This window comes from Synechococcus sp. PCC 7335, assembly GCF_000155595.1.
Lineage (GTDB): Bacteria > Cyanobacteriota > Cyanobacteriia > Phormidesmidales > Phormidesmidaceae > Phormidesmis.
Genome location: NZ_DS989904.1, coordinates 1 through 57,671, shown reverse-complemented (window position 1 = coordinate 57,671; position 57,671 = coordinate 1). Strand labels below are relative to the sequence as shown.

Sequence of the window (57,671 nt, the reverse complement as noted above, 5' to 3'; positions counted from 1 at the left end):
CAGCTATCAGAACTTCTACAAAAAGTTGCTCAAGTAGATACCATCAAACAGCAGACGGTGGCTGTCAATGCAGAAATCCAAGCACTAGCTAGCGTGTTTGAACGCATCCGTCCCTGGTCGGCAATCGTGCGCGATATGCAGGGGCGAATTCCTGCTCGTACTCAGATTCAAACCCTGATACAAACAGCCCCTACCGAAGAGGGCTCGGCGGTAGGGGGTATTGAGATAGCAGGCAATGCCTGTTCTTTCAATGACGTAAACGATTTTCTACTCACGCTGAAAAGCTCCCCTTTTCTGGTCAGTGACTCTATTGAGATTACGACAGCCAATCTGGGATCGCAGGTGCCTGGACGCTGTCCGGGTGAGGCTGCTACAGCCGAGTCGACTGAACTAGTTAGCTATACCATCATTGGCGATATCAAGAGTATCCCAGCAACGGCACTACTCATCGAGTTGAATCGACAGCAAGAATCAACCGGCATAGCTGCTCGTATTCGTGCCCTTCAAGCAACAGGAGCAATAGAGTAATGACTGCTTTTGGAGATTTCTCGCCTGATGATGTTGAATTTATTGACGAACCGATCAATCCGGTTGTCTTTGGTCTGGAAATCACGCCGACTATCCTCGGGGTTTTGATTGCCTTAGTGGGAGTAGGCGGTGCTGGCTATCTGTTCAAAGAAAAAGTGATGCCTGTGGCCGCCGGTAACGCAACGCTGCGGGTAGACATTGCGACCAAAGAACAACAGCTTATCTCTCAAGCTGAAGAGCTAGAAAATATTGCCAGGATTGAGGCAGCGTTAGCCGCAGCGATGCAAAGACGGCGAAATGTATATGCTCTTTTTGCCAATGAAGAGACGATGGATACGCTGCTATTGGATATCAACCAACGGATTGAAAGCAGTAATGCCAAGCTCAATGGCATTCGCAATCAGGTCAGAGCTAGAGGCATCCCTCCTATTCTCTTAGAAGCGCAGCTTCAGTCCTTCGTCCCCGGAGAGAAAGTTGTTGTGACGGATAGCTCACTGGGCGAGGGAGTGAATGGAAAACTCATTCGCGAGACCTATGCAGTCAGTTTTTCTGCTGACTATGCCCAGACTCAATCGATTTTAAGAAATCTAGAACGGTTGGAGCCTCTATTGATGATCCGAGACTTCAGCATCACTAGCACTCAAGCGGTAGAGGAAACCGTGATTGGTAGCGACGGTCAAGTGATCAGTAGCCCAAAGTCTCAGTTAGATACGTCATTTCAAATTGATGCATTAATTCCGGCTGCCGATGCGGATATACCCCCAGAGGTAGCGCCGCCAGAGACTGAAGAGGGTGCTGAATCTGAGAGTGCTGAATCTGAAGCTGCCGATCCCTAAAGTCAGTTTTCAGCACTCGCGCCTGAGTTACAGCCTTTCGGTCTATATATTTACGACAAGATTTTCTGCTCTCCGCTTTGCCTATGTACCGCCAGATTCAATTGAAGGAGTACCTTTTTGTGAAACGCCGTCTTAATTTTAGAAGCTTGATGTTAGGTGGCGCTTTAGCTGTACTGACCGGCCCTCTGATCGTTGCTCAATCTGCTATTGGTGCGACGATTGTAGAAGGTATTGCTTTGAAAAGAACCGCTGCCGGATTGGAACTGAAGCTGGAGACTAGAGGAGATTCTCCTCAAGTTGTTACAGCTAGCCTAGGTGAAATACTGCAAGCGGATATTGCTCATGCACAGCTGAAGTTGCCAGAAGGGGAAAGTTTTACTCGAAAGAATCCTGCGCCTGGAATTGCGTCTGTCAAGCTAGAAGCGATCGCACCAGAACGTGTCAGAGTAACGGTACTGAGCAAAACAAAAGCGCCGGTTAGTCAGATTCAAAAGTCAACAGACGATGACTTTGTGCTGGCTTTAGATACGCGATCGCATGCCAAAGCTGCGCCTTCTAACCTACCAAAGTCCTTAATTACCGTTCCTGGCAAAGCGAATTCCGCCGAAGCTAGCCTCTCCGAAGCCAGTCTCAATGAAGCCACTCTTACCGAAGCCATTCCTATCGAAGCGGAAGGATCTAGCGCTAGCACCTTCGAGCTTGCTCAAGCGATAGAAGATGAAGCAGCACCCGAAATTCTCGTGCCGAATCCAGAGGTGATGATCGACGGTACGCCGATTACGACACCGACTTTGAACGGTGCGCCTCCTCTGTTACCCCGGGCGATCGCGCCCCCAGTCGGTGACTTATCTGTATCCGATATCGACTCTACGCTAGACGAAATTGATCTAGGCACAACAGAACGGGTACCTAGATTGGTCTTACGAGATGCCTCCGCTCGCGAAGTGCTTGCCTTATTAGCAAGAGCTACTGGTCTGAACTTAGCTTTTAGCAATGAAGGAGAGGGCGAAGAAGCATTTGACGCCTTAGTTTCTTTAGATATCGAAAACGAGTCGGTACAAAACGTTTTTAACTATGTACTACAGCTCTCTGGTCTAGACGCGAATAAAGTTGGCCAGACCATTTTTGTTGGCCCCCGTCTACCGAATAGCGCCCGCAATGTTCTAGTACGTAGTATCCGCCTAAACCAGATTGATGTGAGTAACGCTGTCAACTTCCTAGTCTCAATGGGCGCTGAAAGTGCCGTTAATAGTGAAAGCTCTGTAACTAGCGTGAGTGCGGTAGAAGTCGGTGAGGGTACAGACGTTACCGAATCGACAGTTACTCAGTCATCTCTAACCAATCAGCGAATTGACTTTGCCGATGCTGACCCGCTATTACGTGGGTTACAGGTCATTGGTGATGAGCGCACAAACTCTTTAACGCTAATTGGTACACCACGTCAAATTGAAATTGCAACTGCTCAGATGGTACAGCTAGACATTCGTCGTCGTCAGGTCGCTGTTAATCTACGAGTGATTGATGTCAACCTGAATGATTCTGACTCCTTTGGTTCCCAGTTCTCCTTTGGCCTAGGCGATACAGCAATCACCCAGAGCGGTGGAATTGGTCTAATAAACTTTGGCGTGGCAGGCGGCGCTTTGGGCATTGCTAGACAGTTCCTAGCTCAGTTAGAAGCTTCTGTACAAAGCAGCAACGCTAAGATAGTGACCGATCCAACGTTGGTGATTCAAGAAGGTCAAACAGCCGCAGTGCAGCTCACTCAAGAAGTCGTCACCAATATCACAACCGACATAGAAACTACAGAGGTCGGCGTTCTTAGAACAGTGACGTTTGAAAAAGAGGATGCTGGCTTAAACCTACAGGTTCAGATAGATCGGATTGACGATAATGGTTTTGTGACTTTGGCCGTAGCACCTTCTATCTCGGCCCCAACCGATACGTTCAATATAGGGACTGAAGAGGCTGTACTGCTAGCCAACCGTCAGCTAACCTCTGGGCAGATTAGGGTAAGAGATGGGCAAACGCTTGTGCTCTCTGGCATTATCCAAGAGTCTGATCGAAATACTGTTACTAAGGTGCCAATTCTAGGTGATATTCCTTTATTAGGTGCGCTCTTTAGAAATTCTGATAGGGAGAATATTCGTCGGGAGCTGATTGTTTTGCTCACCCCACAGGTCATGAATGATTCTGACCAGAGTGTTTATGGCTATGGCTATGTACCTAGCGAAGATGTGCAGCAGCTACTAGAAAGATAGTTGTAAGAGACCAGCTAGTGTAGCGCTTGAATACGCTACCGCTTTGGCTATCAATTTTCTGACTATAGGATGCAGCCAAAGAATGCAGCTAGCTGTCTTTGGAAACTACCCCTTTAGATATCACCCATCCTAGATACAACCGATCTTTGAATAAAGCCGACGTTTCTTTTTCAAAGGAAGCATCGGCTTTTTGTCAAGCCATAACGTCGCTTTGCCGCTCATAACAGTAATTTTTGTTAAAAATCCTCCAAATGCATACAAATTCAGGGGTTTCTCTGTTCAGATTGCGCAAGTACCCCTTAGAATGAGTCAGTAAATTTCCATGAGGTTTCAAGGGTTTCAGCGATTGCTGTCAATTGCTTGTAATCTTTTTATTTTGATAAGCCTCATACAAACTTCAAGCTTTGTCTATGGGCAGACACCTGTGGGCAAACATTAGTCGGCTCAGATCAAATCAACTTAGATCAAATCAACTCGTTCAAACTAACTCAATCATCCTCCGAGGAGATAAGCATGAATAAAGGTGAACTCGTCGATACAGTTGCAGAGAAGTCTTCGGTTACGAAGAAGCAGGCTGATGCTGTGATTTCAGCGGCTGTAGAGTCCATTATGGAAGCTGTGTCAAAAGGTGACAAGGTTACGCTAGTGGGCTTCGGCTCGTTTGAGCCACGTGATCGCAAGGAGCGGGAAGGCCGCAATCCTAAGACTGGTGACACCATGGTGATTCCAGCAACTACAGTGCCTGCGTTTTCGGCCGGTAAGCAATTTAAGGAAATGGTGGCAGGCAAAAAGAAGTAGTCACTGCTTTTTTGCTTGGCTCGTTCGAGAAATCTATGTCTAGACCGGTTCATGGTGGAAATCTGACTTGGGCCGCTGAGCTTGCACAGTGTCTTCCTAATGAACTGCTAGACTTTTCAGCTAGCATCAGCCCGCTTGGACCGCCTCCTTCTGTTCTAGAAGCGATCCAAGCGGCTTTCTCGTCTATAGCGGCATATCCCGATCCAGCCTATGGACTGCTGCGAGAGGCGATCGCCCGCTATCACCACTTACCTATTGACTATATTCTTCCTGGCAATGGCGCAGCAGAACTCCTGACCTATGCGGCCCGCGATCTAGCTTCATTACAACGGCCAACGCTAAAGCTTAGTCCTGGATTTAGCGACTATGATCGCGCTTTGAGATCGTTCGATGTCCAGCCGTTGAATATTCCTCTGTTAGAGATAGACGACTTGAATACGGACCGCTGGCGGTTTGAGCAGTGGGATGCTAGCTTGGCTGTTCCTAAAGGCATTCCACTCGATGAGTGCGGCTTTCTATTGAATAATCCGCATAATCCGACTGGAGCAGTCTTTGCAAGAAAGAAAGTGCGATCGCTCCTGTCAAAATTCGCGCTCGTTGTCGTTGACGAAGCATTCATGGATTTTTTGCCACCTCAGCAAGACCAGAGCGCGATTGAAGCCGTCTACGATTTTCCAAATCTAATTGTCATCCGCTCGCTGACGAAGTTCTACAGTATGCCGGGCGTGCGGCTAGGATATGCGATCGCCTATCCCCCAACCCTTAGCCGGTGGAGGCAATGGCGGGATCCGTGGTCGGTAAATACCTTCGCAGCCGCAGCCGGCATCGCTGCACTTCAGGACAATTCCTTTCAGCGCCAAACTTGGAAGTGGTTAGAATCAGCTAGGGCGCAGCTTTACCGTGGGCTAGCGTCGCTCAGGGGGTTGACCCCGCTTTCTAGCTACGTCAATTTCCTTCTGGTTGCCTGTGATGTTTCGACCACAGCGCTACAAGAGCAGCTCCTCAAACGCTATCAGATCTATATCCGTGACTGCATGAGCTTTGCAGAATTAGGCGATCGCTATTTTCGAGTGGCAATCAAAACTGAAAAGGAAAATCAGAAATTACTAGTAGCCCTAGCTGAGGTCCTACCTGAGTTGAGACCAGGGTAAAGTCAATGGCAGTTGAGTATGACTTAGTGATTCTTGGTGGAACGTTAGCGGGGCGAAATGCTGCGCTTCAGGCTGCTAGCTATGGCGCTAGAGTGGCCTTAGTAGAGCCACCAGGTTTGTTTTTGCTCAACCAGCGATGTCGCTTTCTGCTGCAAGCACTTCAGCAAATTGCGAATGGACAGCAAACGCAGGCAGTGAGTCAGTGGTTCGGTTACGAAACTCAGGACAGACCAAACTGGGCTTGGAGCGCTTTTTTGGAATGGAGTGCGATCGCTACTGAAACTCAAGATAGCGATCTCTCGGTGGCAGCGATGAGCGCCAAAGGCGTTGATGTCGTCTTAGAGATGCCTGTGCAGCTGTCTAAAAAAAGCTGGGTGACTACGTACAGTAGGCAGATAAAAGCGCGAGCGGTCTTAGCCGCTTTTGGCTTATCGCCCGATGTGTTTAAGCCGCTACTAAGTGCGACACAACTTCCTCAAAGAGTCATGGTTTGGGGCGGAGAGCTGCGATCACTACTGTGGGCTAAGGTGCTAGGCCAGCTCGGTGTCAAAGTGACGCTGCAGACAGTAGAGGTATTACCCGATTGGAATAAACAAGTGCAGCAACTGGCGCGATCGCAACTCACGCAAGCCGGTGTCACCTTTCTAGATCCAGCCGATACTCAGGTGATTGACAGCCAGTCAGACTGTACGCTGCGCTTTGGTACTGAACAACCCGCGCTGATCTTACCTAAGTTTGCCTATCGTTCCTCAGAGTATTCACCTTATCTAAGCGTCAATCGAAAATTACAAGCTGGAACGCCTCGCCTATTTGCTTGTGGTGCAGCAGTTCAAGGAAAGGCAGATACCGTCATCACTCATCAAGACCTTTCAGTTGCCATCAGAAATGCCCTATTTTTACCTACACGCCGACTTAAGCTTGGCCAAACAATCATAGCGGGTGGCCAGTTTGCGATGGCTGGGCTTACCCAGACTCAGGCAATCCACCGTTACGGTACTAAGGTGCAAGTAGAGGAAGTCACTCAAGCGAACAGCACCGACTTATCTAGAGCTACGCCCTCACCTAGCTATTGCCAGTTAGTGAGTGTCGATCGTCGGCTAGTAGGGATTCATTTAGTAGGCGATCGCGCCGCTGATTACATTTTGCCTTTAGCTGCTTTCCTCGGTCAGTCTGTAGCCCATCTTTGCCACAAGATTCCTAATGTCCCATCAACATCACCCGGTCATCTGTTGGCATTAGCGCAGGCAACAGCTAGACAATATCAACGGTCTCAGTGGGAGGTTGGACACTGGAAACGAGACTGGTCAGAAAACTGGTTTAACTGGCGGCGTAGTCATTAGGTCTGGAATCGGGCGCCTTTATATATCCTTCAATGAAATATTTAGATTGGCTCGACTTCCTTCTGGCTACTACCCTCGTAGCGGTACATCATGATTGTAGTCAGCGGCGTTGTCGGGCGGCGTTGGCAGCAGGTCGAAGAGTAGCTGAGGATATTGCTGGAACAAATGAAAAAAGATAGAGTCTCGGCGCATAGCAGTTGAGAAGAAGGTTCTTACGCTTTGGCCAGCGCCGCTTTTACCGCCGCGCTCTGGTCGCGGCGAGTGATCCAGCGGTGATAGGTGCGGTTGTGGACGGCCACTGAATGGCCCATCATCCGGGCAGAGACCGTGTCGGGCAGACCAACGCCAATGGTGCGAACGGCCCAGGCATGGCGCAGATCGTAGGGCGAAAACGGGATTTCATAGCGCCTAAACTGTTTGGAAACTAGCTGTCCAACGAGCTGAAGTGTGGTGGTGCTTAGATCGGTATTGACCTTAGGCAATCTAACTTCTCGTAGATTGAAAGCATCTACCCATTCGAGGGGGAAGGGCCAAACGTCGTGCTGGCCGGTTTTAGTGGCTTCTAGGACTTCGATAGCGGCTTCATCGTCGCCACTAGTGAGCATACTATAGTCGCTGTAGAAGACCTCGTGATTACGCAGGCCGTAGGTAGCCATGATGCCATAGACGAACTGCCAAGCCGGATTTTTGATTTTTTCGTAGGTCTGAAGGATTTCATCGTCGGTGGGGAGCCGACGAAGCTGAGTTTTGCTGTTACCGTAGCTACCCCAATAAGCCTTTAGCTCGATTGGCAAAGAAATATTGAGAAAGCTCGCTAGTGCCTCTAGCGCCGTGCAGCAGATCTGACGACTGCGAGAGTTTGCCTTAGTGCTCTGGACAGTGGCGTAGATGGCTTCGGGCAAAGAGTAACTAGGGTGCTGAGCTGCGATCGCCTGTAGCTTGTTGAAGTAAGGAACGTACGCCTTTTCCCATGTGGTGCGAGTTGATGACGGTTTGGCTATGCCAGCGCGCGATTCAAAAAAGTGGTTCTTAAAGACTGCAATCTGTGCCCCGATGTCTGCCCCAGTCCGTTTTAATCCAGCCGTTGGACCCAGGTAGTCTTGCCAGCTGAACGTGTTTTCGATTAGCCGAGCAGCGACAACTTTGGCTGTCTTTTCAATTTGCTTTAGCCCGGCTTTGTTGGCAGGAAGGCTAAGCGGAATACGCTGCTGGTAGGCTTTGAGTTTAGGACTGTCAGGACGAGGTGGCAGGGTGCCGCGTAAGTTGAGTTTATCGCCACGACGCTCGATTTTGAGTCCGAGCTTGGCAGCCTTGAACCGCTGATTGACTTTGGCAAGCGGCGCATCTATTGGGTGTTTTGCTGTTTCTGTGGCAATTTCCGCTGAAGGGAATGTCTCAGGCATAACGTTAGTTGTTACGATAGACAAAGATTATTAAAACACTAAGCGTCAGGGTACGCGATTCACTATGAGCCGTGTGGGAGTTTTGTTACTGAATCTGGGTGGACCAGAGAAGCCGGAGGACGTGCAGCCCTTTTTGTTTAATCTGTTTTCGGATCCTGAGATCATCCGAATTCCTTTCCCTGCTTTGCAAAAGCCCCTAGCCTGGTTTATCTCAAGTCGGCGGGCAAAAACGTCTCAAGAAAACTATCAGCAGATCGGTGGCGGCTCACCACTAAGACGAATTACAGAGGAGCAAGGGTCGGCGCTAAAAGAAGCGCTTAAAGAAAAAGGAAAGGACGCTGAGGTGTATGTGGGGATGCGCTATTGGCACCCATTTACCGAAGAGGCGATCGCCCGGATTAAAAAAGACGGTATCGAACAGCTGGTCGTCTTACCACTCTATCCTCAGTATTCGATCAGCACTAGCGGTTCTAGCTTTCGCCTGCTAGAGCAAATTTGGCAGGAAGACCCCGCTTTGACCCCAATCGACTACACCCTGATTGAGTCCTGGTATGCGCGTCCTGGCTACGTAAATTCCATGGCTGATTTGATCCGCATAGAACTAGATAAGCTACCAAACCCTAATGAGGCTCATATCTTCTTTAGTGCCCATGGTGTGCCAGTCAGCTATGTAGAAGAGTTTGGCGATCCTTATCAGAAAGAAATCGAGCACTGCACTGATTTAATTATGCAGGCGTTGGGTCGGCCTAACGACTACACGCTGGCATATCAGAGCCGAGTCGGTCCGATTGAATGGTTGCAGCCTTATACAGAAGACGCGATTGAAGCGCTAGCGAATAAAGGTATCAAAGATCTCGTTGTCGTGCCCATTAGCTTTGTTTCAGAGCATATTGAGACGCTGCAAGAGATTGACATCGAGTATCGCGAGATTGCGGAAGAGCGAGGAATTGAGGGTTTCCACCGAGTGCCGGCGTTAGATACCTATCCGCGCTTTGTGGTGGATATGGCGGATATGGTTGAGGAGGCCCTAAGCGGCAAACCTGTGCATTTTTCCGACCTGGTAAAGCCGGAGAAGAAGGTGCGAATCTATCCGCAAGATAAGTCTGCTTGGGGAATGACGCCAGTCGCTGAAGTATGGAATGGACGGCTAGCGATGCTAGGATTTTTGGCGCTGCTGGCAGAGATTGTCACTGGACAGGGTCCTTTGCACCTGATCGGGCTGCTGTAGCTGTACTGCTCTGCCGTTGTTAGCATGTCGATGAGCATTCTAGTTTTCTGATGACTACCCTAGCTTTCTCTGTCAGTACCTATGGCTAAGGAATTCCGGCTACAGATCAAGATTTTGTTTGGCATTGTCGTTTTGTTATGGGCGATAGAGATTGTCGACCAGGTGGTGTTTCGAGGTGCGCTAAATAATTTTGGGATTCGTCCGCGATCGCTCCCTGGTCTTTTCGGTATCTTCTTTGCTCCATTCTTGCATGGTAATTTTGCGCACTTGATTGCAAATACAGTGCCACTGGTGAGCTTGGGATGGCTGATCATGCTGCGAGAGACTGAAGACTTTATCTGGGTAAGTATTATTTCAGCGATAGTCGGCGGTTTTGGAACTTGGCTGATTGGTTCACCCGCTAGTCATATTGGGGCAAGCGGCGTTATTTTTGGCTACTTTGGCTTTCTGCTACTGCGTGGGTATTTCGAGCGGAGCGCGGTGGCGATCGCCTTCTCGCTCTTGGTTGCATTTTTATACGGCGGTATCATCTGGGGTGTACTACCCACTCAACCAGGGGTCTCGTGGGAAGGTCACTTATTTGGCTTTCTAGGCGGTGTGCTAGCGGCCAGACTATTATCAAGACCCAAACAGCCCTCTAACGACTTTTAGAACGGCCGACTTTTAGAACGGCAACTTTTAGATATAGACTTCCTGATTGCCTGATACCGCGTCGGTTAGATAGTTGGCGGCCGCTTCTACCGCTGCAACTGCATTTTCATATAGCATCCTTGTAGGTCCTAACACGCCTAGGCTGCCTGTGGGCCCCGGCGCATGTCCATACCGAGAGGCGACTAGCGCACAGGCACGCATCGGCTCGAGTGGATTCTCTGCGCCAATCCAAATCCTAATCCTTTGCTGATTGGTCAGCGCACTTCCTGATTTTATTTCCGAAGGTAGAGGAGCAGCGATCAAAGGCCAAAGCTGATCGCGACCATCTTCTAAAAGTTGAACGATGCTGCGAATTTGCTCACGTTCGGCAAACTCCGGCTGATCTAGCGCGCCAGCTAGACCACTGATCAAAATCTGAGTATTTGGCAGAACACGTGATTTTCTAGACAAGTCGGTAATTGCGCTTTGAAGCGCCTCTGCATACCTTTGAAAAGTCTGATCTAAGTTTGACCAGTCTAGCTCTGCATCGTGTAAAGAGCGGCCTTTCAGCTGGTCAGTTAAAAAATTAGAAAGCACCTGTAGCTCGGCGTCGATATCTTTAGGCTCATCTTCGAGTTCGCTATCTATCGGCAGTAAGATCGAATGGTTGTGATAGATATCTAGAACAATCAATAGAATTTGGCGATCGCTAACCCGCACCAGCTTCAAATGCTTGATAGTCGAGGCTTCTACGTGGGGTAAGGTTACTAGCGCAATATAGCCACTCAATCTTGAAAGTACCTGAGCCGACTCTTTAAGCAGCGCTTCCATAGCGATACCGTCCCAATCGAGCTTATTACTCAGTGTCGTTTCCATCTGGCGCGTCAGGGGCTTTGACGGCATCATCAGCTCATCTACATACCTACGGTAGCCAGAGTCAGAAGGAATACGACCTGCAGAGGTATGCGGCTGATAGAGCAAACCAGAGCCTTCTAAAGCGCTCATTACATTCCGAATGGTTGCTGAGCTTACCTGGAGATCGTATCCATCTGCTAAAGACTTAGAACCGACGGGTTCTGCTGTGTCGACATAGTGACGCACCGTAGCGCGAAGAATATCTTGCTGCCTGGAGTTAAGCTTCATAAACCTACGGTGTGATCACTCTTAATAGAAATGCCCACGCATGTCTATTACGTACACATCATCTACAGCAACGTCCTATAGAACATCTATGGGAACGCTTTAGTACCAGTCCCTCTAAAGCATAAAGGATCATTTCAGCCTCTTACCGTTCGCTGTGCGCATTTTAGGCGAGGTTTACCGATTGCGATCCCCAATTTGAGTAAGGATACCTTCAGCTATACAGCAGAACTGCGGTAAACACCCCAATACCTGGTAAATTCAGAGAGTTACCGTAATGTTTTAAATTTTAGCTATCGCTGCGTTTTCACCTTCACTGGACTCCTGAGTTGTCAGGTTACGCCATCATGTCTGATCTTCCCTTTACTCTTGACCAGCTTCGTATCCTAAAGGCGATCGCCGCCGAGGGTAGCTTTAAGCGGGCAGCTGACAGTCTCTATGTCTCTCAGCCCGCTGTTAGCCTACAGGTACAAAACCTAGAGCGGCAGCTAGATGTCCCCCTGTTTGACAGAGGCGGAAGAAGAGCGCAACTGACGGAAGCAGGACATCTGCTATTGGAATATGGTGATCGCATTCTTAGCCTGTGTCAAGAAACCTGCCGCGCGATTGAAGATCTACAAAACCTGCAAGGCGGAACGCTAATCATCGGTGCTAGTCAAACTACCGGCACCTACCTACTGCCTCGCATGATCGGTCAATTTCGTCAGCGCTACCCTGAAGTCGCTGTTCAACTCCATGTGCACTCCACCCGCCGCACCTCGTGGAGCGTTGCTAACGGCCAAATAGATCTCGCTATCATTGGTGGAGAAGTCCCCCCAGAACTGCAAGATTCCCTCGAGATCGCTTCTTACGCAGAAGATGAGCTAGCGCTAATTATGCCAGTTTTTCATCCGCTAGCGACTAATGAGACAATTGCCCGTAGCGACTTGTACAAACTGAAGTTCATCACGCTAGATTCTCAGTCCACTATTCGTAAAGTGATCGATCAGGTATTAGCCCGCGGTGGTATTGAAACTCGCAGACTGCGCGTAGAGATGGAGCTAAACTCGATTGAAGCTATCAAGAATGCTGTTCAATCTGGCTTAGGTGTAGCGTTTGCCTCTACCTCCTCTATTGAAAAAGAATTGCAAATGGGTGTGATTCATCGAGCCCGGATTGAATCTGTCGAAGTCAAACGGACCCTCTCTGTGATTTTTAATCCCAATCGCTATCGCTCAAAAGCAGCTGAGGCCTTTACCAAAGAAATCTTGCCGCAGTTTACAAACCGGGCGCTAGAGTTCAAGAAGGCTAGTGTTAAATCTAATGGGAAAGTCAACGGCAAATCCAACGCTGAAGACAAATTTTCTGAAGACGAGTTTCCTGAGGAAAAATCCACACAGGCTACTCAGGAAACATCTGCTACAGTGCCTGATAAGGCCAAAGCCGCAGTCGATGCTGAGGCCAGTCGCTAGCGGTCGAGTTTTTGTGACCTTCCTTTATGCAACTGCACTGCACTCGTCCTAAGTGTTCATCGCCGATCAATCATTTTTCGGACCTCGATAATCCCAACTTACCGCATCCCCTAGCTCAAAAGTACTGCAGCGCCTGTCGTATGGAGCTCATTTTGCGCGGTCGCTATTTGCCAGTAAGTCTGTTGGGTAAGGGGGGATTTGGTACTGCTTTTCTAGCAAAGGATTTTGATTCGCCAACGCAACGGCGCTGTGTAGTGAAGCTATTTCAGCCGCCGGTTACGCTAACGCCACCGCAGCTAGCGACCGCCCAACGGTTGTTCAACCAAGAAGCGATTGTGCTAGAGCGATTGGGATTGCAACATCCGAGAATTCCGAACCTGTATGCTTATTTCCCTCTGCTGGTCACCAACCCGTTGAACAACCAGTCTGAAGAGCTGTTTTATCTAGTTCAAGAGTACGTTGAGGGAGACGATCTAGAAAAGCTACTTGATCGCCAAGGTAGATTTTCTGAACCTGATATTGAGAAAGTACTGGCAGCGATGCTAGATGTACTAGGCTTTGTACATGACAATGGCGCGATCCACCGAGATGTCAAACCTTCAAATATCATTCAGGGTAAAGACGGTAAGCTATCGCTGCTAGATTTTGGCGCAGTAAAGGAGGTCACCACGCCGACAGCAGGTCGGCGTGGCCCAACCACAATCTGTTCACCCGACTATGCACCGCCAGAACAGATCATGAGTGGCCAGGTCGACCAAACATCCGATCTGTATGCGTTGGCGGCTACGTGTGTAGTGCTACTGACCGATAGAGACTCGAATCAGCTACGTGATCCGGTGTCGAACCGATGGAACTGGCAGTCGTCTACTCAGATTTCTACAGGGTTGGCACAGGTGCTAGAAAAGATGCTGCAACCTAAGCCGAGAGATCGTTTCCCTAATGCCGCGGCGGTCGTAGAAGCACTCACGAAAAATGCACAATCGACAGTAAGCCCCCAGGCGAGAGCCACTGGCAGAGCCATCATGGGTTCATCTGCTCAATCTGCTCAATCTGTCTCTGTCACTCCTTCCCAGCCCAAGCCTACCCCTCCACTCGCCAATCCAAAAGTTGGCTCACCAGCAAATCCGAAGCAGTCTTCACCGCCTGTAGTACCTGCTAGCGCTCCCGTGCAGCTGCTATCTGTGCCTCGGTTCTTAGGTAACGCCGCGTTTGCAGGTGTAGAAGGAGGACTGCTAGCGGTCGCCTGTCTTAGCACGTTAGGAACCACACTAGTCGGTGGTGGCGCTTGGCTGGCAATGCTAGCTGTACTGGTCGCTCTTCAGTTGCGGCGAGCGATCGAGGGCATGGACCTTGTCATCATTGCTGGAGTAACCCTTGCGGTTATCGCCTTCTTTAGCCCCCTACATTCTATTTTAGGTGGGGGCGGCTGGGTGCCGATTGCGGTCATCGCGATGATGGCCGGAGGGGTTATGGTGATCGTTGCGATTGTCTTTCGGCTAATATTTAGCTTGCTTTCCCGTATCATGTGAGAAATCAGACATCTTTGTTTAGATAGAGTCGATCCAAACAGTCTTATGGCCCAAAAGAATGAGCTGCCTACTCTAATTGCTGCGCTGCTGTTTACGGCTGCGCTACTGGGTGGGGGCGGCTGGTTTCTGGTGAATCAGTTCACTGATAGGGCCGGTCCTGTTGTGTCTTCAGAGCGCGGCGATGGGACAGGTACTACTGATTCTTCAGGTGATCAGGCAGGCGCTACTAATTCCTCCAATGCTTCACTGGTAACTGGTGCTGATGGCTCATCTGGGCGATCACTGCTGCCCGGGGCAGTGTCTGCGGCTAAGCAAAGAGGGCTAGACGCGCTTGCTGAGCAGGATTTTCAGACCGCTCAGGCAGAGTTTTCGGCAGCATTGCAAGCAGAGCCAAACGATCCAGAATCTTTGATCTATCTCAACAACGCCCAGATTGGCAACGCCGCTGCTCATACTATTGCAGTGGTAGTCCCGGTGGGCAGTGCCTTGAATGCTTCGCTAGAGATGATGCGCGGAGTGGCCCAAGCTCAAACGGAAATCAATCAAGCAGGCGGCACAACGCCTTTGAAGGTGCTATTGCTTGACGATAGGGGCGATCCAGAAACTGCAGTCGAAGTGGCCGAAAGTTTGGCCGCAGACGATTCTGTCTTAGGTGTGGTAGGTCATTACACGAGCGATGCGACTTTGGCAGCGGCAGCGGTGTATGAGGCGGGCGAACTGACGATGGTTTCACCCACGAGTACAGCGGTGAGTATTTCGAATGCGGGTGACTATATCTTTCGCACGGTTCCTAGCGATCGCCTAGCCGCTGCCACGCTAGCCCGGTACATGCTCAACGAAATCGATCAGCAGCAGGCCGTTGTTTTCTTCGATAGCAACAGTGCCTATAGCCGCTCTGTGAAGTCAGAATTTACTACAGAGCTGCTGAGTAACGGCGGTAGTGTGGTGGCTGATTTTGATATTAGCCAGCCAGGATTTAGTGCGGGGCAAGCCCTTCAAGAGGCGAAGAGGCTAGGCGCTCAAGTCGTGATGCTGGCGCTGACGGCGGATACCAATGACATTGCTCTACAGATCATTTCGGTCAACCAAAAGGAGCTACCGATGATTGGTGGTGATGACATGTACAACTTCAAGATCCTAGATGTGGGCCGGGCCAATGCAGAGGGGTTAGTCGTGGCTGTGCCGTGGCATATTCTCAGCTATGAGCAAAGTCGGTTTGTCAGTGAATCTCGTCGACTATGGGGAGGTGATGTCAACTGGCGGACGGTGATGGCCTATGACGCAGTCAGTACGCTGGTTGCGGCTATTGACCAGGATGCGACTAGAGAAGGCGTTGCCACTATCTTGGCGGAACCTGATTTTAGTGCGTCTGGGGCAACTGAGACAGTAAGATTTTTACCGACGGGCGATCGCAATCAGCCATCACAGCTAGTAGAGGTAGTGCCTGGCAGTCGTTCGGGGACTGGATTTGACTATGTTCCCGTAGAGTAGATGCCCCTGGAGGAAATCAAGGATATTCACCATCAGCTTTTGATGGTTGCCTCTACGCTGAGCCCTGAACTCAGCTTCGCTATCCAACAGAATGGCCTGTTAGAGCTGGTTGCAAAGCAAGATCGGCCGTTTGTAGAGCAACTGTGTCGGACGGTCGTGGGACAGCAGCTTTCACTCAAAGCAGCTGCTTCGATTTGGGCACGGCTAGTCGCCAGCGTGCCAGCAGACGTGAATTTTGTCGACTACCTAGTAAGAGTTGATCCAGCTGTGTTGAGAGGCTGCGGGTTGTCAGGCGCTAAGGTGAGGACGGTGGTGGCGATCGCCCAAGCGGCCCGAGCCAATCAGTTAGATGCAAAAGAACTCGGCGCGCTGAACCACACCGAACGGACCAAACGTCTCACTGTGCTTTGGGGAGTTGGTCAGTGGACGGCTGATATGATGGGAATCTTCTACTTTGCCGATGCGAATATCTGGCCTGACGGCGACGTCACCGCCAAGAAGACGTTAGAAAGGCTTACTAGCAAACGTAGGAAAACGATTCGCACAGCGGTCCGATTCGCACCTTATCGGTCATATCTAGCCCTGCATATGTGGCGCTATGTCGATGCTGTCCCAGACTAGCAATCCTTTGATCATTTAACTAGAAGCACTAGGCCAGTACCCAATAGAACACAGCCTGACATCATATTCAAGGTCCTTTGAACTCGAACATCTTCCAAGACTTTCTTTGCCCTATCTGCTAGATACGCCTCTGTTGTTTTCACACCGCCTATGATCAGCGCTGCCATCCCCATGATCAGCAATGTCTGGTGAATGGATATTGTTTGTAGATTGACGAAAGCTGGAAACAGTCCCATATAGAAAAGAATTGCGCCCGGGTCTCCTAGTGTGATCAACAATCCACTGAAAAAGCTGGCATACCCAGAAGATCGTTTTGAAGCTGATAGGTTTGTTGCTCTGACGCAGCTGCCTTTAAATGCACTTTGATTAAATGCACCTTTAAGTGTGTTAGCGCCTAGCCAAACCAAATATGCGGCGCAAATGTATCTAACCGAGGAGAACAAACCACTCATCGATTCGGCAACTTCGCTGAGGCTGTAGATAGCGAAAGCAATAAATAAGAAATCACCTGCGACAATGCCTAGTGTCATCATCATGCCTTGCCGAAAACCAGCCGTTAGTGACCGAGCAACCACCGCAAAATCACTAGGTCCTGGCGTGGCGGACAGCACAAACATAACGCTAAATAAAGCAGCAGCCTGACTAAAACTCATACAAGAGAGTTTACCAGTTCTTCTAAACTGTTAGGCTGCTATGGTTACCTTCTGAGCATAGAGATAAAGCGCAAATTCCATGAGCGAGAAAATAAGTCAACCTGCAGTCCTTTCTGCTGGAGACGAATTTCCCACGTACTCTCAATCTGCTACCAAGGTTCGGCATGTGGGCCGGTGGCTATTAGGACTATTCGCGATCGCCTTAATGATCCGCCTGACCTATCTAGTCGCCAAACCTGCCTGGATGGACGAAATCTCGACTATACTCTTCAGCCTTGGCAATTCTTCTAGACTCATTCCAACCGATCAAATCATCACATTAGAACAGATTGTTCGCCCCTTGCGTCTCACGCCTAGCGCAACGGCAGCAGACACCGTAACTTACCTGCTTGCAGAAAACAATCATCCACCTGCTTACTTTGTCTTGGCTCACTGGTGGATGGTGTTTTTTCACTGGCTGATAGGCGAAGCGGATGGGTATGCTTCTGTCTGGGCAGCTAGGGCTTTGCCTGCTTTTTTCGGTGCGATCGCTGTCCCTGTTAGCTACTGGGTTGGTTGGATTAGCTTTCGCGATCGGCTAACGGCCCTGCTATGTGCTGCTCTGATGGTGGTTTCTCCCTTTTCTATCTTTCTCTCTCAAGAGGCCCGGCACTATACGCTAGCGATTCTAGCGGTGATGGGGTCTTTGGGTTGTTTCGTACTAGCTGTTCGAGCGGTAGAAGGCCGGCGAGCGATAGGTTGGCCGGTAGTCTTAGGTTGGATAGTCATTAATTCATTCGGCGTGGCGGTGCACTACTTTTGTGCCATTACTCATTTTGTCGAAGGGTTGGTGTTATTGTGCTTGCTTGTTCGAGACTTTAGTCAAGATAGGTGGGCTGGGTTGCGATCGCGATGGATCCAGATCTATATTGTGGCGCTAGGAACCTCTGCTGGAATTTTGCTGTGGCTACCGATTCTGTTAAATTTCTATGGCAGTCCCCAGACGACTTATATCACCGGTTCTAGAGATCTTAGCTTTTGGTTAAGCCCAGTTGCCCAATCAGTCGCAGGCTGGCTGTACGCGATTCTAGCACCCGTGTCTAGTGGCTATGGACCGGTGGCTGTGACGACGATTGTTGTTTCTTGTGTCGTGTTGTTGTTTGGCTATGTGCCGTGGCTTGTGCCATGGCTTGTGCGATCTTTCAAGCTTCAATGGCAGCAACCCGAACGGCACATAGGATTACTAGCCATCGGTGGATTCTTCATCATGAGTAATATAGTCTTTTTGGCAATTTGTTATGGTGCTGGATTCGATATTACTCGTGGTCATCGATACAGCTTTGTTTTTTATCCTAGTATTGTGATTTTAGTCGGTGCGTTGCTGGCTCCTTTTTGGACTAGAGATGGCGAGCATATGTTTGCTCAGATTAAATTACCGCTGGTTAGGCAATACATCAGTGGTCGGGCTTTTGTAATGACTGTTTTGGGTGTGAGCTTTTTGGGATCTCTAGTAATTGTTCTAGATCGTACGCATCTAAAATTCTATCAAGCCGATCGGTTTGTCGATTTTATCCAAGCAGAATCGATATATCCAGTCATCTTAGGGGCTCAGACGGTCGTAGGTAATCAGCCGAGCGTATATGGTATTGAAATCGTGTCAGTAGCGTGGGAAATTCAACAGCAGCTAGAAAAAGATTTGGAAGCGCGATCGCAGTGGAAAAGCGAACCACGCTTTATTTTATTAAAGAGAGATTTGATTACAAACAACGATCTTGAAGGAACCCTTAGAGGGTTGGTTCGTTCTGAGTCACAGCTGTTTGATTTATGGATGTTAGGAATTTCACCCTCATTAGAGCCTGCAGGCTGTGGCGAGCCTCTTCGAGGAAACAAAGGATCGTTTTCTTATAGCCATTACATCTGCGGTAATGCTTAGTTCATCACCTTCAAACCTATTGAATAAACTAGCCTACAGGTACTCGCACGCACGCGTTGTCTTTGGCTGTCGCAAGGGGTTAGATACTCGCAGGCCAGTAAAATAGGCCAATGACATAAGCCAACAAGAAGATTGAGGTTAGTCTTCAAGTTAAAGATTGCCTTTGGAAGATAGAAAGTCCGGCAGCCAACCTTTAAGGGTTTCCCAAACTTCGCTCGGGCCAATGCCAAAGGCTAGCCATAGCCCAAGTAGGAAGAAGCCAACAATCAGAGTGGCTTTAAGCGTGTCTTTGAGGAAGTCGACCAGCCAGAAAAAAACGACGGCTGCGATCGCTAGCGCACCTATGGTCAATGCAATTTCCACGCGGATCTCCTCAACTATCTTGCCGGTTTTTACAAGTGTAAATTCAGTGTGCGCCGTTCCATTTACGGATCTGAACACTCTATCTAACTATTATCAAGCACTCACGGCTGTCAGCTCAGTAACAGCAGCACGAGCCCATTGGTCGACAGCTAAGATGTCTTCTAGATTAGGGGAGCTGTTGAGATCGCTTTGGTGGCGATCACACACCTGTTCAATCACTTTAGCAATCTCTAAATAATGAATCTTCTCTTCTAAAAATAGGGCCACTGCCTGCTCGTTTGCGGCGTTGAGTACTGCGCTCATGGTTCCTCCAGCACGACCTGCGGCATAAGCAAGGTCCATACAGGGATACTTTTGATGATCTGGTTTGCGGAAACTAAGCATGCTAAGTTCTGCTAGACTTAACGGCTTCCAGTCAGTGGGAATGCGTTCGGGCCAAGAGATAGCATAGAGCAGTGGCAGACGCATATCTGGCCAGCCCAGCTGAGCCAATACAGATGTATCTTGAAGATGAATCATCGAGTGAATAATGCTCTGGGGATGAATGACGATATCAATATCGTCGTAGTCCAAGTCAAAGAGATAGTGTGCCTCAATCACCTCTAGCCCTTTGTTCATTAGCGTTGCTGAATCAACGGTGATTTTCTTACCCATCGACCAGTTAGGATGCTTGATAGCGTCGGCCATTGTGACGTTAGGTAACTCTTCTACAGGCCAATCGCGAAAAGCGCCACCAGATGCCGTCAGTTCAATAGTGCGTAAGCCACCTTCAGGAACGCCTTGAAGGCACTGAAAGATAGCGGAGTGCTCGGAGTCAGCAGGTAGAAGTTTGACGCCATGCTGCTTGGCCAAGGGCAGCACAACCGGACCTCCGGCGATCAGGGTTTCTTTGTTCGCTAGGGCGATGTCTTTACCCGCTTTGATAGCTGCGATTGTAGGTAGTAGTCCAGCGCAACCAACAATACCTGTGACGACAGCCTCAGCGTCGCCATATCTAGCAACTTCGACAATGCCAGCTTCCCCTGAAACGATGATTGGCTGTGGCTCTAACGATGCAATTGCCTCTCTAAGCTCAGTCAGTTTACTTTCATCACAGATAGCCACGATTTCTGGTTGAAACTGCATCACCTGCTTAGCTAATAAGGCGACATTGCTACCGGCAGCGATGCCTACTAATCGAAACTTATCGGGATATTGCGCCAAGATATCGAGCGTTTGTGTGCCGATAGAACCAGTTGAACCGAGCAGGGTTATGGCTTTCACTGTAGGAATCCCATCTGTAATGTTTTCTTTATTTCACCATACTGCTGGTCACTTTGCTTGATTCTGCTCTATCTGGCCTACCCAAGTCCAGGCCGGATAGACGCAGCATACTGTAGGCGTTACCGTAATGGGTAGCATAACTTACGGAGCTCTAAACTCATGGATGCGTTTGCCCCGATTCCGCCTAGCTGGACAAAAGATGCCGTACACGCTCGGCCGTTCGGGTGCCCGAGCTGTGGAGCTAGCAGCACAGAAGCCCAGGCCGTTTGGATAAATCGACGAGCACCTGTGTTTGTCGATGGGCGAAAGCGGAAGTATCAAGAGTTTTATCAGTGCGAGTGCGGCTCAGTTTGGTGGGGATGGAGCTCGGATCGGCCGCCGATAGATTTAGGGAAAAGAGAAACGACGGATAGCGAGTGAATGGAAATTCTGGTACTAGGCAGTCTAAACATGGACCTTGTAGCGCGGGTAGAAAGATTACCGCAGCCAGGAGAGACGCTGACGGGTTCTAGCTTTGTCACGGTACCTGGTGGGAAAGGCGCAAACCAAGCAGTGGCAGCGGCGCGCTCAGGTGCAAATGTGGCTATGGTGGGCCGGGTGGGAGATGATGGATTTGGTGAAAGTTTGCGATCGCAGCTCCAAGCCGAAAACATTGATACGCGATCGCTCAACATCAGCTCTAGCCAGCCTTCAGGAACAGCGCTAATTACGGTTGCACCTAACAATAATCAGATTGTTGTTGTTTCTGGCGCAAACGGTGAGGTGGGCGATGTGGAATTAGATCAGCTAGTCACTCACTTGGACCGGGCAAAAGTATTGTTGCTTCAGTTTGAGATTCCGTTGGAAACTGTGCAAAAGGCAGCAGCGCTAGCCCATGAAGCTGGACTACTCGTCATTGTTGATCCAGCTCCAGCTCAAGGGAAGCTGACTAAAGACTTTTGTGAGCATATCTCTGTACTAACACCCAACCAAACTGAAGCTGAACTGCTGACAGGGATAGAAGTTTTAGATATGAAAAGCGCCACTTTAGCAGCGACAAACCTACACCAGCAAGGGGTTGAGACCGTGATCATAAAGCTAGGGAAATTGGGCTGCGTCTGTGTTTGCACAGCGGGCACTTTTGAATTTCCAGCTTTTGTAGTTGATGCAGTAGATACAGTAGCTGCTGGAGATGCGTTTAATGGTGGATTGGCAGCAGCAATCTGTTCCTCAAAAAAGACTAATTTAGGCGTCGGTGTTCCCTTTTTCCAAGATTGCGATTCCCTCAAGTCAGCGATTCGCTATGCGAATGCTGTTGCAGCGCTAGCAGTTACTCGCTCAGGTGCTCAAGGTGCAATGCCAACAACCGCTGAGGTTAATGCTTTCTTGAGCGTTAATTAATCTCTACATTGCTTTGGGTCTTATCTATTTTCTTAGGTATTGGTTGTTGGTATTTAGGCCCTAGGCATCAGGATTGCTAGATTGGTTCTCACGGAAAATTTTATCTCTGGCTAGACGATAGCTAAGGATAGTTAGAGTAACGTTTGCTCAAGGATTAGCTTGAATCCTTTACAACTATTGCCTTTGGAATAGAAGATCACACATAGGTTCTATATAAGTTTCATAGGAAAGTATTGTTCCTAGAAGGGGCTATTGAAGAGATAGAGCCGCTAAGAGGTTTTGCCAAATATCCAACGTATCTATTGTCTATGCGTGAGGTTAATTACTTTCTATGACACAGACTCAATCGTTTAAGGGAAGGCACCTGCTTTCTATAGAAGAAATTCCGCCAGCATCTTCAGATTTCCCTGCTTATTTTGTAGGTAGCACCGCCCCCAACAATGTAGAAGATGGGGTTGCGAAAGTCGATGATCCTCAAGAGCATATCAACCGGATGGCAGCCTTTTTGAGCGCTCAGGAAGCACCTGAGATCTTGGTAATTGTACATGGCTACAATACTGGGCTAGGGACCTTTGCGACTGCTAGCTCGTCAGGTACAGCGACTAAGGGGTGGTACCAGGATATTAGAGATCACATTACTAGAAACTGTGATCGCCGCTCAGATGGGTTGGTGTTGATTGGCTATCGATGGCCTTCTGAACAGATCAATGGCAGTGGATCGGACACGCTAGCTAACAAACTTGGATATGCTCTTCGCTCACTGCCCATCGTTCTAAAGGTGGTTTCGGTGATTGGTATTGTACTTTTAAGCTTGGCCATCATCAGTACGCTACGTCATCAGATCGCGCAACCTATCGCCTTAGCTGTCGAAGTTGCGATGATTGGTCTTGTTGTTCTATCAACCCTTTTAGTTGTGATAGTTCTAACGCTTTTCATACTAAGGCTAGTCGGATACTTTCGAGATTCGTATCGAGCGAGTAACTTTGGTGTGCCAGATCTAGTAGAGCTAATTCGACAGATTGACAAGGCTGTACGAGCCGAAGACCCAGCGCGAGACTGGTCTACAGGCGATCGCATTAAGCTGTCGTTTATTGGTCATAGTATGGGTGGGTTTGTGGTCACTCACTCCGTTCGTATTCTCTCTGATGTCTTTGATTACAAATCGATTGGCAGCTTAGGATCTACGAACAAATCTAAGGCGCCTTCTTCGAAGATTGGTAACGTTTTCTCGCTGGGGCGACTGATGCTAGTCTCACCTGATATACCTGCCGAAACAATTATTTCGGGCCGAGCGAACTTTTTGAGCTCATCACTACGGCGGTTTGAGGAAACCTATTTATTTAGTAATGAAGGTGATATGGCGCTTAAGCTTGCCTCTACTGCCGCTAACTACGCAAGCTTTCCGGCGAGAACTAGGGAAGGGGGCTATCGGCTAGGTAATGTTGTGGTGCGATCGCCTTATTCCAAAGCCATCAGCACACCTAGATACGGCATCATCAACTTCGACGCTCAAGCCTCCGAGGGTGAACAGCTTAGCGATGTGCAAGCGCGGGGCGATGGTGGATTTGAACCGAAGCAGGTACTTTATCAAACCGCAAAGGGAACGGTCGCCGTATCGTCTTTTTTGGAGTATCTATATACGCTCAGTCATAAACCTTTGAGCCACCGACAACGGGAAATTCTAGAACCTGAACAAAAGCCAATTGCAGAGCTATTTACTGTGTTTGACTGTACGGACTATTACGAGTTTTCAGATGAATTAAAGGGGGGGAAACCTGAGAAAGTAGGAATGCTAAGCTGTGGCTTGAAGAAGCGATCGCTTAGCTTTATCGACTATTTGTTTTTGACAGCAGCGATGGCTAGAGGCAAAATCGATACCCATGGTGGATATTTTCGTGCAGGTGATTCGAATGAAGCGCGCAGGCCTGAAGCTTTTGTTAGCAAGCAGCTAATCTATGGTTTAGCTTGTCTAGGCTTTCAGCGACTACTGCTGTCTCTGTCGGCTGAGGTTGAAGAGGGTCATTCACATCAATCTGCTGCAACAAAAGAGTTGAAAACGCTTTCACAGCTTTGCGAATCACGCAATATTCAGGTGCTGCTAGCCGCTGAGCGGTATAACCGAGATGTTTTAGGAATTGTGACAGCGGGCGATCGCATTGGCTATTAAGTGAAATTTGAGACCCCTAGGGCAGGGAAGCAAGGCGCTAGTCGAGAACTGGCAAGTTGCAAGCTATTCAGATACTGGTTTAGATACGGATCGCCAGCAATAGAGCGAATGGCAAAAGCACCATCACTCTGTCGCTGGCTCGGACTACGTTTTGCCTTTAATCAGGTCGCTGAGTTGGAACATCGAAGCGATCAAGCATCATTACCTTGTTCCAAGCTTTGGCAAAGTCTTTGACCATGCGCCCATGGCCGTCGTCTGCGCCGTAGACTTCGGCAACCTGACGAAGCTCCGCATTAGAACCGAAGATAAGGTCGCAGCGGGTAGCAGTGAACTTGGTTTCACCTGTTTTGCGATCGCAAATATCAAAAATCATCTCGCGATTGTCAACTGGCTTCCACTCATAGTCCATGCTTGTCAAGACGCGGAAGAAGTCGTTAGTCAAGACACCGGGCCGATCTGTGAAGATCCCGTGCTTTGAATGGTCCCAATTCTGGTCAAGCGCGCGCAGTCCTCCCACAAGTACCGTCCACTCAGGGGCGCTCAACGTCAGCAGCTGAGCGCGATCAAGAAAGATCCGTTCCGCTTTCACCTTATAACCGACAGCCTCGTCATGGTAGTTACGGAAACCATCCGAGACTGGCTTTAGCCACTCAAAGCTTTCGATATCTGATGTCAGCTCTTGAGTCGTATCCATCCGACCTGGCGTAAAGGGAACATCGATCTCGATGCCAGCCTCTCTAGCCGCCTGCTCAACCGCAGCACAACCGCCAAGGACAATCAAATCTGCTATTGAGACTTTCTTATTGCCTGACTGAGCACTGTTAAATTCTGATTGAATTTTCTCAAGAGTCGACAGCACTTGACTCAGCTCTTCTGGACGATTCATCTTCCAGTCCTTCTGCGGATCTAAGCGAACGCGAGCACCGTTTGCACCACCACGCTTGTCAGAATCGCGGTAGTTCGATGCCGACGACCAAGCAGCTGATACAAGCGCTGAGACCGAAAGACCACTTGTCAGAATTTTGTCTTTCAGCCCACTGATGTCAGCTTTATCCACAACTTCGTGGTCCAGTGCAGGAATCGGATCTTGCCAAGGAAGATCTTCCTCTGCAACTTCCGGGCCAAGATAGCGCGTCTTCGGTCCCAAATCTCGATGCGTCAGCTTGTACCAAGCGCGTGAGAACGCATCGCTGAAGTGATCGAAGTCATTGAGATAGCGCTGACAAATCTCGTTGTAGGCTGGATCGACTCTGAGTGCAATATCAGAGGTCATCATCATCAGATTGTGCTCAACGCCCGGCTTGTGAGCATCTGGCGTCTTCGGCGCATCAGAATTGCTTGGCTTCCACTGCACCGCACCCGATGGGCTCTCTGTCTTCTCCCACTCATACTTGAAGAGATTCGTTAGGTAGCTGTTGTCCCACTGGGTCGGATTGGGCGTCCACGATCCCTCGATGCCGTTTGTCATTGTATATTCAGCAAAGCCAGTACCCTCAGGGTTTTGCCATCCTAGACCCATTGCCTGAATTGGCGCGCCTTCTGGAGCGGGGCCAATTTTGTCTGACGAGACCATACCGTGACTCTTGCCAAAAGCGTGTCCGCCTGCGATTAGAGCGACAGTCTCTTCGTCGTTCATGGCCATGCGTGCAAAGGTCTCACGGATATCGCGAGCAGATGCAGCAGGATCGCCTTCGCCGTTCGGCCCCTCGGGGTTAACGTAAATTAGCGCCTGATGAGAAGCTGCTAGTGGATTCTCGAGGTCATAGTATTCGTTGTCGGGCTCACCGACCCACCGGATATCACGGGTGACCATTTCATCTGGATGACCTGCATGTTTCTTGCCGTTTTCTCCAAACGATTGACCGTTCCAGAACTCTGGGCCCCAGTAGGTAGCTCGGTCCGCTTCCCAAGCGTCGATACGCCCGCCGCCAAAGCCAAAAGTCTTGAAGCCCATGATTTCTAGCGCACAGTTGCCAACTAGCACCATCAGATCGGCCCAGCTTAGCGAAGCGCCGTACTTCTGCTTGATTGGCCAGAGTAGCCGTCGCGATTTATCGGTATTGCCGTTGTCCCACCATGAGTTGATCGGCGCGAAGCGCTGCATGCCCTGAGCCGCGCCGCCACGACCGTCGGCGATGCGGTAGGTACCAGCAGAGTGCCACGTCATCCGAATCATCTGAGGCCCATAGTTGCCGTAGTCGGCTGGCCACCAGTCCTGCGAGTCTGTTAGCAGCGCTTTAATATCACTTTTTAGCTGCTCGAAGTCGATCTTCTCGAACGCTTCTCTGTAGTCGACATCCCGTAGTGGGTTCGCTTTTGGCGATTCTTGATGTAGCAGCTCGACCTGAAGCCGGTTTGGCCACCAGTCATCGGTTTGTGGCTTGGAGCCAAGCGCACCGCCGACGCGGGTTCCACGGAAGGGGCATTGGGCAGCGGAAGTGGCGGGAGTGTTGTTCATTTATTCCGGTTCTTGCTAGTGGAGTAGTTGATTGATTGCGCTGGTAAATTATACTGAGCACTGCCGTTCACAGTGGTTTGAACGGCAAATATCTTCATCGCTAGAGACTTTGCAAACGCTAAAGTTCAAAAAGGTTAAAAGAGGAAGCAACCTAATCTCCCACAGCACATTATAGTTGTTGATCTCGAAAGTTCCTTTTGCAGCAACTACCAGTCGCTTCTTTAGAATCCAAGCGTAGTAAGCGATTTAGCGCTTTGCTCGAATGTGTTATGAAGTCTTTCTGATCGTACAAATTGTTGAAGAAATCAAAATAACTCTTTGTATTAGCAGAAAAAACTAATAAACAGCGTCCTGAAGCCGCAAGGGGGCATTGCTTGCGCTGCTCCTACGGTAACTGGCGCTGTCGTATGGATTTAGCATGCTCAACCTAGCGCACTCTGATGTTCGAATATTCTATTTACTTGATTGCCATAGCCTCTTTCTCGATCTTTTCTTCTTCTTCTTTTGGAATTACCCGGCCCTCATCTTCAAATCCTCTAATTTCATTGAAGTTAAGGTAGCGATACACTTCATCTTCAAACGGATCAATCTTGCTAGCAACCACTTCTAGATACTCTTTCATATCTGGAATACGACCTAACAAAGCGCAGGCGGCAGCGAGTTCGGCAGAGCCTAAGTAAACCTGAGCGCCTTTGCCCATTCTGTTGTTGAAGTTGCGAGTAGAGGTAGAAAAGACAGTAACGCCATCTTCTACGCGCGCTTGGTTGCCCATGCACAGAGAACATCCAGGCATCTCCGTACGAGCACCAGAAGCTGCAAAGGTGCCATAGTAGCCTTCTTTGCGAAGCTGTTGTTCATCCATACGAGTGGGCGGACAAATCCAGAGGCGACCTTTGACGGTGCCTTCGTTTTCTAGCACTTTAGCGGCAGCGCGGTAGTGACCAATATTGGTCATACAAGAGCCAATGAAGACTTCGTCGATTTTATCTCCCACAACATCGGAGAGCGTCTTGACGTTATCAGGATCGTTAGGCGCTGCAACAATAGGTTCTTTCAGCTCGTTGAGATCAATTTCAATGACTTCAGCATAGTCTGCGTCCGCGTCTGCGCTCATTAGGGTTGGATTTTCTAGCCATTTCTCCATTTCAGCAATGCGACGAGCAAGCGTTCTTTCGTCGTGATAGCCGCGGGCGATCATGTTTTTCATCAAAGAGATGTTCGAGCGTAGATATTCAGCGGTAGTTTCTTCGCTGAGCTTGATCGTACAGCCTGCACAAGAGCGTTCGGCTGAGGCGTCAGTCAGCTCGAAGGCTTGTTCCAGCTTAAGATCAGGCAGTCCTTCCATTTCTAGAATGCGGCCTGAAAATACATTCTTTTTGTTCTCTTTTTCTACGGTTAGAAGCCCCTTTTGGATGGCAACTAGAGGAATTGCGTTGACAACATCGCGCAAGGTGATACCAGGCTGTAGTTCTCCTTTGAATCGCACTAAAACAGATTCAGGCATGTCCAGGGGCATTGCCCCAATTGCAGCGGCAAAGGCGACTAGCCCTGAACCTGCAGGGAAGGAGATGCCAAGCGGAAAGCGAGTGTGTGAGTCTCCGCCTGTGCCGACAGTGTCAGGCAACAGCATTCTGTTGAGCCAGGAGTGGATGATGCCATCACCAGGTTCTAGCGCCACGCCGCCGCGAGAGGCGAAGAAGTCAGGTAGGGTCGCATGGGTTTGAACATCTATAGGTTTGGGATAGGCGGCGGTATGGCAAAAGGTTTGGAGTACGAGACCGGCACTGAAGCCTAAACAGGCTAACTCTTTCATCTCATCGCGAGTCATTGGGCCAGTGGTGTCTTGTGAGCCGACGGTAGTCATTAAGGGCTCACAGGAGGTGCCAGGGCGAACGCCAGGAAGACCACAGGCTTTGCCGACCATCTTTTGAGCGAGGGTGAAACCTCTGCCAGTGTCTACTGGGGCAGAAGGGCGTACGAACACATCTGAGGGCTCTAATCCTAGCGCGATTCGAGTTTTGTCAGTAAGAGAACGACCAATGATGAGTGGGATGCGACCGCCTGCGCGGACTTCGTCGAGGATGGTTTCGGGCGTAAGGGTGAAGGTAGAGATCACCTCGCCTGCGTTGGTTGCTTCCCCGGCAGTGATCTCGCCCTTATAGGGATGGATAGTGATCACGTCGCCCGTGTTCATTTTGGACACGTCGCATTCGATTGGCATGGCGCCTGAGTCTTCAGCCGTGTTGAAGAAGATAGGCGCGATCTTGCTACCGAGAATAAAACCGCCCGTTCGCTTATTGGGAACAAAGGGAATATCTGCGCCGATATGCCAGATAACGGAGTTCATAGCGGATTTACGTGAAGAGCCGGTACCGACGACATCGCCAACGTAGGCGATCGCATGTCCTTTTTCTTTCAACTTAGCCAACGTACCTAGCGGATCATCCATCTTGGATTCCAGCATTACCTGAGCATGCAAAGGAATATCAGGTCTAGTCGTCGCGTGTGGCGCTGGGGAAAGATCGTCGGTATTGGTTTCGCCAGGGACTTTGAACACAGTCAAGGTGATTGACTGGGCGACTTCGGGTTTGCTGGTAAACCACTCGGCATTGGCCCAAGACTCTACAACCTGTTTAGCGTAGTCGTTCGTTGCAGAGAGTTCGAGGATATCGTTGAAAGCATCATATATCAGCAGTGTTTTCTTCAGCGCGTCTGCTGCAAGCTGAGCAATCTCTTCGCGGTCGTCCTTGAGTAGCTCAATCAAAGAAGCGACATTATAGCCGCCGAGCATAGTCCCTAGAAGCTCGACAGCCTTTTTGGGAGAGAGCAGTGGGCTATTGGTTTCGCCTTTGGCAATAGCAGTCAAGAAAGAGGCTTTGACATAGGAGGAAGGATCGACGCCAGGAGAGATGCGATCGCACAGCAGCGTCATCAGAAAATTTTCTTCACCCGCAGGCGGCGCTTTGAGTAAGTCGCAAAGCGCCGAGGTCTGATCGGCATCCAGCGGCAGCGGTGGCACGTTTAGCTCAGCGCGTTTTTCAACATGGTTGCGATAAGACTCAAGCATTAGGGCACTCTCTTTCTTTCTATTCTAGTGGAGGGATATCCAAAGCTATTATTATGGCTCGATTTGCCTATTGTCGAGTCATCGATTGGTGAAATACTGCCGGAGACTTGAGAAATAAGGGTTGCATCTGTGCGTACCATTTAGCTCAGTCGCTAAATTCAATAGCTAAATGGTCCTTAGCCTTCCCTATCACGCAGATAGGCTTTGATGCTACGTAGCTATTCCTCGTTAGCGCATCTTCTAACTGCGCTGCGTCAATTCTATTGATGATTGGGTGTAGTCAGCTCTACCATCACGGCATCTTGATAGTTTTTAAACTGCGGTAGTTCTCTTGTTTTTTGCTGGCGTGATCGCCCTAGTTCTACTTCGATCTCTTTTTTCACCGTGCCAGGCCTAGCCGTCATCACATAGATTCGCTGCGACAAAAAGACTGCTTCTCTGACATCATGGGTAATCATTAAGATGCTAGTCCCAGTTTTCTCCCATAGATCCAGTAGGAACTGTTGCATATTCTCTTTGGTTTGCACATCAAGCGCACCAAATGGCTCATCCATTAGCAAAATTTTGGGTTGGCTAGTCAGAGCCCTGGCGATCGCAACTCTTTGTTTCATTCCCCCGGATAGCTGCTTTGGCAGCGCTGCGGCAAACTGAGTGAGTCTTACCATCTCAAGATAATACGAAGCCTGCTCCCGTCGAGTCTTCTTATCAATACCCTGCAGCTTTAGCCCAAATTCTACATTCTTTTGTACGCTCATCCACGGATAGAGCGTGTAGTCTTGAAACACCATACCTCTATCCGCACCCGGCCCCACTACAGAATCGGCATCTACCTCAATGGTGCCTGAAGTAGGCCGCTCCAACCCGGCAATCAGTCTTAGCAGCGTAGATTTTCCAGAACCAGAAGCACCGACGACACAGACAAACTCGCCTTGCTCTACATGCAAGTTGAGATTCTCTAGCACCTGAATCGTTCCTTTACTTGTCTCAAACTGCTTATGTAGCTTGGAAACTTCGAGATGCATTAGTCGACCGCCCATTTGCAAGTTGCCTTTAGCAACAGCTTTAGAGAAAGGTCAATTAAGAAACCAATTACGCCTAACACAATGAGATAGGCGAAGATCTCGTCGGTACGAAAGAATTTTTGGGCGATCGCAATCCGCTTTCCTAGTCCCTCATTCGCGGCGATTAGCTCTGCGACTACCACCAAGTTCCAAGCCGCTGCCATATTGATTCGAAACGCATCTAGAATGTTTGGCACCACGTAGGGTGTGATCACCTGTAAAAGCGTTTGGGCGCGCGAGCCGCCGAGCGTATAGGTTGCCTCTAGCAGGTGCTTTGGAACAAACTTCACCGCGTCCATAATCATCAGCGTATTAAAGAAGATCACCCCAATAAAAATCAGAGCAATCTTCGGCGCTTCATCTAAACCCAGATAGATAATGAGCAGTGGGATAAAAGCAGGCGCAGGCATGTAGCGAACGATGCCAATCAGTGGCTCAAGCAGCGATCGCACTGCCGCAAACGCTCCCATGCCAATTCCTAAAGGTACCGAGATGATGGCGGATAGCAAGAATCCAATACCAACTCGCCTGACACTTGCCGTCACATCATCAATGAATAGCCCTTTTTCCCATAGTCTGCCAAACGCAGCAATCACCTCAACTGGAGAAGGCAAAAATTTGGGATTAACTAGACCGCTATTGGCTAGTAGCCACCAAAGAAAAATCGGAACCACAACAGAAGCCGTCCGCAGCCCCCAATTTAGACCAGACGGAATCGGCTCACCTAGTCGCCAAAACAGCTTAGGCTGCATGCTTTTACGCTTAGCTAGCAGCGTGATGGGCGAATAAGCAGAGCCAGATTCTACACTCATCTATTGAGCTTCCGCATAGGCGGTAACAAACTGATCGTCTAAAATCGCTTCTAGATCAGGTGCTTCTGGAATAAACCCAACCCCTACCATGAACTCCGCCATTTCCTCAGCAGCAGCAGACAAATGCTTGATATCATCACCGTCGCTAAAGGCTTCCAAGTTGTCTTCTATCGTAAACATCCGAGTGCCTTCTTTGAATAGCTGTAGCTCTTCTACCGTGACATCGGCTCTAGCCGCCATAATCTCGTCAGCGCGCTCGGGGTTCTCTTCCATAAACGCCAGCGTATCAAACCAGGTATTGACGATCGCCTGTACATCTTCAGGCCGTTCATCAATGATGGTTTGGCTCATCACGAGTAGGTCGGGAATGGCCCCTGGGAAATCATTAGATGACAATAGCTCTTTACTGCCTTCGCGCTCTAAAGCGGTTAGCCAAAAAGGCGGAAAAGCGCCCACAGCATCTACTTGCCCAGCGGCAAATGCCGCCGCTGCTGCCCCGGTTTCTAGCGGCACAATCTCAACATCCTCTCGAGAAAATCCTTCTTCTTCTAAAGCAAGCGTTAGCAGAAAGTCATCCACGACGCCTTCTTCTACCGCAACCTGCTTGCCGACCAAATCAGCAACCGAGTTGATCTCCTCAGTCACAATGATTTTGTCATTGCCTGCAGAGTTGTCATTGACTAGAACCGCCACCTCTCCATTGACGGCCTCGGCTGCGAATGAAATCGTGTCATTGAGCGTTTGACAGTTGCCATCTAGCTGACCGGCCGCAAACGCCTCCATTGATTCAACATAGCCATCAAACCAGCGCATCTCAACGTTGACGTTATTGGCCGCAAATAAACCTTCTTCTTGCGCGATCGCCCAGGGCCACCAGCCAGCCCAGTTGCTGTATCCAATCACGATCGCCTCACCAGCAGGTTCGCTAGCCGCTTCACTTCCTGGCTCACTCTCGCCGCTATCCGCGGATGGGCCTCCGCAGCCAATTGTGAAAAATAGAGTGCAGAAGAAGGCTAAGCACAGCGAGATAAGCTGACGTCTTTTCATATAAAAACGTAAGGCAAGAAATTGAAAGTACAGCGATGTATGGTGCCGAAAAACGCAACCACGCATGGTAGCGAATGCTACCAGTTACTTACTGACTATCAAACTGCTAAGTACCAAGGTATGTTCCGTAGCGCTTGGGTAGAAGGCGTTAGCCTATCGTGCGGCTACGCTTTTAGAAGTATGATTCTGATTGACAATGCACTGTTTGATCCAGTCACACCATACATCCAACCCTTCTCCTGTCTTAGCTGAAACCGGGATAATGACTACCTTAGAATTTAGCTGACGTACATTTTTGACGATTTTTTGGATGTCAACATCTAGATAGGGGGCTAGATCTGTCTTCGCAATCAATAGACAGTCCGCCTCTCGGAACATAATGGGATACTTAAGCGGCTTGTCTTCACCCTCTGTGATGCTTAGCAGCGCAACTTTGGCATGCTCTCCTACTTCAAACTCGGCAGGGCACACCAGGTTACCTACGTTCTCAACAAACATTAGGTCAAATTTTTCAGGCTGCTGTTCATGAGAAAACTGATGCAGCCCACCGGCAACCATCTTGGAGTCTAGGTGGCAAGCCCGGCCTGTATTGATGGCGATCACCGGCACGTTGTGCTGGCGCAGCCGATCGGCATCTAGCTGAGTGGTCATATCTCCTTCTATCACCGCCATTCGCAGTTCAGCCTGTAGCAGCTTCAATGTCTGTTCTAGTAGCTGAGTTTTGCCTGATCCTGGAGAACTCATCAAGTTGAGGCAGGTGATGCCCCATGCGTTTAGGCGATCGCGATTTTGGTCGGCCCCGTGCTGATTGGCATGAAGCAAATTTAGCTCTAAAGCGGCGTCAAATGTCTGATGCATACGGTTACTTTTCTCTAAACGGCTCTAAACGGAAAACTCTACCCGACCAATCTTTAGTTCTCGCCCAGAACGAATATCATCCATCGGCGATTGGCAAGATGGACAAGCATATTGCAATCCTATCTGCGGCCTGTACTCGTGCTGACACCGATGACAAAATGCGATCAAGGGAGTTTCGTCAATCACCAGTTCCACACCGTCCAAAAACGTCCCTTGCGTTTGCGCCTCAAACGCAAACTTCAGACTAACCGGCTCTACACAAGTGAACTCACCTACTGTTAGATGCACTCGTTCAACAGCTGGATGCCCAGGTTGCTCAGCTAGCCAACCTTTAACAGTAAAGATGAGCGCTTTGGTCATATCGGTTTCATGCATGATCTACTCAAACCGCCATGAGTTTGCTGCTTTCTTGACTGCTCATTCCCAGCTACTGCCAAGGCTCATATCAGCCTCTTCATGAATGTAGTCTGGTTTGCCAGCTCTAGGTAGTTGGCCCGAAAGCACCAAGTGCGCCATCGTATCACAGATGACTCTAGTTGCCATCAGCGACGTGATATCGCTGATATCATAAGGGGGCGATACTTCAACAACTTCTAAGCCGCAAACGGGCGCTTTCGAGACAATTTTGCCTAGCATATAAAGCGCTTCGCGAGGCAGTAAACCACCCGGCTCAGGCCAGCCTGTTCCAGGTACAAAACCCGCATCAATACAGTCAATATCAAAGCTGATATAGACGCAATCGGTGCCATCCATTGCCCGTTCTAGCGCGAAGTCTACGGCTGCGTCTAGCCCCATTTCTGTGATGTCAGTGACGGTCAAGATGTTAGTTGCTCGCTCCCTACATACTTTGACCCCTGGGCGCGGAACTTGCCAACCGCCGATGCCTAGCTGTACCAGATTTTTAGCAGGCGCATTCGCCATATTGGTGGCATGGAACCAAGGGCAGGTATGCATTCGCTCATCTAGATCGGTCTCTTGAGTATCGACATGGCGATCAAAGTGGATAATGCCTACTTTCTTATCGCCTAGGTGACGGCAGACACCGCGAACAGTGGGAAAGCCGATGGAATGATCTCCGCCTAGAATAATTGGAAACGCACCAGAGCTGAAGATGTGGGCAATTCCCTTAGAGATCTGGTCGAAGGACTTTTCGTTGTTCGCTGGAATAGTGAAAATGTCGCCTACATCGCACAGTGTGATCTGTTCTCGTAAATCGACACCTAGCTCAAAGTTGTAGGGGGTATACAGCGCCGAGATACGACGGATGCCCTGCGGCCCAAAGCGCGTACCGGGACGGTAGGTGGTACCAGAATCGTGGGGTACGCCGACGATAGCGACATCATAGTTTCCAACCTGACGGACATCTTCTACGTAGGGTGCTTTGAGAAAAGTAGTGATACCAGCATAGTGAGGCAGCTCACCCCTAGAAAAGGTGGGAATGGAGCGATCGCGAATACTTTCAGCTGCTTCTAAACCAAACGTCAGACCCTGATCGACTTCTTGCTGCCAGCCAGTCAAAGGTAGCCTGGCCTCTTTTTCTAGGGCATAGTCAGCCTCGCTACGTGAAGATCCATCGGGATTTTGAGACGTAGGGGAATCGGTCATAGGAGGGTCACCTGGAGGGATTGTGTCTAAACGCTAGAGTCTAAATGCTAGAGATATAGGCAATTATGAAGCAGCTAATCCTAAAAAAGAGATAAAAGAACACTCTATGCACACTACTATAATTTTCGCTACTTAGCTCTACACATTTTCTAGGGCTGAAACCCTTGATGCATGAAGAGCTAAGTGGTCTAGCAATGACCGTAGGCTTTGCCTTCTCGCAGAGTATGCATCCGACCATTGCTATAAAAAAGGACTAGGACCACAATCGCTGCAATAAGTCTCAACGTATCGCTTTGGTAGCCACTCTATTCGCTGCGGACCCACTCACAATTCTCTACACTAAAAGAGAATTCACCTACGCCTTTATTGATGCTGTTAGAAACCACACAAAGAAACAAACTCGATCCCTCGGATGATTCCCTGTTTTACGCACAGCCTAGATTTGTCACCCACGTCGATGAAGGATTTATTGCTCAGTTGACAAAGCTGTATCGCGATCGCATCCCTGCAAATAGCCGTGTTTTCGATATGATGAGCAGCTGGGTTTCCCATCTCCCAGGCGATATCGACTACGACTATGTTGAAGGACATGGGCTGAATGCCGAAGAACTTGCTCGCAACAAACAGCTCGATCACTATTTTGTGCAAAACCTGAACGAGAACCAAACTCTCCCTTTAGAAGATTGTTCTTTTGACGCGGTGATCAACACCGTTTCTGTTCAATATATTCAGTATCCTGAACAGGTGTTTGCAGAAGTCTATCGCGTCCTAAAGCCTGGTGGAATCGCAATTTTTAGTTTCTCTAATCGAATGTTTTATCAGAAGGCGATCGCACTTTGGCGAGACGGTAGCGAAGCGAGCCGGGTTGAACTGGTGAAGCGCTACTTTGAGTCTGTTCCTGGTTTTGGCAATATCGAAACTGTGATCAACAAATCAGAAGCGCCCGCTATTCTACAAATGATGGGTCTTGGCGGTGGCGATCCTTTTTACGCGGTAATTGCTGAGAAGATGATGCCTTTAGCTAAGTGATTAAAGCTGTAGAACCAAAGATAAATTATCTAGATCACCTCAGGATTCTAGTCCTAGGTCAGGATTGCTATCACCGAAGCATAGATGAAGTCACGTTAGAATCAATGACTCCATCTGTTCTTGCAGCTTCGCTGTGAGCGATGTGATCGCCTGTCGTCTTTTTGCCTTATAGCTAGCAAACAGAGGCCCCACCATAATTGGTTCGCCAACGGTGGCGATCGCTCTCTGCGGTCCTAGCGGCAGCCCTGACACGACCGGCTGACTGTTTTGATTACGCTTGATTTTCTCCACCATATCTCTTAGCAGCAAAGCGGTCTCCGCAAACCGATCAGCGCTCGGATGCTCTTTGACATAGTGACCCGTGACAGCGACAAAGCTTTCAACTAGGCGCATATGCCACATTCGCAGATCGGCCTCTTCTGCGACTCGATTGGCAAGTCCTAGCTCCACCGGGGAGAGTGTTTCTGTTTCGCCTCGAAAGATGCGGTCCCACCCAGCTTGTTCTACCTTACGACAGCGGTCAATGGTTGAGCCTTTCGGGCGTAAACCAAAGTAGTGCTCTGCTACTTTGAGGGCTTCATCGATCAGCGATCGCAGCCGAGTCGCCAGCAAATCGTTAGCATCCATCGATTCTGTAAACTCATCCCCCCTCTTGAACGTTACTCTATAGAACTCCTGATAATAGTCTTCCATCAGCGTCAGCAAATGCTCTGCTAGTCGGTAGAGCCGTCCGTATAGATCTAGCCCGCTCGTAGGCTCTAGTCCGCTTTCTGCCTCTAGCCGACTCATCATTGACTCTACTGCTTGCCAAGGCTCTTCTATATAGCGGTATTGAATGCCCAATGGCAAAATTACTACGCTAGTATCTCGCGCTTGCTCAATGAGATCTTCTTGACACCAGAACGCTAGCTGGGCAACTCCTGGCTCTAGCGGGCTGACAATTTCGTTGTGACCATTATTGCCGCCCTCTGGGGCTGCTGCTAGGGGGAACTGACCGTTCACGAACAGATCTCGTGCTGTTTTCAGCGCTTGCAGATCCAACTTACCTCTTTGAATGGGCACTCCTCCTAGCCTAGAAAACAGCCAGCCTAGGTAGCCACCGGCCCACAGCGGAATTCCGCGATCGTAGATAAAATGAGCGTGCGTTGTTCCTACGGGCACACCCATTTGTTTGGCTGTCTGTGGCAAATCCCGCCAGAGTAAATGGCTAAGCACATAAGGATCAGTTGGATTCGGATGGCGAAAAGCCAACAATAACCGAGTTTTTCCTGACTCAAACTCGTGATAGAGCTTGGCTAAAGTTTCTACATTATGTGATTCTACTTCAGCTAAGTTTGTCTGCCAGGTAGTCCATATAGGCATTAACGGTCCTATCACGCGTCGCAGCAGTGGACTGTACTTAGGCGGAATGAAATCGAGAGCAGGCCGAGCACGGCGGATTGCGGAAGCCATTGAGACAGGCCAAGAAGGGACAAGAAATCAAACAAGCGAAAAGGACAAATCAAACAAGCAAAGACGATCAAGACTTTATATCAGGCTTCGAGTGCTGATTGCCATCTCCAGACACTTCGAGAACAATCACGGCGATGCTAGCCAACCTATCTCTACGCTAATTGCTCGGTGTCATTCTCTAACACATTGATTCTAGATAAATGACAACCTGATTGAATTTACAGCCGATCACCTCCATAGACCTTTTGGCTGTAGCGCAAGAAAATAGTGTTTTTTAGCTATGCGCGCTGATATTGCATACCTGGTAGCTGAATCACCATTCCCGATAGCTCTAGCTGGAATAGTGCACTAAGCACGATGCCCGTCTCCATCTGAGTCTGCTGAACAATATAGTCAACTATCGTCGGCTCGATGGCTACTGCCTCCAGCACATTGGCCAGGACAGGCGTTAGCTCTGAAATAGCTTTCTTTAAGTCGGTTGAATTGATCTCAAGCGCCTCCGACGTTTCTAAATTTCCTACAGCCTTGGTGTCTATATCTCTTTTAGAACTGACTTTTTCAGAGGTTGTTTTTTTAAGAAGATCTGATTGACTAGAAACAGTGCGATTAGGAACTGCGGATGAGTCTACCGCCGGTAGTTTTTCCAATGTGTCCATCAAAACCTGCTCACCTAGAATGATCTGCGCTCCTTCAGCGATTAGGCGAAGACATCCCTCCCCCTGCTCGTTGCCCAGCGCGCTTGGCAGCGCATACACCTCCCGACCATAGTCATTTGCCAATCGTGCTGTGATCAAGGCTCCTGATCTTGCTGGAGCCTCCGTTACCAAAATCGCTCGGCTTAGTCCGGCAATGATCCGATTTCGCTGCGGAAAATGCGTTCTGTCCGGTCCGGTCCCATCTGGATATTCGCTGACTACTAGGCCATTTTCGACCACCTGCTGATAGAGGCTTTGGTTCCGAGCCGGATAGACGATATCCACACCCGTTCCTACCACTGCCACCGTCAGTCCTTGCTGATACAGACAGCCTGTATGTGCTTCGGTATCAATCCCGGCTGCTAACCCAGAAATGATCACCGCCCCTTGTTGCGATAGCCGCTGACTCAGCCTTTGCGTCCAGCGCTTGCCATAGGTAGAAGGTCGGCGCGTTCCCACTATCCCTACTGTTAATCTATTCAGATCGCTCAGTCGCAGGCTGCCACGATAGTAGAGAACCGGCGGCGGATCGTTGATTGCAAATAGTAGCGCTGGATAATCCGCATCTACAGGCGTCCAAAAAGCTTTGTTCTTCTTTTCGTGCTCAACAAGTAGCTGTTCAGGATTTAGCTTGGATCGCACGCTCACAATTCGCTCAGCGCTCAACAGTCCAATCCCATCGACCTTTAGCAGCTCACTGGCGGTTGCCTGCCAAGCGAGTTCTAGAGTGCCAAAGTGCTCCCATAGCCGCTTGATCGTCACCGGTCCTACATGCTTAACTTGCGACCATGCTAGCCAATATGCTCTTTCTGACGCCACAACCGTTCTCCTAGTCGCATTATGTCCTAGGGTGCCCGTCCTATAGATGCTATAAGATCAACTCTAGACTTGTTTTATTGGAGCGACCGCGTGGCCGAACTCAAAGCACTGATCTTCGATGTCGATGGCACACTAGCTGAGACAGAACGTGACGGCCACCGGCCCGCGTTTAATCAAGCTTTTGTCGACGCGGGGCTCGATTGGCACTGGTCAACAGAGCGCTATGGAGAGCTGCTAGAAGTCTCGGGGGGTAAGGAGCGAATTCGCGCTTTTATCGAGTCCAAACCCGATTTCGTCTTGCCAGAAGGATTTGCTGATTTGACTGAATTCGTCCGGTCTTTGCACGCCACCAAGACAAAGTACTACACGCAGTATGCAATAGAGGGACGGATTCCTTTGCGACCAGGTGTAGAACGATTGCTGAGTGAGGCTAGAGAAAAGGGCGTGAGATTGGCGATCGCAACAACAACAACACCCGCTAATGTTCAAGCTTTGCTTGCCAGTACGCTTGGCACAGAAAGCTTAGACTGGTTTGAAGTCATTGCCGCCGGTGATATGGTTCCTCACAAAAAGCCTGCTCCTGATGTTTTTGAATACGCCATATCGCATCTGAACCTACCAGCCGAAAACTGCCTTGCTTTTGAAGATACTAACAATGGTCTGCTCTCTGCTACTCAAACAGGCCTTAAAACCATCGTCACTGTCAATGACTACACGCACACTCAAGACTTCTCAAAAGCGGCGCTAGTCATCAGTGATCTCGGTGAACCTGATGAGCCCTTTAAAGTTGTCTTTGGAGAAGTCGGTGATGCTCAGTATCTTGACATTGCTTTAGCTCGAAAGATTTGCGAAGCATAAAGTCAGCCCCGACTACTGCCGCCTTTATGCAATGCCCGCTGTGTAGAGCGACCATGCCTTCCAAAAGGTGTAGATAGAAAGCACAATCAAGAGCGCCCTAAATAGCTGGGTCACGGTGCGATCGCTCAGTCGCGGCAGGAATCTAGTGCTAATTTGCACACCGACTAGACCACCGAGCCCCAGAAGTAACCCCTCAATTAAACGAATATTGCCTTGGATAGCGTGGCCAATACAGACAAAAATAGAGGTGATGACGATGACGCCAAGGCTAGTTCGAACCGCTGTTTTAATACCTTCACCTAGCAGCAAAATCTGCAGCGGCACTAAGATCACGCCGCCGCCTACGCCAAATAGCCCTGCCATAAATCCTGAAATTGTTCCAGTGATCGTCCGAGCTATCCCCGGGGTGATCGCTGGAGCTGCCACCGCTTTAGATTCCCGAGACTGTGCCTTTTGAATGACTCTTTTTTTGAGCGATACCAAGTACAGGTTGCTTAGCATCAACAAGCCAAACCCAAATAGCTGCCAGTATTGAGGCACACCATCTACTAGTAAGGCAGCAAAGAAGCCTGCGATCGCAGCTGGTATGCCCAGCAGTAAAATCTGCTTAGGGTCCAAGTAGCCCATCCGCCAATTTTGAGCACTGCCGGTAGTAGAAGTCACCAGAATCGCTAAGCTGCTAGTCGCGGTTGCTGCATGGCTTTCAAACCCAAGCTGTAGTAAAACGGGCACCAACAACGTACCGCCACCGATACCTAAGAAACCCGCTAAAATGCCCGAAAACAGACCCGCTATAGATAAAAGGACAACTGAGCTAATGGTCACACGTCTACCTAAAATGGTCAATAAAAGCCTAGACGATATCCGCCGGTTTTAATAGCTAGCTGTTGATCGTAGCTGACAGTTGGACTATGTCTTCCTCATCCATTACTTAAGGCTCATAGCTCAGCCTATGATCGGTGATAGATCGATGTATTCTTCAATGGTGACAGCTAAGCTAGTAAGCAAACTATCACGCTGTTCTCGGTAATTAGCAATTCCTGTGGGCATAGAGCCTAACCCACGCTGCTGTCGTAACCGATTTAGCCACGCCCGTCGCCAAGGCCCGTTATCAAAGATGCCGTGTAGATAGGTGCCCCATACTGACTGTTCACCATCGACAATACCCAAGCTGCGATCATCAAATATTGGCATGAATGTATTCTCGCTATCTTCTTCGGTTGCCATCACGAGCTGAGTTTTTCCCTGATGAATTTCATAGCCGATGACCGGTAACCCTTCTTGCGGATATTTAGAGGTCACTGTCCGCTGTCGAGCGACCTTTTGATTGGTGATGACGGTCCGCAGTGGCAACAGCCCCAATCCGTTAAACCGGCCTTCTTGACCTTCTAAGCCTTCAGGGTCAGCTAGCATCTGTCCCATGATCTGAAATCCGCCACAAATGCCCATAACCGTACCGCCCGCCGCGGCATAGTTTTTCAGGGCTTCTGCCATCCCAGTTTGCTGTAGGATCAACAGGTCGGCAATTGTTGTTTTTGTCCCCGGCAAGACCACGGCATCTGGATAGCCTAATGGATCGCGTGGCGACAAATATTTAACGGTCACCGAAGGCTCAGCTTCTAGCGCATCAAAATCGGTGAAGTTGGAGATGCGCGGCAGTCGAATCACAGCTACCGTAATTTCAGATTGAGCTTTGTTAATCGTTCGCTCTAGTAAAGAAAGCGAATCTTCTGCGGGGAAGGCCTCGTCAATCCATGGGATAACTCCAATCACCGGGATTCCTGTCCGCTTTTCTAGCCAATCGATTCCTGGCTGTAAGATAGAGCGTTGGCCCCGAAACTTATTGATTACGATGCCCTTTATTAAGGCTCGTTCGTCTGGTTCTAACAGCTCTAAGGTACCGACAATATGGGCGAAGACGCCGCCGCGCTCGATATCTGCAATGAGAATAGTCGGTGCCTTTAGATAAGAAGCCACTCGCATGTTTGTTAGATCGCGGTGCTTCAAGTTAATCTCAGCAGGACTGCCAGCACCTTCACAAACTAACAGGTCAAACTCTTGACCTAACCGAGCAATGCTTTCTTGAATGGCCTGCCAGCCAGCACTAAAGAATTCTTCGTAATATCTTTGAGCCGTTGTTGTGCCAATCACTCGCCCTTTGAGAACAACCTGTGAAGTCTGATTCCCCTGTGGCTTTAACAGAATGGGATTCATCTCCGCTTGGGGTGAGACGCCCGCTGCCCATGCCTGTACTGCTTGGGCATAGCCAATTTCAGCTCCGGTAGTGCTGACATACGAGTTTAGCGCCATGTTCTGGCCTTTAAACGGAGAAACTCGCCAGCCCTTACGACTTAAGATGCGACAAAGGGCAGTCACTAACATGGATTTACCTGCATGGGAGGTCGTACCCACTACCATTATTGACTTCACCACTTAATGCCCCTCGTTTATTTCTACATCCCTCACATTACCCAAACTTGGTCATCGTGAGCCGGAAAAAAGGAACAATCTGATGCTTGTTCTAATACTTAGGGTAATAGTTACGTATATTTACGCATCACTAGATACGTCAATAGATACTTCGAAGCTACTCACACTGGCCAGGGTCACATGCAGTGAATACGTTCACTAAATCAACGTTTAGCATCAAACTAGCCAGTCCGGTAGCCTCAGCCATCGAATAACAGCATTTTGGAGGGAGTCAGCGATAGAAGCCCTTTTCTCTATGCAGCCGTTGTTCTGCCAATCTTCCACAAGCTGACGGCCCAAAGGAGTCAGTCGAAAGCTATCTGTTAGACCTTGGCCATCGACCTCTCGGCGCAAGATGCCAACTGAGGCAAGCCACATAAGTTCTCTTTCGGTTGAGACATCGGTAAGTGGCTTCTGCGTATAGCCTTTGATAGCACCACTGTCCTCTGCAATAGTAGGTACGCTGACACTGTGGTCGCGCATCGCCGCCAGTAGCTTTAGATAAAAGGGAGAGCACCGTACGGCCCTTTCGGCACGCCGCATCACCGCAGCAGAATACTGCATCGTTGTACTTTTAGCTTGAGTGCCTTCCATCTAATGATTGATTAAATAAGGAGCTGTCTAATAAAGGAGCTATGTAGTACAAAAGCCGCTCCTGGCTGCAAGAACCACTAGAGAGGCACTGACTAGGAACGGCTTAGATTATAGAGCTGGGGTGCTAGGATTCGAACCTAGGAATGGCGAGACCAAAACCCGCTGCCTTACCACTTGGCGACACCCCATCGCTTTCGCTTGAGTATTGTAGCATCGGCTGCACGGTTTGCTGCAAGGGGATCGAGATATTTCTAAGGCTCGTAAAAGATGCAGCCCACCACAGATTTTCTGCTAAGTTTCGGCGATTGGAGATGCCTTTGCGGCGAGCGATCGCCCCTTCCAAGTCCATCCCCAACCTGTCTCTGTTTTGATCATCGAAACGAGGGCAATCACGCTGATAATCCCTCCTCCTAACCAGCTTAAATACAGATATCTTGGTGGCTCATCAATGGTTCGAGCCGATGCCAGGCGCATAAACACCTGAAGCGCCACTGCCAAAACCGAAAGCCCCAGTGCGATGCTAGCAGCGGGCGCACCTAGAGCAAGTCCCAGTAGACTGGTTGCAATGCCAAGCCAGGGCACCACAAAAAGAAGAGCGATCACAACAGATGAAGCCACTGTCAAAAATGGATTGCGTCCCCCAGCGATATAGAAATTTTTTGTCCATCCTTCCCATAGAGCTGCGAACGAACGATACATCCGAACGCTCACAGCATCAGTCCCTAGGACGTAGCGTAGTTTAAACCCACTTGCTTTGATTACCTTCGCGAGTTCAAAATCTTCTACTGCAATGCTGGCAACGGCTGCGTGTCCACCAATCTCTTTGTATGCGGCTGTCCGAAACAGCATAAATGGTCCTGCTGCTGCTGCCTTATCAAGCTGCTGCGGGTCGTTTACACCTTCAAAGCTGAACCCGACTGCAATCAGTAGCGCCATTAGGGGCTGAACCAGCCACTCTGAAAAGCATCCGTAGATAAGCTTAGGAGCACAGCTAAGGAGATCGCTATTGTAGGTTTGAGCGTTAGTTAAGGCGCAGGCGATCGCATTCTCACCTAACCGGACATCCGCATCAATAAACAAGACATATTCGCTATCTTCCACTTCCTTAGCTGCCTGCACGCAGGCCCAGTTTTTACCGCGCCAGGGCTGATCAGTAGGGCGCGGCAGCACCGTGAGCACCTTCACTCGACCGTCGTTTTCAGCAATCTTGTCTGCGACCAGTTGGGTGCCATCGTTCGACTCATCATCTGCCACAATCAGCTTCATCTGTGAACCATCCGGTAGCGCATTTGCCAGTACTGATTCCATGCACTCTGCGATGTTGTCTACCTCGTTATAAGCCGGGATAATGACACTCACACTTGGTAGCTTGGTCGGAAAGCCCTCTAGCGGATCAAGTCGAGGCGCACTGCGAATAGAGTTTTGAAAGCGCCGATGAAAGTCTAAGTTTGCAACGCAGCTCGCGAACAGTAGACTCCATAGTCCCAACCAGGGATCAACCCACCCTTCGATACCCCACCGTCCTAACGCTTCTATCAATGCTTTGAACAATGCTTTGAAACTCCCGCTGATTTTGCCACGCATCTGCACTTGGCTATTCCCGCTTACTCTAAACTGAAGAGCATGTTCCTTAAGCACCTCTATTTGCAGAACTTTCGCAACTACAGCAGCCAATCTGTAGCTTTTGGCGCACCCAAGACGATTCTGCTAGGAGATAACGCCCAGGGAAAATCTAACCTGCTAGAAGCAGTGGAGTTGCTAGCAACCTTGAAATCCCATCGAACGAGTCGTGATCGCGACTTGGTTGGAGAAGGCAAAAAGACCGCCCATATCAAAGCCCAGCTTCAAAAAGAGCTTGGCCCTAGTGAACTCAATCTAGTTCTACGTAACGGCGGGCGCAGAGCCACTATCCTCAATGGTGAAACGCTCAAGCGTCAGCAAGATTTCCTAGGCTCTCTCAACGCAGTTCAATTTTCTAGTCTAGACATCGATTTGGTGCGCGGTGGACCCGGCGAGCGACGCAGCTGGATAGACACGCTACTGACTCAGCTAGAGCCTGTCTATGCCTATATTTTGCAGCAATACAATCAGGTTCTAAAACAGCGTAACGCTTTTATCAAACAGCACACTGATGAAGAGAATAGTCAGCCTTTCGACTCTACGCAAATGGCGCTGTGGGATGCGCAGCTGGTGGCAGCTGGGACTAGAGTGATCAGGCGTCGATCGCGCGGGCTACAGCGTTTGATTCCATTGGCTCAGGCCTGGCACCGAGCGATTAGCGGTGATGCAGAGCAATTGATGATTACCTATCAGCCCAATATTTCTACGACTGTCTCTACAACAGGTCTATCGACAGAAGCAGGCTTATCGACAGAAGAGACGCTGTTGTTGAAAGACCCTAAAAAGGATTCAGTAGAAGACGCGCAGCTTGACGATCCTGATCATATTCAACAGGTTTTCTTTGAAAAGATAAAATCGCGAGCGATCGCCGAATATCATCAGCGCACCTCACTCGCTGGTCCCCATCGAGACGATATTGACTTTTCGATTAATCACACGCCCGCTCGCCAGTACGGGTCGCAAGGTCAGCAAAGAACTTTGGTTCTCGCCTTAAAGCTAGCAGAACTAGAGCTGATTGAAGCGGTGATTGGTGAACCACCGCTGCTATTGCTAGATGATGTATTAGCTGAACTAGATCTCAAGCGTCAAAATCAGCTGCTAGAAACGATTGAAGATCGATTTCAAACCCTGATTACAACGACTCATCTTGGTGCCTTTGATGCCAAATGGCTTGAGCAGTCACAGATTCTGACGGTTCATCAGGGTGCACTGCTAGAAACTGGCTACTAGAAATTAGCTAGAGACCTGGCGCGATCCTACTTGGAGAGGCCTGCTAATGTTTCATCAATCAGGCTAAGCGCTTTATCCACATCATCCGCGGTCACGATCAGTGGTGGAACGAGTCGAACTACCTGTGTTCCTGCTGGCAAAACTAACAGTCCTTTTTCAAGTGCGGCTTTGACAATATCGATCGCGGCAATATCGCTATCCGGGTTTAAAACTAAGCCGTTAATCAAGCCCCAGCCTCGAACGCCTTTGCATAGGTTCGGGTATTTATTAACGATCGCCTTTAGCCCTTTTCTGAGCTGTTTGCCACGCGATCGCACATTCTCTAGCACATTCTCCTGCTCTAGTGTCTGACATACCGCCATGGCCACCCCACAGGCAAAGGGATTTCCCCCAAATGTACTTCCATGTTCCCCAGGGCGCAGCACATCGCAGTGACTCTTCGTCAGAATCGCTCCAATCGGAATACCGCCTCCTAGCGCCTTAGCAGAGGTAAATACGTCAGGTTCTACCCCGACCGTTTGATAGCCCCACAGATTACCTGTACGGCCCATCCCTACTTGTACCTCATCTAGAATCAGCAAAATCCCTAGCTCATCACAGAGCTGCCGCACCTGCTTAAAATACACGGGATTACCAGGACAAACACCGCCTTCCCCTTGCATCGGCTCAAGCATCACAGCCGCAACCTGACGCTGGTCGGCATCAAGCTCTTCTATAGCGGCTTTCAACGCCTCTATATCGTTGTACGGCACATAGTAAAATCCAGGCATCAAGGGGTTGAAGTTCTTCTGATACTTAGGCTGTCCGGTCGCCGTGACGGTGGCTAGCGTTCTCCCATGAAAGCTTGATTTCGCCGTAATTACGATAGGCGCTTCTATTCCTAGCTTAGTGTGTCCATACTTGCGGGCCAGCTTAATAGCGCCTTCATTCGCTTCTGCACCTGAATTACAGAAGAATACGCGATCGGCACAAGAATGATCAATTAGCCACTGTGCGAGTGCTCCTTGCTCAGGAATGTAATACAGATTCGAGACATGCTGAAGCTTCTGCAATTGCGCATTTCCCGCTTTGATCATCGCCGGATGAGAATGACCCAGCGCACAAGTAGCAATGCCCGCTACAAAATCAAGATACTCACGCCCTTCCAAATCCCATAGACGACATCTTTCGCCGCGCTCCATCGCAATTGGAAAGCGAGCATAGGTCGCCATCACATTTTGGTCAAATTCGGTTGATTCAAAGCCAGGTTTTTCTGGCATAGAGAAAGCCGGTGAAGCTGCGGGCGTTAAGGTTTGAGACGTCATGGTCGGCAATTTTTAAAGAATAGGAATTTCAAAGGGAACAAACGTCGGCGCTATCTTTGACAATAGAATTGCGTTCAACGATATCGCGACAAACGCTAATTGCAGGTAACGATTGTAACGCTACTTCTGTCAGCAGCGATACTCCTAACAGCTCGTGAAAGGAGCTGTTCATCGTCATATATAAACAGACGCTAACAATTGGTCGAGCTGATAACTAGCTACTGATGCCGTACGCGATAGAAGGTCAATAGTTTTCCTACTGTGGAAAAAAGTCTGCTTTAGTAGACCGGATCAGACCTTATCAAGGCGAAGATCTCAGTTGAGAAAACACAATTAAGGAAAGTACTCTCCTCATTCTGACTACATCCTGAGTTTTACTGGGATTACTCTCAGAGAGATAGCGGAACAGTTTCTTTGCAAAGGCGATGTTGCAAGACTAGTTCTATGACGAACCCTACGAAATCACGAGCTGAAGGACATAGGTCCTGGTAGCTCTTCATCGTCGGACGACTCGAGTCTGACTACAAAGTTCAGGGTTGTTTTTTCAGTATCTTCAGTATCTAAGAAGACTTCAAGTAGATAAGTCTTCTCGAAGTTAGGTATATGCCAACTTAACGCTAGCAAATCAGGCTGCGAGCAAAATGTCTGCTTTTCCACACTGCCATTGCACAGTAGTCGCAAATGACCGGCTTTCGGTAGCATAGCAGTGATCGTGAGCCGGTTTTTAGCGGTTGCTATGTACTTGGTAGATAGTCTCATCATACCGTGAGCCGTTATCCACTCTCGGGTGTCTTCAGGCTTTTGCTTAGACAGCGATAGCGTCATCGCCTCCAGCATTTCTTGAGCCGCTATCATCAGCAGTGCAATCTGCTGTTCTACACTAGCAGAATCATAATCATTAGCTAGCTTAGTGATTTGCTCTAGCACAGCGGCTTTGGTCTCATTGTCAGAACGATAGACCGGTGCTAGGACGATATTGGCAATGGACTCTAATGTACTGTTCTGAACGGGAAAGAATGGTTCAACCACGCGAACCAATTGAATTCCTCGCTGGGCGGGTGGTCGGATGATATTTTGACATTGCCTGATTAAAGCACTGAGTACTGACTCCGGTAACAGTTTAGGCACGTCGAGTGAACTCAGATGCTGTTTCCATAGCGCGATCGCTTCGTCTGTCGACATAGCACTATCTGCACTAGCAAGGTCAGCCTCCGTTGGGTACTCACATAGCTCCGACTCCCAAGGAAAAAGAGGCGGCTTCTTTGCGTATTCCAACATTAAATGTTGTTTGATTAGAGAATGGAAACGTTCTTGCAAAGCGTGGGTGTCTCCGTAGCTAGCTAACTGAGCTGTCTAAAAGAACCTGTCTAATCCAAAGCACCGCTTAAGGCAACAGAAAGTCTGAAGATAATGAAGGTGCCCAGAGCGAATACCTCTCTACTAGGGGAATTTCTACTATGAGGATGTCAATAGGTTAGAACTTCACAAGTAAAGGTATTCCTTATTCTTGTTGGTAGATAGAGTAAATCATGTGTTGTCTTTAGGCTTCATGTGAGTTGGCCTTCAAACCGGATTGTTTAGCAGATGCAAAGTCGTTTCTTCATGGTATTGCAAGTGTAAAGAAAGGATCTCGCACTGGCTATAAAAGCATACTGAAAATGCTATTTGAATCAATTTTCATCGATTACTATGGCAGGGCGAACAAAAGTGGAGAATGAGTTTTTTATACGTTTCGAATATCCCAGGCTTTCTCTAATAGATTGAACCACTGTTTTCTTAGCTGAGTTGATGTGATGTTCAACTGATTAGAAATTTCCTGATCGCTGTGCTTTTTCTGCTTCAGTGTCAGAATCTCTGCTTGGATTGAGTTTATTTCAGTCCGAAAGTGTGTCCACTGGTAAGGAGTTAGTCCCAGATTCTGACATAGCTCTATCCCTAGCCATTCATGAACAAGTTCCCAGCTGTGTACAAAAGAGAACTTTAGTAAATGATATTTGAATCGCTGCTGCAAGTAGTCTCGCTCTCGAGAGGTGATTTGCAGAATATCTTCTATCTTGTGAGTAGGTAGATCGTTTAAACGGAGGGCGAAATAGTCAGCGCAGTCACACTGACCTTTTGCTACTAGATAATTCATCAGCTGATCGACTACCTGCTCTCTGATTGTCTCTTCTTCCTCGAAGCGGCTCTTATCAGTCAATAGCTCCTCACGCAGACGCTGAGAAGATGCCGTTCGAGGACGGGCTGTCTCTGTGCCCTCAATGGTTTGCTGAATATCTACTGCGGTTTCTGGTGGCTGTTTCTTTGAGAAGGTTTGCGCGCGCAGGATAATCAATTGCTGACTACGACCTTTGGAAAGATGAATTCGACGTTTGGCATAACGCTCTGTGTAGGCCATATATTCAGCTAGCTCTAGCAAAGATCGAGGTCGGTAGGTGAGAGCAACTTCGTTCTCACGTCTAAAAGCATTGATACTTTCCGCATAAAAGTTTTGCAAGAAGTCTTCTATTAACAAAATGCGAGCTTGATAGCTAGCCTGAACTTGGGGTGGTGTTATGTAGCGATAGATAATTGCACTTAAGCTGCTGTGTAGCTCTATTCGCCCCTTAGTAGATCCTAGATCGGCGTATCTCAAGCACTGCGTCAGTCTAATGCCGGCTAGATTGTTTGCCCAACCTTCTATGTCGCCGGAGTTCTGGATCCTCTGACTTTCCATGCAGATACGACGCGCTTCTTTCTCAATACGCTTAGCAACTTCATAGCAGTGTCGAATTGAAGCGTTAGTTTTTACACTAAGCTCCTCAGAAAGTCGTTCAAAAAGCGTTTTCACTACCAGCTATACTTGATTCCCGATGGTTGACCTTTCGATAAGATCCCTATCTATATAGTCCGAGATCTATAATGAGTAAGCACCACCAGTTATGAGAATAGACAGATCGCTTAGGTTTCCAAACATTCTTCTAGATAGCCTGACTAGATTTTCATATAAGTATTAAATTTCGTTAGACGTGATCTTCCTGCGCCTTTTCCATGGCTGCTCTTTCTATGAGTTTCTATGACTATTGACCGGCAGCTACAAAAGTTGATTGAGGATGCTCCATCAGAAGCTAATCTCAGGAAAGCTATTCAGGTGGTTTCACCTATCATTTCTAATATTGCTAGTCAGCTTCAGCATCTGGAGTACTACATTCTGCAGACTGCAAACAGGCAGTGGCTACAGGCAACGATTGCCCACAAAGACAATCCTACTCAGTCAAAGAGAGTGATCTACGCCTACCCTTCGTTGAGCAGTGCGGCTGGAGATAAGCTAGCAGCTAGCACCCCCAATCTGATGGCAATTCCTGTGCCTGTTGCACAACTGCTGTTTCAGCTTCCCTCTATCACCCCGGTCGATAGTTTAATTTTTATAGAGACTGAGGCTCGCGACCAGGCCATAGAGGTACGCCGCGATGATATCAAGGCAATGTTTCATAGTAGGCTTTCGCAACATGCAAGAAGGCAAGTTCCTCCAGATATTGCTTAGAAGGGAGCTTGGGGCTTAGCCCAAGATGTACTTGATACGTATAGCCTTTCGCACTTTGCTGACTACACCCCCAAAGGCTGCAGTCCCTGCCGTACGATGTAAAGCGCACAGCAATGATACGTAGGCGCAGCCCTTTTGAGTATGCTTGCTGCGCATTGCCATCAATGGGGATGGATTTGTTTAGAGAGCGTGAGCTGATATAAGTTCGAAGATTAGTGCCACAAAGAAGCCAACCATCGCTAAGCGTCCGTTCCATAGCTCAGCGTAGGGCGTAAAACCCAGCCGAGGCTCTGGTTTGTAGTATCGAGTAGCGCTGACGCCGAGGATTTTGCTATCAAGTTCAGTAGAGGTGGTATTAGACTCTACAGGGACAAGCTTCGTTTTATTTTCCATGGTGGCTTGATAATACTTTTCTCTACTTGTTTAAAGATATCATAAGCGATGTGCAGGGATGTTAAGTACATATCGGGGAAGCCATCTACTGTACATAATCTGTGAGCCACTCAACACTTTATTCTATGAGGCCTTCACTTATTGATCTAGATCCCCGAGATCTAGATTTTGGGTGATTGAGAGACGCTATATTTCGCCCAACCTCATTTTTTTCGTTTACCAGCCGCACTCTGAAACATTTGGCAGTACTCTTCTGGTCCGTTTGGAAAAACTACGTTGATTGTCAATGGATCGCTTTCGTCTCTAGGATCGCCAATTCCATCTAATACGATAGGACTGCCTTCGTTGTTAGTACCTAGTTTGACTGGGCGACGATTGCGAAGTTCGCCGCCGCTGCTATCGACGAATACCTGCAGCGTTGGTGTTTCGGTAGCTTGACCAATGTTTTGGATGAGCTGAAGAAAGTTGCGATCGCTTCCCCCTCGCTTGAATTCTAGCTTGCCATTTTGTTCTACGGCCTGACTAGTCACTGTATCGCCTACCCCTACAATCGTAGGCATAAGCGATCGCTCAAAATTTTGAACGACTAGCTTGAGCATGTCATCGAGCGATCGCGGTGCTTGTCTGGCGTTGAAATCTACCCCTAATGGGTAATGCCCAGTATGTACGAAGAAATAGTGGTTTAGCAGTGACAGCACCCCAGCTTCTTTAACCGCGCCTCGCAGCATGAACTGAAAATCGGTCGTACCTGCCGTTTGGGCATCGGCAAACCAGACTGCCTCGTGAACAAATCCGTCGCGCCCAAGATTTGGTGCATAGTGAACGAAGAACTGATCGGCTAGTCCAGCGGCTTCTGCTTCTTGCAACAGTTCTTCCATTAAAGTCACAATATGCTGCTGAAGCTGAACAAACCGATCGATATCTGAGCTATGGGTAGTTTCTAACTCACCTACTATTGCCTGGTAGAGAGAATTAAGGTTCGCAGTTGGCGAAGCGACGTTATCTAAAACAGATGCCTTTACAAGTCGTGTTCGTTCAGCTTCTGAGAAAGAATGCTGTGCCTTCAAAAAATCGTCTAGCGTCCGTTCAATGCGTTCAGCCACCTCCGTTAGAAAATCTAGCTCAGTTTGATCAACCCCTGGATGACTGACTTCGCCACTACGATCTTGCCATTGCACACCGCCAGCTGCTAGTCCTGGCAGATAAAGCCTTTGTTCTTTTGCTACGGCTGCGCCACCGACTGCGCTCTCGATGATAGTTTGTAGTCCGCGCTGGCCGATATGCTCACCGTTGGTCAATATGAAGAAATGCTCATCGAACTGTGTTGTTGCGCTTAGATAGCTTTTGCCAAGGGTCCGATTCAGCGGATCGTTCACCAAAGGCATACAGACGCCGTCTAGATCTTGAATGATTAGTAAGTTCTCGCTTTGGCCTAAATAGTCTGCTAAAGCAGCATGATCTAAGGAAACTGTTTGGTGATGTAGCATTGATTTCGTGCCGTTTATCCGACGTCTACGTTGTTCCTGGGCTCAACCTTACTCATAGTAGTTTCGTCCGATGCTTCTAAAATCGATGTATCCGAGACTTCATGAGTGGATTCTTTGGCCTGGTTATTTTCTTCTGGTTTGCCTTTCTGGTTGGGAAGCTCACTGGCTAGATTGTCTAGTTCTGAATTACTTGAGCTTGAATCATCTAACTTTGATATCTCGCGCTTTGACTGATTAAGCTCCGAATCATCTAAGGCTGAATCATCTAAGGCTGAATTATCTACTTCTAAATTGCTGCTCAAATCACCTGATCTTGGATCGTTAGGTTCTGAATCACTAAGCTCTAAGTCACTAACCTCTGAGTCACTAGAGTTGGAATTATCTGGTAAGTTTGGCTCACTGCTCGTTTCAGTTCGATCGATATCTAGCGATTGGTTGTTTAAATCAGACTCATTGAGATTTTCTTCCTTAAGCTTTTGTGGTGCGACTTTATCAACTGTGGCACCTGCTGCTTTTGTCTCGGACTGAGAGGTCAGCTCGACGTTGCTAGCTGGCACCTCTAAATCTATAGGCTCACCTAGACCACGGTTGACAGAGCGGATACGACGAATAGGTAAGTTAGCGGTTAGGGTGGTCATCCGCTGATCTGTACCTAGAGAGAATTCTAGTGAATCAAAATCGATCTCTACGTAGCGAGAGACAACAGCGATAATCTCTTGACGCATCATTTCTAGCGTCTGAGGATCTAGGGCTAAGCGATCATGAGCTAGCACAAACTTAAGCCTTCTTTTGACATCGTCGCGGCTGTGGGAGTCTTCTGGTGGCCCAAAGAATTTTTCTAGTAGGTCGCTGATAATAGGAATTGCCATAAGAGTGTCACCGTGATGTCGATGCCAGCGAGTGGCGGCCGATTGGGAGCTATACGTTTGTCAAGAGGTTTTTGGAAAAAGGGCGATCGCACTATCAACTCTATCCCCCAAACAATTGTTTGAACTTCGTCAAGAACCCTTCTTTTTGGACACTTAGGTCCATCAAGGGCACTTTCTCGCCTAGCAAACGCTGGGAAACATTTGTGAACGCTATTCCAGCTTGAGAAAGATTTTCGTCTAGTACTAAAGGCTCTCCCTTATTGGTAGAAACAATCACCTGTTCGTCATCAGGAATGACGCCTAGTAGCGGAATAGATAGAATACCTTGGACATCTTTAACCGACATCATTTGATCGGCTGCGACCATCGTCGGTCGCAATCGATTAATCACAAGCCGGATTGTTTTGATGTCGTTGGCCTCTAGCAGACCAATGACGCGATCAGCATCGCGAACTGCCGAGATCTCTGGCGTAGTGACGATGATCGCTTCACGAGCAGCCGCGATCGAGTTGCGAAAGCCCATTTCGATACCCGCAGGGCTGTCAATCAAGATGAAATTATAGACTTTGGTCAAGGCCTTGATCAGGCGCTTCATCTGCTCTGGTTTGATAGATTCTTTTGAACGGTTTTGAGCGGCAGGCAGCAGAGCTAGATTTGGCTGTCGCTTATCTTTAACGAGTGCTTGGTCGAGGCGGCACTCTCCGGCGAGCACATCTAGGGCAGTGTAGACGATGCGATTTTCCAGACCTAGCAGCAGATCCAGATTCCGCAAGCCAAAGTCGGCGTCGACTACAGCAACACGCTGCCCCGCTTTTGCTAGGGCCATACCTATGTTTGCTGTGCAGGTTGTCTTACCAACGCCTCCTTTACCGGAGGTCATAACGATAATGCGGCTCATGAATTCTCTTAGGTGGTCTCTGGGGTGGTCTCTGGGAGGGGGCCTGGGGTGTTTCCTGAGTCAGTTAAGTCAGCAAGGGCAAACTCGGAGGCTAGGGCTATTCGGATGCCATCAGGACCGATATAGGCCACCTCTGGCTGGTATTGAGCAGGTGGGTTGTCAGGTGATCGCGCCACCTTGTCGGCAATACGCAGCTGAGTCGGCTGCATATGTAGTGCCATGATGCGGCATTGGCTGTTGCCCTGCGCGCCGGCATGCACTACTCCGCGCAAGTGTCCCCAGACAAAAATATCGCCTTCAGCCACAATAGAGCTACCAGGGTTGACATCACCCAACACTATGACGGTTCCTCGATGCCGCACTTCCACGCCAGATCGAAAGGTGCTTTGCATGTATAGTGGTTCGTCCATTGCCTGGCGGGAGGCTTCTTGTCCCTGCCCTAGGTAATTGAGGGTAGTTTGCTGTTCTACTGAGTATCCAGCAGTAGCGGCGGCAACAGCAGTCTGACGGCGGCTAGCGTAGATTCGCTTGAGTGGAAGCTGCGCGTCGCTTAGCAAACCATCTATCTCTTGTATTTGCTGACTGTCTAGTAGGCGATCACGTGCAATCAGATGGACAGGGGTATGTGGCTGCAAAAACCGCTCACTGCCACTAATGCGCCCCTTTAACTGCTGCCTAAGTTCCTCCCAGTAAACTGGATTACGGCTTTTTTCGGGCGCTGGCGGCAAAACCAGCAGCAGCCGACCATTCTCACTCTTGAAGTGTACCTGTAAATTGGGATTGCCTTCTGCCTTTATCTGTCCTTCGACTGACGCAGGTGAACCCTCTGCCGACGCCGGCTCTGGCTCAATTTCCAATATGAAGTTATTAAAGTCAATCTCCTCAGATTCCTGGCTACTCTGAGAAGAAAAATCTGGAACCATCTGCCGACACACCTTATGGCCGATATGTTCTAGCTCAAATGAGATAGGGACACATCCCTACTTACCAAGCCACAAGACCTGGCTATCTTAGAACACTGGCTATCTTAGAACACTATTGCTTTATGGAACATAGCGCGGACTAAATATACCTAGATTTATCAAAACGAGTTGATATCTTTTCGATGTCGCTATCTTAATCTATCTATTTGAGTTATCTATAAATAAACGGAGCTTTAGGAAGCTTTAGGTAGAGGGAGCCTTGAAGGGGCGATCGCGTTATCTAACGTTTCGACTAAAATCCCGACAAGACATCACAAGAGGTGTGAAGCTGAAATAGGTAGCCCTACCAAAGCCTTGAAACAATCATTATGTTTAACGGAAACATAAAATCAGGCAGTATCGAATAAGGCTGTCTTAGGCTGTATGTTCATAGTTATCGCACGTAGTTATCTCAGTTGATTAGCTATCACAGTCGATTACACCTGCTTTACCTAGCTACTTGACTTAGGTATCTAGAGCTTAGGTATTTCGAGGGCTACAAAGTCTTAAAGGCTACCGAAACGCACCGGAGGCATCATCGGAATAATGGCTCATCACGAAAGAGTTCCAGTTCTAGCAATCGTGGCGCTAATCGCCTGTGCTATTCCTACCAAGCTGACGACGGTGTTCAATCAGACACTGCCAGCCCTATCACAGACCACCCCAATCCAGGCTGAGGCTAGCAACCAGCTGGTTGATGCTGAGGGTAACTTGATCAATTCAGCAGGCTTTTTGGTCAACGCAGAAGGTGACCTGATTGATACGAGCGGTAATTTACTTACAGAAGGGACAGAGGGGGTCTTAGGTGCTGAGCTTGAACCTGGTGAAACTGCTGGCGATGTCGCTATACCAACAATAGTTCCAGCCATAGATAGTGATGTGGAGTCGAGTGGTGCTAGCGACCCACTAGCTGAGCGAGGGAGATGGTGGTGGCTGCTAGTGCCGCTCGCAGGTCTGGCCCTATTGATTTGGGCCGCAGCTAAGCGCACCGATGATGAGGAAGTTAGTGACACCCTAGGGACTGATTTGGATCTTGATCAAAGCGATCGAATCATCAGTGGTTTTGATAGTGGTATTACTCACGACCTGACACCTGATGCTGGTTCGGTTCATCCAGAGGTTCCTAAGCCAGGTATTCCTATCACCGCTGCGCCTGAGAGTGGGGCCGATAGCGGACCAGTTGTAGAAAAACCTGTTGAAGAAAAGTTGTCTGCTGATACTGTGATTGTGGATAGTGAGCAATATGAAACAAAGTCAGGCAGGACAACTAATGCCAAGACGCTACGCCCAGTAACCTTTGGGTCAGCTGATATCCAGGGTGCTTCATCAGTTGGTGCGCAGGACGTTTCAACGCCTATCAAATCTCCAGCTCTCGACAGCAGCGTGAACAGTATTCATGGCGATATGCTTAATGCTAGCAATGTTCCGCAATCTGGCGCTTACAAGTCAGAGGCTGAAAGTATCGATTTTGATTCTAAGGGCACTGTTGGAGAGGATTTAGGCAGATCACGTAGCGAAATTCGAGAGTCGGCTAGTCCTGTAGATAGTAGTGAAAACTGGCTGCAGCGGGCAAAACAGCGTATCAACGAAGCTACTGAACAAATGAAGCAGACAGCTGCTGAGATTCAAGACGATGTGACCAAAGCAGACTAATGCAGTTGATAGATGTGCAGACGGTGAACCTCCACTGTCTATACTTAGCGTTCAGAGTTAGAGCAGGAGCACAGTGACTCCTACAACAGGCACTTCAGCTAGCTGGTCAGCAGCTCACGCCAAGCTGCATATTCTATTGCGTCAGCAGCGCTTGCTCCCTAAAGATAGCCATATTTTGATTGCTGTCTCAGGAGGGCAAGACTCACTATGTTTAGCTCGGCTGCTGAGTGACTTAAGCTCTAAATGGTACTGGTCTTTGGGATGGATTCATTGTGACCATGGCTGGAGAACAGATTCGACTGAAAATGCGGCGCATGTGGTGAAGTTAGCTGAGGCGTGGCAGATACCCGTCCGAATAGAACTTGCCAAGGGGCTAGCCAAAACCGAGGCAGCCGCTAGAGGATGGCGCTATGAGGTGTTCGAACGAGTTGCTAGGGAACAGGGCTATAGCCACGTGGTGACAGGCCATACAAAGAGCGATCGCGCTGAAACTGTCCTCTATAACCTAATCAGAGGAGCAGGCACCGATGGCCTAGGCACCCTTAGATGGACAAGGCCTCTGAGCCTAGCTGCGTGCCTAGCTCAGGGTGACAATCTAGATATAAAGCAGTCCCAAGCGATTACCTTAGTCAGGCCCTTGCTGGATTTTACTCGCGCCGAAACCGCTCATTTTTGCCAAGATCAGCACATTCCTGTGTGGATAGATAGCAGTAATCAGGATCTAAACTTTCGGCGTAATCGGATTCGCCTGGAGCTAATGCCATATTTG

General features: G+C 49.0%; 49 protein-coding genes, 1 tRNA gene and 1 pseudogene (1 of these 51 running past the window's edge). 22 read left to right on the top strand and 29 right to left on the bottom strand.

The window, feature by feature from the left end; translation table 11 throughout:
- The 6 genes from S7335_RS00250 to S7335_RS00225 all read left to right on the top strand — a co-directional run.
- A protein-coding gene (locus S7335_RS00250) for a PilN domain-containing protein (protein WP_038015307.1) crosses the window boundary here: on the top strand, window positions 1–528 show its 3' portion. It extends 222 nt beyond the left edge of the window; the window shows 528 of its 750 coding nt (coding positions 223–750); its start codon lies off the left edge, out of view; its stop codon occupies window positions 526–528.
- A complete protein-coding gene (locus S7335_RS00245) occupies window positions 528–1,364 on the top strand; it encodes a hypothetical protein (RefSeq protein WP_006454723.1) in 837 nt (278 codons plus the stop codon). The genes S7335_RS00250 and S7335_RS00245 overlap by 1 nt, the downstream gene beginning before the upstream one ends.
- Before the next feature lie 119 nt (window positions 1,365–1,483).
- Window positions 1,484–3,622 (top strand): type IV pilus secretin family protein, encoded by a 2,139-nt coding sequence (locus S7335_RS00240; protein ID WP_227499916.1) that lies wholly within the window; start codon window positions 1,484–1,486, stop codon window positions 3,620–3,622.
- 513 nt (window positions 3,623–4,135) lie between these two features.
- Complete coding sequence (locus S7335_RS00235; RefSeq protein ID WP_006453939.1) at window positions 4,136–4,420, top strand: HU family DNA-binding protein; 285 nt, start codon at window positions 4,136–4,138, stop codon at window positions 4,418–4,420.
- Window positions 4,421–4,455: 35 nt separating this feature from the next.
- A complete protein-coding gene (gene cobD / locus S7335_RS00230; RefSeq protein ID WP_006457247.1) occupies window positions 4,456–5,571 on the top strand; it encodes a threonine-phosphate decarboxylase CobD in 1,116 nt (371 codons plus the stop codon).
- Window positions 5,572–5,576: 5 nt separating this feature from the next.
- Window positions 5,577–6,911 carry an FAD-dependent oxidoreductase gene (locus tag S7335_RS00225; RefSeq protein ID WP_006455748.1) on the top strand — a complete coding sequence of 445 codons (1,335 nt, stop codon included), beginning with the start codon at window positions 5,577–5,579 and terminating at the stop codon, window positions 6,909–6,911.
- A 69-nt stretch (window positions 6,912–6,980) separates the two neighbouring features.
- On the opposite strand, the gene S7335_RS26520 is transcribed toward S7335_RS00225, so the two are convergent.
- Both S7335_RS26520 and S7335_RS00220 read right to left on the bottom strand, forming a co-directional pair.
- Complete coding sequence (locus tag S7335_RS26520; RefSeq protein WP_006455440.1) at window positions 6,981–7,103, bottom strand: DUF2887 domain-containing protein; 123 nt, start codon at window positions 7,101–7,103, stop codon at window positions 6,981–6,983.
- A gap of 20 nt (window positions 7,104–7,123) precedes the next feature.
- Entirely contained in the window at window positions 7,124–8,314 is a 1,191-nt protein-coding gene (locus tag S7335_RS00220) for a site-specific integrase (protein ID WP_006454670.1), read from the bottom strand.
- Between the two features lie 64 nt (window positions 8,315–8,378).
- On the opposite strand from S7335_RS00220, the gene hemH reads away from it, so the two are divergent.
- Window positions 8,379–9,542: a ferrochelatase gene (hemH, locus tag S7335_RS00215; protein WP_038015304.1), complete on the top strand. Its 1,164-nt coding sequence runs from the start codon at window positions 8,379–8,381 to the stop codon at window positions 9,540–9,542.
- Window positions 9,543–9,623: 81 nt separating this feature from the next.
- Window positions 9,624–10,193, top strand: a complete 570-nt coding sequence (locus tag S7335_RS00210; protein WP_006454481.1) for a rhomboid family intramembrane serine protease — start codon at window positions 9,624–9,626, stop codon at window positions 10,191–10,193.
- 27 nt (window positions 10,194–10,220) lie between these two features.
- Here the strand turns inward: S7335_RS00210 and hrcA are convergent, their stop codons facing one another.
- Window positions 10,221–11,315: a heat-inducible transcriptional repressor HrcA gene (hrcA, locus tag S7335_RS00205; RefSeq protein ID WP_006454111.1), complete on the bottom strand. Its 1,095-nt coding sequence runs from the start codon at window positions 11,313–11,315 to the stop codon at window positions 10,221–10,223.
- Window positions 11,316–11,659: 344 nt separating this feature from the next.
- Between hrcA and S7335_RS00200 the strand changes: the two genes are divergently transcribed.
- From S7335_RS00200 to S7335_RS00185, 4 genes are read left to right on the top strand one after another with little or no spacing between them, the layout of a single operon-like run.
- Window positions 11,660–12,763, top strand: coding sequence for a LysR family transcriptional regulator (locus S7335_RS00200; protein ID WP_006455132.1), 1,104 nt, complete (start codon window positions 11,660–11,662; stop codon window positions 12,761–12,763).
- Window positions 12,764–12,789: 26 nt separating this feature from the next.
- Window positions 12,790–14,292 (top strand): serine/threonine-protein kinase, encoded by a 1,503-nt coding sequence (locus tag S7335_RS00195; protein ID WP_038015302.1) that lies wholly within the window; start codon window positions 12,790–12,792, stop codon window positions 14,290–14,292.
- A 45-nt stretch (window positions 14,293–14,337) separates the two neighbouring features.
- Window positions 14,338–15,783 (top strand): ABC transporter substrate-binding protein, encoded by a 1,446-nt coding sequence (locus S7335_RS00190; protein ID WP_006455777.1) that lies wholly within the window; start codon window positions 14,338–14,340, stop codon window positions 15,781–15,783.
- Window positions 15,784–16,404 carry a DNA-3-methyladenine glycosylase gene (locus S7335_RS00185; RefSeq protein ID WP_038015300.1) on the top strand — a complete coding sequence of 207 codons (621 nt, stop codon included), beginning with the start codon at window positions 15,784–15,786 and terminating at the stop codon, window positions 16,402–16,404.
- A gap of 11 nt (window positions 16,405–16,415) precedes the next feature.
- Here the strand turns inward: S7335_RS00185 and S7335_RS00180 are convergent, their stop codons facing one another.
- Window positions 16,416–17,057: a LysE family translocator gene (locus S7335_RS00180; protein ID WP_006455408.1), complete on the bottom strand. Its 642-nt coding sequence runs from the start codon at window positions 17,055–17,057 to the stop codon at window positions 16,416–16,418.
- A 79-nt stretch (window positions 17,058–17,136) separates the two neighbouring features.
- On the opposite strand from S7335_RS00180, the gene S7335_RS25570 reads away from it, so the two are divergent.
- On the top strand, window positions 17,137–18,969 hold the full coding sequence (locus tag S7335_RS25570; protein ID WP_006455941.1) for a phospholipid carrier-dependent glycosyltransferase: 1,833 nt from the start codon (window positions 17,137–17,139) through the stop codon (window positions 18,967–18,969).
- A 150-nt stretch (window positions 18,970–19,119) separates the two neighbouring features.
- Here S7335_RS25570 and S7335_RS00170 read toward each other — a convergent pair whose 3' ends face one another.
- Complete coding sequence (locus S7335_RS00170) at window positions 19,120–19,332, bottom strand: hypothetical protein (protein ID WP_006453856.1); 213 nt, start codon at window positions 19,330–19,332, stop codon at window positions 19,120–19,122.
- A gap of 93 nt (window positions 19,333–19,425) precedes the next feature.
- The gene (gene dxr / locus S7335_RS00165; protein ID WP_006456097.1) at window positions 19,426–20,595 is read right to left on the bottom strand and encodes a 1-deoxy-D-xylulose-5-phosphate reductoisomerase; all 1,170 of its coding nucleotides are present in this window, start codon (window positions 20,593–20,595) and stop codon (window positions 19,426–19,428) included.
- A 159-nt stretch (window positions 20,596–20,754) separates the two neighbouring features.
- On the opposite strand from dxr, the gene S7335_RS00160 reads away from it, so the two are divergent.
- The 3 genes from S7335_RS00160 (at window position 20,755) to S7335_RS00150 (ending at window position 24,142) form a co-directional block, all read left to right on the top strand.
- The gene (locus S7335_RS00160) at window positions 20,755–21,015 is read left to right on the top strand and encodes a hypothetical protein (RefSeq protein WP_038015298.1); all 261 of its coding nucleotides are present in this window, start codon (window positions 20,755–20,757) and stop codon (window positions 21,013–21,015) included.
- Window positions 21,016–21,975: a ribokinase gene (rbsK, locus tag S7335_RS00155; protein ID WP_006455409.1), complete on the top strand. Its 960-nt coding sequence runs from the start codon at window positions 21,016–21,018 to the stop codon at window positions 21,973–21,975.
- A 331-nt stretch (window positions 21,976–22,306) separates the two neighbouring features.
- On the top strand, window positions 22,307–24,142 hold the full coding sequence (locus tag S7335_RS00150) for an alpha/beta hydrolase (protein ID WP_006457237.1): 1,836 nt from the start codon (window positions 22,307–22,309) through the stop codon (window positions 24,140–24,142).
- A 157-nt stretch (window positions 24,143–24,299) separates the two neighbouring features.
- On the opposite strand, the gene katG is transcribed toward S7335_RS00150, so the two are convergent.
- From katG to S7335_RS00110, 8 genes are all read right to left on the bottom strand, one after another.
- Window positions 24,300–26,600, bottom strand: a complete 2,301-nt coding sequence (katG, locus tag S7335_RS00145) for a catalase/peroxidase HPI (protein WP_006456041.1) — start codon at window positions 26,598–26,600, stop codon at window positions 24,300–24,302.
- A 457-nt stretch (window positions 26,601–27,057) separates the two neighbouring features.
- Window positions 27,058–29,667 (bottom strand): bifunctional aconitate hydratase 2/2-methylisocitrate dehydratase, encoded by a 2,610-nt coding sequence (gene acnB / locus S7335_RS00140; protein ID WP_006457444.1) that lies wholly within the window; start codon window positions 29,665–29,667, stop codon window positions 27,058–27,060.
- A gap of 260 nt (window positions 29,668–29,927) precedes the next feature.
- Window positions 29,928–30,689, bottom strand: coding sequence for an ABC transporter ATP-binding protein (locus tag S7335_RS00135; RefSeq protein ID WP_038016583.1), 762 nt, complete (start codon window positions 30,687–30,689; stop codon window positions 29,928–29,930).
- Window positions 30,689–31,540 (bottom strand): ABC transporter permease, encoded by an 852-nt coding sequence (locus S7335_RS00130; RefSeq protein WP_050765749.1) that lies wholly within the window; start codon window positions 31,538–31,540, stop codon window positions 30,689–30,691. The genes S7335_RS00135 and S7335_RS00130 overlap by 1 nt, the downstream gene beginning before the upstream one ends.
- Window positions 31,541–32,587: an ABC transporter substrate-binding protein gene (locus tag S7335_RS00125; RefSeq protein WP_006455845.1), complete on the bottom strand. Its 1,047-nt coding sequence runs from the start codon at window positions 32,585–32,587 to the stop codon at window positions 31,541–31,543.
- A gap of 153 nt (window positions 32,588–32,740) precedes the next feature.
- The gene (hypB, locus tag S7335_RS00120) at window positions 32,741–33,445 is read right to left on the bottom strand and encodes a hydrogenase nickel incorporation protein HypB (RefSeq protein WP_006457283.1); all 705 of its coding nucleotides are present in this window, start codon (window positions 33,443–33,445) and stop codon (window positions 32,741–32,743) included.
- 24 nt (window positions 33,446–33,469) lie between these two features.
- A complete protein-coding gene (gene hypA, locus S7335_RS00115) occupies window positions 33,470–33,820 on the bottom strand; it encodes a hydrogenase maturation nickel metallochaperone HypA (protein WP_006456027.1) in 351 nt (116 codons plus the stop codon).
- Between the two features lie 42 nt (window positions 33,821–33,862).
- Window positions 33,863–35,050, bottom strand: a complete 1,188-nt coding sequence (locus tag S7335_RS00110) for an agmatinase family protein (RefSeq protein ID WP_006454649.1) — start codon at window positions 35,048–35,050, stop codon at window positions 33,863–33,865.
- A gap of 369 nt (window positions 35,051–35,419) precedes the next feature.
- On the opposite strand from S7335_RS00110, the gene S7335_RS00105 reads away from it, so the two are divergent.
- Entirely contained in the window at window positions 35,420–36,079 is a 660-nt protein-coding gene (locus S7335_RS00105) for a class I SAM-dependent methyltransferase (protein WP_006457077.1), read from the top strand.
- A gap of 90 nt (window positions 36,080–36,169) precedes the next feature.
- Here S7335_RS00105 and S7335_RS00100 read toward each other — a convergent pair whose 3' ends face one another.
- The gene (locus S7335_RS00100; protein WP_038015292.1) at window positions 36,170–37,531 is read right to left on the bottom strand and encodes a 1-acyl-sn-glycerol-3-phosphate acyltransferase; all 1,362 of its coding nucleotides are present in this window, start codon (window positions 37,529–37,531) and stop codon (window positions 36,170–36,172) included.
- 278 nt (window positions 37,532–37,809) lie between these two features.
- Window positions 37,810–39,045 (bottom strand): DNA-processing protein DprA, encoded by a 1,236-nt coding sequence (gene dprA / locus S7335_RS00095; RefSeq protein ID WP_006454936.1) that lies wholly within the window; start codon window positions 39,043–39,045, stop codon window positions 37,810–37,812.
- A gap of 90 nt (window positions 39,046–39,135) precedes the next feature.
- Here dprA and S7335_RS00090 point away from each other — a divergent pair, with 90 nt between their 5' ends.
- Window positions 39,136–39,903 (top strand): HAD-IA family hydrolase, encoded by a 768-nt coding sequence (locus S7335_RS00090; RefSeq protein ID WP_006456711.1) that lies wholly within the window; start codon window positions 39,136–39,138, stop codon window positions 39,901–39,903.
- 24 nt (window positions 39,904–39,927) lie between these two features.
- Here S7335_RS00090 and S7335_RS00085 read toward each other — a convergent pair whose 3' ends face one another.
- The 5 genes from S7335_RS00085 to S7335_RS00065 all read right to left on the bottom strand — a co-directional run bounded on the left by S7335_RS00085 (window position 39,928) and on the right by S7335_RS00065 (window position 44,550).
- On the bottom strand, window positions 39,928–40,728 hold the full coding sequence (locus tag S7335_RS00085; protein WP_006454438.1) for a sulfite exporter TauE/SafE family protein: 801 nt from the start codon (window positions 40,726–40,728) through the stop codon (window positions 39,928–39,930).
- Window positions 40,729–40,848: 120 nt separating this feature from the next.
- Window positions 40,849–42,333 carry a cobyric acid synthase CobQ gene (gene cobQ, locus S7335_RS00080; RefSeq protein WP_038016577.1) on the bottom strand — a complete coding sequence of 495 codons (1,485 nt, stop codon included), beginning with the start codon at window positions 42,331–42,333 and terminating at the stop codon, window positions 40,849–40,851.
- 216 nt (window positions 42,334–42,549) lie between these two features.
- Window positions 42,550–42,936 carry an Npun_F0494 family protein gene (locus tag S7335_RS00075; protein WP_157620035.1) on the bottom strand — a complete coding sequence of 129 codons (387 nt, stop codon included), beginning with the start codon at window positions 42,934–42,936 and terminating at the stop codon, window positions 42,550–42,552.
- 146 nt (window positions 42,937–43,082) lie between these two features.
- Window positions 43,083–43,154 (bottom strand) — tRNA-Gln (locus tag S7335_RS00070).
- A 103-nt stretch (window positions 43,155–43,257) separates the two neighbouring features.
- Window positions 43,258–44,550, bottom strand: coding sequence for a glycosyltransferase family 2 protein (locus S7335_RS00065; RefSeq protein WP_157620033.1), 1,293 nt, complete (start codon window positions 44,548–44,550; stop codon window positions 43,258–43,260).
- A 39-nt stretch (window positions 44,551–44,589) separates the two neighbouring features.
- Here S7335_RS00065 and S7335_RS00060 point away from each other — a divergent pair, with 39 nt between their 5' ends.
- The gene (locus S7335_RS00060) at window positions 44,590–45,816 is read left to right on the top strand and encodes a DNA replication/repair protein RecF (RefSeq protein ID WP_038015289.1); all 1,227 of its coding nucleotides are present in this window, start codon (window positions 44,590–44,592) and stop codon (window positions 45,814–45,816) included.
- 26 nt (window positions 45,817–45,842) lie between these two features.
- Here the strand turns inward: S7335_RS00060 and S7335_RS00055 are convergent, their stop codons facing one another.
- The 3 genes from S7335_RS00055 to hetZ all read right to left on the bottom strand — a co-directional run bounded on the left by S7335_RS00055 (window position 45,843) and on the right by hetZ (window position 49,947).
- A complete protein-coding gene (locus tag S7335_RS00055) occupies window positions 45,843–47,075 on the bottom strand; it encodes an aspartate aminotransferase family protein (protein ID WP_050765930.1) in 1,233 nt (410 codons plus the stop codon).
- A gap of 507 nt (window positions 47,076–47,582) precedes the next feature.
- Complete coding sequence (locus S7335_RS00050; protein WP_157620031.1) at window positions 47,583–48,302, bottom strand: hypothetical protein; 720 nt, start codon at window positions 48,300–48,302, stop codon at window positions 47,583–47,585.
- Between the two features lie 541 nt (window positions 48,303–48,843).
- Window positions 48,844–49,947 carry a heterocyst differentiation protein HetZ gene (gene hetZ, locus S7335_RS00045; RefSeq protein WP_006454124.1) on the bottom strand — a complete coding sequence of 368 codons (1,104 nt, stop codon included), beginning with the start codon at window positions 49,945–49,947 and terminating at the stop codon, window positions 48,844–48,846.
- 225 nt (window positions 49,948–50,172) lie between these two features.
- Between hetZ and S7335_RS00040 the strand changes: the two genes are divergently transcribed.
- The gene (locus tag S7335_RS00040) at window positions 50,173–50,640 is read left to right on the top strand and encodes a hypothetical protein (protein ID WP_006456884.1); all 468 of its coding nucleotides are present in this window, start codon (window positions 50,173–50,175) and stop codon (window positions 50,638–50,640) included.
- 180 nt (window positions 50,641–50,820) lie between these two features.
- Here the strand turns inward: S7335_RS00040 and S7335_RS00035 are convergent, their stop codons facing one another.
- The 5 genes and pseudogenes from S7335_RS00035 to minC form a co-directional block, all read right to left on the bottom strand.
- The gene (locus S7335_RS00035; protein WP_006455745.1) at window positions 50,821–51,033 is read right to left on the bottom strand and encodes a hypothetical protein; all 213 of its coding nucleotides are present in this window, start codon (window positions 51,031–51,033) and stop codon (window positions 50,821–50,823) included.
- A 203-nt stretch (window positions 51,034–51,236) separates the two neighbouring features.
- On the bottom strand, window positions 51,237–52,520 hold the full coding sequence (gene stpA, locus S7335_RS00030; RefSeq protein WP_006455238.1) for a glucosylglycerol 3-phosphatase: 1,284 nt from the start codon (window positions 52,518–52,520) through the stop codon (window positions 51,237–51,239).
- A gap of 596 nt (window positions 52,521–53,116) precedes the next feature.
- Window positions 53,117–53,377: pseudogene (minE, locus tag S7335_RS28685) on the bottom strand (cell division topological specificity factor MinE); the annotation flags it as partial.
- Between the two features lie 112 nt (window positions 53,378–53,489).
- The gene (minD, locus tag S7335_RS00020) at window positions 53,490–54,287 is read right to left on the bottom strand and encodes a septum site-determining protein MinD (protein WP_006454327.1); all 798 of its coding nucleotides are present in this window, start codon (window positions 54,285–54,287) and stop codon (window positions 53,490–53,492) included.
- A gap of 8 nt (window positions 54,288–54,295) precedes the next feature.
- Complete coding sequence (gene minC / locus S7335_RS00015; RefSeq protein WP_006453431.1) at window positions 54,296–55,210, bottom strand: septum site-determining protein MinC; 915 nt, start codon at window positions 55,208–55,210, stop codon at window positions 54,296–54,298.
- 585 nt (window positions 55,211–55,795) lie between these two features.
- Between minC and S7335_RS00010 the strand changes: the two genes are divergently transcribed.
- The gene (locus S7335_RS00010; RefSeq protein WP_006456910.1) at window positions 55,796–56,902 is read left to right on the top strand and encodes a hypothetical protein; all 1,107 of its coding nucleotides are present in this window, start codon (window positions 55,796–55,798) and stop codon (window positions 56,900–56,902) included.
- A 73-nt stretch (window positions 56,903–56,975) separates the two neighbouring features.
- On the top strand, window positions 56,976–57,671 hold a 696-nt coding region (tilS, locus tag S7335_RS00005), incomplete at its 3' end, for a tRNA lysidine(34) synthetase TilS (RefSeq protein WP_006453490.1).

Bases quoted from the DNA above. Each gene is read 5' to 3' on its own strand.
- S7335_RS00245 (WP_006454723.1), top strand. From the start codon at position 528: ATGACTGCTTTTGGAGATTTCTCGCCTGATGATGTTGAATTTATTGAC.
- S7335_RS00235 (WP_006453939.1), top strand. From the start codon at position 4,136: ATGAATAAAGGTGAACTCGTCGATACAGTTGCAGAGAAGTCTTCGGTT.
- cobD (WP_006457247.1), top strand. From the start codon at position 4,456: ATGTCTAGACCGGTTCATGGTGGAAATCTGACTTGGGCCGCTGAGCTT.
- S7335_RS00225 (WP_006455748.1), top strand. From the start codon at position 5,577: ATGGCAGTTGAGTATGACTTAGTGATTCTTGGTGGAACGTTAGCGGGG.
- S7335_RS26520 (WP_006455440.1), bottom strand. From the start codon at position 7,103: ATGCGCCGAGACTCTATCTTTTTTCATTTGTTCCAGCAATATCCTCAG.
- S7335_RS00220 (WP_006454670.1), bottom strand. From the start codon at position 8,314: ATGCCTGAGACATTCCCTTCAGCGGAAATTGCCACAGAAACAGCAAAA.
- hemH (WP_038015304.1), top strand. From the start codon at position 8,379: ATGAGCCGTGTGGGAGTTTTGTTACTGAATCTGGGTGGACCAGAGAAG.
- S7335_RS00210 (WP_006454481.1), top strand. From the start codon at position 9,624: ATGGCTAAGGAATTCCGGCTACAGATCAAGATTTTGTTTGGCATTGTC.
- hrcA (WP_006454111.1), bottom strand. From the start codon at position 11,315: ATGAAGCTTAACTCCAGGCAGCAAGATATTCTTCGCGCTACGGTGCGT.
- S7335_RS00200 (WP_006455132.1), top strand. From the start codon at position 11,660: ATGTCTGATCTTCCCTTTACTCTTGACCAGCTTCGTATCCTAAAGGCG.
- S7335_RS00195 (WP_038015302.1), top strand. From the start codon at position 12,790: ATGCAACTGCACTGCACTCGTCCTAAGTGTTCATCGCCGATCAATCAT.
- S7335_RS00190 (WP_006455777.1), top strand. From the start codon at position 14,338: ATGGCCCAAAAGAATGAGCTGCCTACTCTAATTGCTGCGCTGCTGTTT.
- S7335_RS00185 (WP_038015300.1), top strand. From the start codon at position 15,784: ATGCCCCTGGAGGAAATCAAGGATATTCACCATCAGCTTTTGATGGTT.
- S7335_RS00180 (WP_006455408.1), bottom strand. From the start codon at position 17,057: ATGAGTTTTAGTCAGGCTGCTGCTTTATTTAGCGTTATGTTTGTGCTG.
- S7335_RS25570 (WP_006455941.1), top strand. From the start codon at position 17,137: ATGAGCGAGAAAATAAGTCAACCTGCAGTCCTTTCTGCTGGAGACGAA.
- S7335_RS00160 (WP_038015298.1), top strand. From the start codon at position 20,755: ATGGATGCGTTTGCCCCGATTCCGCCTAGCTGGACAAAAGATGCCGTA.
- rbsK (WP_006455409.1), top strand. From the start codon at position 21,016: ATGGAAATTCTGGTACTAGGCAGTCTAAACATGGACCTTGTAGCGCGG.
- S7335_RS00150 (WP_006457237.1), top strand. From the start codon at position 22,307: ATGACACAGACTCAATCGTTTAAGGGAAGGCACCTGCTTTCTATAGAA.
- katG (WP_006456041.1), bottom strand. From the start codon at position 26,600: ATGAACAACACTCCCGCCACTTCCGCTGCCCAATGCCCCTTCCGTGGA.
- acnB (WP_006457444.1), bottom strand. From the start codon at position 29,667: ATGCTTGAGTCTTATCGCAACCATGTTGAAAAACGCGCTGAGCTAAAC.
- S7335_RS00135 (WP_038016583.1), bottom strand. From the start codon at position 30,689: ATGCATCTCGAAGTTTCCAAGCTACATAAGCAGTTTGAGACAAGTAAA.
- S7335_RS00130 (WP_050765749.1), bottom strand. From the start codon at position 31,540: ATGAGTGTAGAATCTGGCTCTGCTTATTCGCCCATCACGCTGCTAGCT.
- S7335_RS00125 (WP_006455845.1), bottom strand. From the start codon at position 32,587: ATGAAAAGACGTCAGCTTATCTCGCTGTGCTTAGCCTTCTTCTGCACT.
- hypB (WP_006457283.1), bottom strand. From the start codon at position 33,445: ATGCATCAGACATTTGACGCCGCTTTAGAGCTAAATTTGCTTCATGCC.
- hypA (WP_006456027.1), bottom strand. From the start codon at position 33,820: ATGCATGAAACCGATATGACCAAAGCGCTCATCTTTACTGTTAAAGGT.
- S7335_RS00110 (WP_006454649.1), bottom strand. From the start codon at position 35,050: ATGACCGATTCCCCTACGTCTCAAAATCCCGATGGATCTTCACGTAGC.
- S7335_RS00105 (WP_006457077.1), top strand. From the start codon at position 35,420: ATGCTGTTAGAAACCACACAAAGAAACAAACTCGATCCCTCGGATGAT.
- S7335_RS00100 (WP_038015292.1), bottom strand. From the start codon at position 37,531: ATGGCTTCCGCAATCCGCCGTGCTCGGCCTGCTCTCGATTTCATTCCG.
- S7335_RS00075 (WP_157620035.1), bottom strand. From the start codon at position 42,936: ATGCAGTATTCTGCTGCGGTGATGCGGCGTGCCGAAAGGGCCGTACGG.
- S7335_RS00065 (WP_157620033.1), bottom strand. From the start codon at position 44,550: ATGCGTGGCAAAATCAGCGGGAGTTTCAAAGCATTGTTCAAAGCATTG.
- S7335_RS00060 (WP_038015289.1), top strand. From the start codon at position 44,590: ATGTTCCTTAAGCACCTCTATTTGCAGAACTTTCGCAACTACAGCAGC.
- S7335_RS00055 (WP_050765930.1), bottom strand. From the start codon at position 47,075: ATGCCAGAAAAACCTGGCTTTGAATCAACCGAATTTGACCAAAATGTG.
- S7335_RS00050 (WP_157620031.1), bottom strand. From the start codon at position 48,302: ATGTCGACAGACGAAGCGATCGCGCTATGGAAACAGCATCTGAGTTCA.
- S7335_RS00040 (WP_006456884.1), top strand. From the start codon at position 50,173: ATGACTATTGACCGGCAGCTACAAAAGTTGATTGAGGATGCTCCATCA.
- S7335_RS00035 (WP_006455745.1), bottom strand. From the start codon at position 51,033: ATGGAAAATAAAACGAAGCTTGTCCCTGTAGAGTCTAATACCACCTCT.
- stpA (WP_006455238.1), bottom strand. From the start codon at position 52,520: ATGCTACATCACCAAACAGTTTCCTTAGATCATGCTGCTTTAGCAGAC.
- minD (WP_006454327.1), bottom strand. From the start codon at position 54,287: ATGAGCCGCATTATCGTTATGACCTCCGGTAAAGGAGGCGTTGGTAAG.
- minC (WP_006453431.1), bottom strand. From the start codon at position 55,210: ATGGTTCCAGATTTTTCTTCTCAGAGTAGCCAGGAATCTGAGGAGATT.
- S7335_RS00010 (WP_006456910.1), top strand. From the start codon at position 55,796: ATGGCTCATCACGAAAGAGTTCCAGTTCTAGCAATCGTGGCGCTAATC.